Source organism: Grimontia sp. AD028, assembly GCF_000973155.1.
GTDB classification, from domain to species: Bacteria; Pseudomonadota; Gammaproteobacteria; order Enterobacterales; family Vibrionaceae; genus Enterovibrio; species Enterovibrio indicus.
The window spans coordinates 1-49,556 of record NZ_LASY01000077.1 but is presented as its reverse complement, the minus strand read 5'-3'; the positions used below and the strand labels follow the sequence as shown (position 1 = coordinate 49,556).

The window sequence follows — 49,556 nt, the reverse complement described above, 5'->3', positions numbered from 1 at the left end:
CGGGAAAACGAAAAAAGGCCCCAAAGCGTGAAGCGAGTCACGAGTTGGGGCCTTTTGCCTATTCCAAACGAGAAGACAAAAGGGGAAGCATCAAAGCCTCCCCTTATTCATTAGCAGTTGTTTTTTCTCTGCAATGCTAGAGAATTCTATTACTTGCTGAAGTAAATCTCATCGATAGTAATATTAACTGCCTGCCTAGTTCCGCCTTCTGGTACATCTTGTACAGCTTTGATGACGATTTGAGCGATAGCATCTCTCGATAAGTCACTATCTGTTCTCGCATTTTGGAAGTCATCCAACGGAATAGCTAATGTCACCACATCAGTGTTAGTAGGCTCGCTCCGGCTTAGAATTGCACCAGTTTCACCGTTTCCACCCTGATGATTAGACAGCTTAACTTCAAATTCCTGTCCACTTATAAAGGGGTCTAATTTGTATTTTATATTAAACGTAGTGAAGCCAGTTGCATCAAACGCAGACGACGTTGAAAAATCAATACCTGCGAATTCTTGAGTTGCACTAAGGTTAATCACCTTAGCTGGACTACCTTCAAGTGTTCCGTCAACGATACTTGCTGAAGAATCACCCCAGAAAGGTCCCCATTCGTCCACCGTGATATCTGTATAGTCATCACTAAAGATAGAAACAACATCCGCAGTGGTATCTACATTACCGCCAGTACCGCCGTCAGTGCCACCATCGGTGCCGCCGTCGGTGCCAGTCGGTGAAACAATGACATTGTCTACATAATACTTAGACCCAAAGCCTGTTCCCCAAGCAGGAAACACCATGATGACGTCTATATTTGTCAGGTCTAAGCCATCGTTCGATAGGTCACTCAATCTAAACGTATAGGTTCTCCAAACATTTAATGTTGGTACAGAATCAGGGTTGGTAACCCCGTCAAACTCGATAGCATCACTCAGGTCAAGCTCTGAGAATTCACTACCACCGTTTGATTCCACTTTGAGATTCCAAACCGTTGCTGGTGTAGCGCCAGCTTCAAGCAATTTAATATCAAACGAAATAACGCCATCAACCATCCAAGCATTCACATCAAGTGGGTTAGACGGCTCTCCTATACGCGTATTAAAGCCATTTACAGATGGTGTAGACAAAATCTCGAAAGAGGTAGCCGCACCATGTGCAGGATCACTATCCACCACAACTGGAGGAATGGCATCAGTATCATTATTCCAAGCAACCCACTCCGGATTCGCTGCATCGTTAAAGATCACGATTGGAGTATCACCTGTTGTGCCGCCGTCAGTACCACCATCAGTGCCGCCACCGGTGCCACCATCAGTGCCGCCGTCAGTGCCACCATCAGTGCCGCCATCAGTACCACCATCGGTGCCGCCGTCAGTGCCACCATCGGTACCGCCGTCAGTGCCACCATCGGTACCGCCGTCAGTTCCACCATCGGTGCCGCCATCAGTTCCACCATCGGTGCCGCCATCAGTGCCGCCGTCAACCCCCTTATTCAAGAATGTTAAATCAGCAATTTCAAATGAACCATTCTGCTCGAGGATCAAAGCAAAAGCCGTCATATCCGTAAAGTCTGGAAGAGAAAGCTCCATCTGTACCCAGCCATCAGAAAGCCCAGTACCACTGGATAAGAGTGGGAAAGCGTTTACTTCTGTTTGTGTCAAGCTTTGGATTGACGTTTTAAGTTGCGCAGCATCAGTCTTGATTTTGAACTGAGCATGACTGTAGTTGGAAATGTCTATAGGGTTAATAATGCTAGACCAAGATAAAGCATTCCATCCACCAGTAGATGTCAGCTCAAGAACTGGATTATACAGTTCACTAGACACCTCAGAGAGAGAGCCACCATTCCAAGTCTGAACAAAATCGAAGGCTAAATTACTCTCCTGACCGGTATAAATGACATAAGCAGTATCTGGAATAGTCTGAGTCTCATATGTTGCCAAAGCTACGTCAGCAACTTGAACTGAACCGGCACTGGTCAATCCAACCCCAAACCTATCCATGTCAGTAAATGCAGGTAATGGGACTTTCATCTCCACCCAACCGTTACTTAGCTCAGTACCAAGTGATACAGAGTATTGAACTTTCACTTCCTCACCTACTGTATTGAGGACTGCTACTTCAACTTTTTCAACGTCAGTTTTTACTTTAAATACAGCGTGAGTATATCCAGTAATATCAATACTGGTACCAGAACGCCAAGCAACCGTTCCCCAGTTTGGGGTAGATAACTCCAGTGAGTTGTAAGTACTGTCGCTGCCAGCACCAAGAGTCGCACCCACTTCGCCACCCCAAAGATCTGTAAATTCTAAATCAAGCGATCTTTCTTGGTCAGTGTAGAAAATAAACCCAGCATTTGGAGGTGTCGTAGAGCCAGATCCAGTTCCGCCACCAGTTCCACCGCCAGTTCCACCATCTGTGCAACTTGGATCTTTTTCTGCAACATTGAGACCATTCTCGTTGGCAGGAAGTGTTTCATCACCAGACTTGCTAAAGCGGATATTTCTGAAACGAAGCTCGCCCAATTCCGCAGCGTTAGCGCCTGTACCAGAATTAACAAAAAATGGCGCCGTCACATCATTGAAGTTAGGCGTAGCACCTGAAGTTAACTCTGTGATGGCAATTTTATAAGAGGTCCACTCTTCAGTACCACCATTGATAATAAAGCTATTGACTACCTGCGGCCTGCTTTTATCACCAAAAATACCCGTCATGAAGCCGACGGAAAATTCCCCGTCAACCGTACCGCGGGAATCAAACATTAAAAAGCCATTCTCGAAGCCTGTCAGGTTTTGACCAACGTCGTTTGATTCATTAATACCAGGCACCGCAAGGCTTGCACCAAAACCGAAATTAACATCCGTGTTTCCTTCAACAGGAACTACCACCCAAGAGTTCTCATTGCCGTCAACACCCACCCATGTGGAGTTACCCAAATCACCTGCCCAGATTGTTCCGTAGAGTGATTTTTGAACTTCGTCGGCAAATACTGAATATTTGTCACCAGAAACACGCTGGTTATAAGGGAATGCGTAAGGAATAGGCAAGATGTCACATATTACTGCGTCTCGATCGCCATCGAATGATCGAGTAATTGAAGCACCGTTTCGTGTGAAGTTCGCGTAAGCATCTTTCGCGACGTTATCCCACATTAGATATTTAGCGGTACCATCAAGCTCGAACAAACCAAAGTGTTGTTCAGAGTGACCCGAATTATTCGCATCACCTTTCCAAGGCTCGTCGAATGCTTCAAAGAAGAACATAGAAAAGCCATTCTGATCCAGCTTCGCTTTCATGCTGTCATAATAAGCCTTCTGCTTGTATTCATCAGCAGCGCCAGTACCACCTTCTCCGAAGTCTTCCGTTGAGAGTGTTGCCCAACCCGTTTCACCGACATGAACTTGCTTGCCTGGATCAATCGCTCTGACGACACTTTGAACCGCTGCAATTTGCTCTTCCGCGAAATCAACCGCACGACCCATTGCTCTGTCAGCTTGCTCCTGGAGACTTAAAGACTGTTCATCAAGTGGGACGTTCCAAAATACAGAGCTGTGCTTAGTATCATGGAAGGGGTAAGTGTGAATTGACACGTAATCAACAGCTTGAATCAGGGCATTGATGTCTTCAGCGTACTTGTTGTAGTAATCACTGTTTACTTCACGAGCCCATACCGCCCAGTTATCAGAGCTGGTAATCCAAATATCTCGATTAATTCTTTGATTTTCTTTTGCTCGTTGAAGCTCATTGACACGGTCAAGGATGATGGAGGGAACCACTTTGTAATCATGTGCCCACTCAACCATTGACTCATTACCCACCGCAATAACTTTAATGATGTCTGAGTATTGACGTGCGAACTCATACGCTTTCGCCATCTCATTATCGTTATCTGGATTTTCTTGAGTAGAGTCTGGTTTTATAAGGGGATCTTCGGAAAACGAATTTAAAGCATCAATCCAAACGCCAAGCATGACGTACATTTCGAAATCAACATTCGGATCCGCTTCTGCTTCATCTTTCAGCTCTTGGATAGCTTGCAGAAGGTTTGCGGTGTCAGAATATTTTTGGGTGTGATAGGTGCGGATCACACGAATTCCTGATGCGTACATGATTTGCAAGTCTTCTTTCAAAGCCTCTACAGACTGTACTGTTGCTTCACTACGAGACCTGTCACGGAATGAACCATATGACATTGCCTGCAGTGAAGAAGTCCCCAAGATAGGCTCACCTGAGTCCGAAGTAGGAAACACACCAGTTGGTGTAGGGTTGGGTGATAAATCATCAGAGGTGCTAGGGGTTACTGGGTCATCACCACTACCACAAGCACTTAAAACAAGTGATAGTGACAGAGCGAGAGTCGTTTTCGCCAAATTCTTTTTCATCGTATTAATCCGTTACAGCTGTTATATCGGCTCAAGGTAAAAACCTTTGGCTTATCCTTTAGCCAGATTCCAACCACCAGAATGTTGATGGACTTTACGCGTAGCGTCCCATTAGCATTGAAAGCGCTTTCTTTGCGAATTGAGCAAAACCCGAGTTACGGTCACCACCCCTTACCCGAGGACAACTATTAGCATTTGTAACAATATTGTTATGGGAACATTTTGTACAGACTCAAAAATGAGACAATGGCAATTTAAATATCAAAACTTAAGGTATTGATATTTAAGCGTTTAATTTAACTTTGATTAATGGACGGAATTTCGATGAATATGACTACGCCCCTATACAGTCACCGCTCAGACCAAACCAACAGTTAACAAATTGTGATAAATATGTGATCAAATGCAGATTTTGTGATAGTCATATTTGCGATCGACATCTCTAATAAATTAATGTCCGTTTTACTAACGTTTTCTTTAGTTTGTCACATCTACAAGCATGAAAATGCGAGTCACTCAAACAGAGAAAAGGTATAAGCTCCCGATTTTAATAGTCTTATGCTGCTCACACCACCCAGCAGAACTTAGGCACTCTTCGGGAATTTCAATCTCTCAAAGAAAGCGCTTTCTTTAAGATTGATAATTTTTTGATGGAGTAAGGAATGAAGAAATCCATTTTATCCACTCTGGTTTTAGGAGCGTTGGGCGGTATCTCTTACCTTCCTACAGCTGCTTCCGCAGTGGAAACAGAGTTCGAGTTTCATGGGTATTTCCGCGCAGGTTTTTTTGCAAGCGCTGAAAATGATTTCAAACGAATTGAGTCTGCAGGTAGGAAAGAAATGTTGGGTCGCCTCGGCATTGAACCAGACAACGACGGTGGCCTCGATTTCCTAACCAAACTTATCTTTGACGATGAGAAGCAACTTAACATTCATGTAGGTCTTAGTGAGTTTGATGCCGATGATGTCATTGGCTACATCGAGTTTGAAGGAGTCACTCCTTCAGGTTCTATGTGGGCAGGTAAAAGAAAAATCTATGAAGACAATTACATCTTCATGACAGATTATTTCTACACAGATCTTGAAGGTATTGGAGCAGGTATCAGTGATTATGAAATCGGTGACGGCTTCCTGTCACTTGCCTATCTCTCCAGTGATAGAACTGATGATTATGAAGATCTCGTGGATGCTTCATTCTCTGACCCCAGTACTGGTCTTCAGAACTCATGGGCTACCAATGGGATAGTGTCAGATGAACAATTAAATACCCTTCACTCTAATCTGAACAACACCATGCACACCTTCACTCTGGGCTATCAAATTGGTCGCTATGAGGTCATCGCAAACTACAAATATATGCCAGATAACTGGGATGCAGAAGGTAAAGAGTGGGCAGATACTGGCTTCGATGTGACTGGTATTTACCACATGCCTCATTTCTTTGGTTTGGAAGGCAACGCATTCTCGTATGTGATTGCACAAGCAGGTAAAGGATTAGGCTCGGGTAACTTGTTGGGTAGTACGATAACTAATTACAGTGGGTATCGACCAGGCTCTCTAACTCAAGGCGTCCGCGATGCTGATTTGCCATGGCAGGGACCAGCAAATCATGGCGCCAGCGGCGATTTTGCATTTGAGTCTCTATACGGGAATTCAGATTACCTAATTACACACCGGGAAGAAGATGCAAAAAGTGCTCGCCTTCTTTTATGGGGTGGTTATGTCAACTCTAGCGGCATAGGTTTCTTCCCTTCAATTCAAGGGCAATATAACCATGAGGCTACAGGTGATTCGAATACCACATATACTTACTGGTATTCAGCAATGATGAGGAATACCTTCCCAGTCTCAGACAACTTCTTTGTGCAGACAGATATCGGTTGGTACAAAACCAGCTGGGATGGCGCTACTGATTACCAATCAAAATACACCGTTGCCCCCACCTTTATTATGTCCGATGGCGAGTCGAGTGCCGAAATACGATTTATGCTTTCTTATTTGCCGAGATCATGGACCACGCAAGATTATCTCCGCGATGAAAACGGTGCGGTTCTTCGAGGGAATGATGGTCGATTTCTCCGCGAAAACGCTACGGATGACTTCATAGTCGGTATTCAGGCAGACGTGTATTGGTAAAGCAAGGTCAGAAAGGTTCATACGACACCAAGACTATTGCATTTAATTACTGATACCGATTAAGTAAGGACACAATCATGAATACATTTCCCTACAAGCGCACGTTGGTTGCTGTCGCAACTGTGGGCGTGCTTGCAGGCTGCCAAGCGAAAAAATTTACTCCATTAGATACGGCGGCACCGGACACCAGTGCACAGGAGATTACTGCTAACGACTCGTGGACGCTGATTTGGAACGATGAATTCAGCGGTGACAAGATAGACAAATCTAAGTGGAGCCACGAAGAAAACTGCTATGGCGGCGGTAACAACGAGCGCCAATGTTATACCGACCGCAAGGTAAATTCCTTTGTCGAGGACGGTAAGCTACATATTGTTGCTTTAGACAACCAGTTCACTGGTCCGTCAGACCCAGAGGGTAAGAGCCGCCGTAAAGCGACCCTGCCATACACCTCTGCTCGCCTACGTACAATGAACAAAGGTGACTGGAAATACGGTCGCTTTGAAGTCCGTGCAAAACTGCCATTTGGTCAAGGTACCTGGCCTGCGATCTGGATGCTGCCAACTGACTATGTATTTGGTGGATGGGCAGCTTCTGGTGAGATTGATATCGTTGAAGCGGTTAACCTGAAAACCCCTACTGACCAACTGGGCGCAGAACCTGGCACGGAAGAAGCACGTATTCACGGTACGCTTCACTATGGCCGCGAGTGGCCAGATAACGTGAGCACAGCTGCGGAATACCATCTTCCAAACCATGTTAACCCTGCAGACGGTTTCCACACCTACTCTCTGGAGTGGGAAAAGGACGAAATGCGCTGGTACATCGATGATATCCACTACGCAACGCAGCGCTCTGACGGCTGGTATAGCCAGTACAAAGAAGGCGGTCGTTGGGTAACAGGGGAATCAGATGCGCCATTTAACCAGCGTTTCCACTTAATTTTGAACCTTGCATTGGGTGGTTCATGGGCAAATAACGCGAATGAAGGCGGCATCGATCCCTCTATCTTCCCTCAAACCATGGAAGTCGATTACGTACGCGTCTACGAATGTTCGAAAGATGTTGAAACCGGCAAAGGTTGTGCGACCGTTCAGGACACCGCACAATTTATCGCAGGTACACCTGCACCTGAGATCATCATCCCAGGTCCAGATTACGCGACGGGTCCAGAGTTTGTGCTGTTCGGCGACAAGCCAGACAAACACCTGCGTTCGAAAGAGTACGATCCCCAGTTCAAGATCTACACCGAAACCAAGCCGGTTGAAGGCCGTGGTGATGTGCTAGCAATGAAGAAAACGGGTGAGATCGGTAACTTCTACTTCGAGTCTCCAGAAGTCAATATGGGCGAATGGATGCAAGGTGGCGAGCTGGTCTTTGATCTGCTGGTGGAAGAGAAAGCACCTGAAACCAAGATCATGGTGAAAGTCGATAGTGGCTGGCCTGCTGCGAGTGACATCGATGTAGAAGTACCGCCTATTGGTCAGTGGACTGAGGTTCGCATCAACTTTGCTGAGCTAATTGGAAATGGCAACCGCTTTGCTTCCGGCGCGAAAGCGAATGTCGAAGGCCTACGCAATATCTTTGTTATGGAGCCAACAGGACCGATGGTTCTGCAACTCGATAACATTCGATACGAGAAGAAATAGTCCCTCTTCTTGAAACCCAAAAGGGAGGCGAAAGCCTCCCTTTTCTTTTGCATCAAGCCATTTAACCCGGACAACACTTGATCAAACTCAGCAAAACTGAGCCTTATCGCGCTTTTAGTGCTGGAAAAAACCTGCGGGTGATTGATAAAATCCCTGCCACTTCAATAAACGCATATCAAAGAGAGTGACTCCCCATGGGACGCAGTTTCGAAGTTCGTAAAGCTTCAATGGCGAAAACACAAGGCGCCAAAGTTAAGCTGTACTCAAAGTACGGTAAAGAAATCTACGTTATCGCGAAAAACGGCGGTGGCGACCCAGATTCAAACCTGTCGCTTAAGCGCATGATCGAGAAGGCGAAAAAAGATCAGGTGCCAGGGCACGTTATCGAAAAAGCTATCGAAAAAGCAGCTGGCGGTGGCGGTGAAAACTATGAAGTTGCGCGCTACGAAGGTTTTGGCCCGGGCGGTTGCTCAGTGATCGTTGACTGTCTGACTGACAACAACAACCGTACCTACATGGAAGTACGTCAGTGCTTCGTGAAAACCAACTCCAAAATTGGTGGCCCAGGTACTGTTGCTCACATGTTTGATCACCAGGCTGTATTCCAGTTTGCCGGTGACGACGAAGAAGCGGTACTGGAAGCGCTGATGATGGCAGACGCAGATGTGACTGACATCGAATGTGAAGACGGCGTGATTACTGTATTCGCCCCTCACACAGAGTTCTTCAAAGTGAAAAACGCACTGACTGAGTCAATGCCAGAAGTGACTATCGACGTTGAAGAAATCACCTTCGTTCCACAAACCATGACTGCAGTGAGCGGCGACGACGTTGCAACATTTGAGAAGTTCATGGACATGCTGAACGACTGTGACGACGTACAGAACGTTTACCACAACGCAGAGGTCGAGGCCTAATTCCTCAACGTTTGCGTTCTAAATGCCCGGTTCGACCGGGCATTTTACTTTTTGACTACATTAAGGCTCCACCATGGAACATAAAGATTTTGAAGCGCTGGTAAAAGCCCTTTGCGAAAAAGCCAGCCTTCCTGAAGCGCTCGACATGCTAAAAGCGAGCGAAGATGAAGCGATTGCAGAAGCCGCGAACGCGTTGACTGGACAATTCGCACTTGCAGAAGTGGAAGGTCAGAACCGCGTTTACCACGTATTCACTGAAGAGAACGATGACGGTGAAGAGCAGGAGTTTGTTGAGCACATCATGAATGTGGGTGACGATGTTATCCTGTTTGTCGCTTGGTTCTTCTATACCCAATTCGACATTAAGAACCGTGATACTTATGCCGCAGCCGGTCGCACTTACAAGCAACCTAAACGCAGCTAAGTAAAAAGCCAGAGCGTTGCTCTGGCTTATCTCGTTTTATTGCTATTCCTGTCAGCAAGCATTGAGCTCTACTTTTTCCCATACCCATTCATACCACACCCACTCAGCGCTAATTTGCGATTCCCATACTTGGTTGTTAGAAAGATGAATAGCATTGCATTCCCACCTTCCCCAATCATTTCCATTTTTCATACAGGCTTTGACAAAAACACGTTCGGCACATTCGCTAGTCAAGCTAATAACTAACTTATCAGGCATCCAATAGGAATCATCCGTCACGACGCATTTAGCGCTGACATCAGACATTTTGGTTGGTTTTGTGCAGATATTTTCTGATGCACTAGCGAGATTTATTACGGCAGATAAAGGGATTAACAGCGACGCAAGCGTTCTTTGAAATTTGATTTTCATCATCTTTGTATATATTTATTTTTTCAATAAACACCTGTATACAAATCCACACAATCAAATACTATGCATTGCACTATTATCTTTTTTGTCTGTGAATTTAGGCAAATTTAACGCTCAATTAATAGTGGCCTTATCAGTTACACTTCCAGAATCTAAATTTCCAACAGCAAAGTTATCTAGCAAATGGTTATTAGAAACTGTTTACGGTACTAGTTTATCTGAGGCTCTTGCTGAGTTGCACAGTGAATACTGCCTCCCCCCGCAGCAATGGCATCTACGTTTAATGCCTCCACAGTGCGTTCTGGGAATAGCCTCTCCATCGTTGCTTTGGCTTTCGCATCCGCAGCTCTGTCACCAAATTCCTGCATGATCACTGCATGGTTACAAACATAAAAACCGACATAGCCAGCAGCGAACTCTTTGCTGTCAAACTCTTCACGAATCGTATCTGGCGTTTCCAGAGCATGAAGGCTCAGCCTGTTTCCTTGTGCATCGGTCGCTGCTGACAAAATCTCCCAATGCTCTCGGGTAAGCTCGTATTCGTACGACTCTGGGTAGGTATCAATACCAACGACCACATTGCCTGGGCTGGTAAATCGAGCGTAAAAGTCCGTATGCCCATCAGTGATGTCGCGACCTCGTATTCCAGGGATCCAAATGATTTTATCCAACCCTAAAAGCGGCATCAGAAGATCTTCAAATTGGGCTTTAGAAATATCAGGGTTACGGTTTTCATTCAGAGTACAGCTTTCAGCAATAATAGCGGTACCCTGCCCGTCTACCTCTATGCAGCCACCTTCCATTACAATGCGCGCTTGAATACGTTGAGTATGACTAAGGCGGGCAATCTGCTTTGCCACAGCAGCATCCAATCTATGTTGTTGCTTGTTTCCCCACCCATTGAAATTGAAGTCGACAACAGCTTTGTCACCTTGCTCGTTCAATACGAACAATGGTGCAGTATCTCTCGCCCACAAATCGTCGAGTTGACCTTCGATTAGATCAACCTTGTCTCCCATCAAGGCCCGAGCGATTTCCATATCCTCTTTTCGTACCAACATGGAAACGGGTTCGTATTTGGCAATCGTCAGCGCAATGTCCGCAAGATTTTTTTGAACCGCAGGAAGTAATCCCTCTCCCCAGATTTGCGCTGATGCCCCAAATGCCATCCATGTACGCTCATGAGGGGCCGATTCATCAGGCATTATCCAAGCCACACGATTCGGGCGCGCTATTTCTGTTGCATGAAGGCCAGGAACAAAAGGCAACGTAAGTGCCGCTGCACCAGCCTGTTGAATGAATCGTCGGCGAGAAATCATAGAAGGTACGCAATCAGTTTTATATCTTTCAAATACAGAGGGTTAACTAAATATTGCGTAAAGAAGCCTAACTTTCATCTTTGATGTTTAAATTGCTTCCGCTAACCACTCTGAAAACTGCTTAACTTTCGGCAACACAGTCACACTCAATACAAATGCACATGGCCAAGCAACCACAAAGCTCTGCCCCCAAACTTGAGGCCAATCAGCAGAAAACCCCATTTTGTAGCCGGAGATCAACCCAGACATAGTGACTGCCATCACTAATGTGCTGAGTGCTGTTGTTATCCAAAACCGTTTCCTTTCCATTTCTCACCTCAAACTTGCTGTGCTTTTGTCTTTGGACTTAAGATAAATAAATCCATAAACGAGATATACAGGCACAATTTGAACCATGAATTCCATTTTTGGAAACATTGACGATCTCTATCTCTTTTGCCAAATCATCCGTGATGGCTCGCTGCTTTCGGCATGTAAGTCATTAGGGTTACCAGCTTCTACGGTGTCTCGCCGGATCAGCGCGATGGAAAAAAGGCTCAATGTTCGATTACTGGAAAAGCGAGGGCGAGAGCTCGTTGCGACAGAGTCAGGAGAGCGAGCTTATGAACAACTCATTAGCAGCATGGAGCAACTTGAATCCGGGATTGAGCAAATTCTACAAGATAGCAACGAGGTGTTTGGCAACCTCAAGCTGACCATGCCAAATAACTTCTATCATGGGTTTGTTGGGGATGTGATTAGTCGATTCCTTGAGGATTATCCCAAGGTAAAACTTGAGATTATTTTAAGCCAAGAACAGCAGATCCCGACAACAGATAGGGATCTCTTAATGACCTTCGATTTAACCGGCCTTGAAAGCTTCATTGCCAGGCCACTTTTTACGGCCAGACATGGCTTCTTTGCCAGCGAGGGTTACCTGAGAAAGTATGGAGAGATCAAAACAGTCGATGCACTAAAGCAAGCAGACTGGATCGCAGTGGATAAAGTCTGGAACATAAACCTATACCGCGAACAGGTTCTTGAGCACACTATTGCCATACGTCCTAAATTAGTGGTCAATGATATCACTGCGGTGATTACCGCCGTTGAACAAGGCATTGGCGTATCATCCCTTCCATTTCGCCATACCTCTGGCAATGAAAAACTCAAAGAGATTTTGCCGGAGTATACACGAACCGACAGAACAGCCTATTTGGTATACCGTGAACGGCAGCATCAGCCCCGCGCACTGACCTTACTGGTGGATGCGTTACTGTCAGCCACAAAAGCGATTAACTATGAGCAGACGCCAATCGAGGCACAGTAAATAGGAAGCTCGCTGGTGAATCAGAATTTAAGCAAGAAAAGCACCCATTAACGGCTAGACTCGGGGAAACAACGCGCTAAAGAAAGGACGCATTGAAATGAGCGAGCAAAGAAAGCAATGGATTTACGATCTCCTCAAGAAAGGCATTGAGCATGGCGATCCTGAAGCCGTCAAAGTTGTCGATGAAACTCAGTACAAACAGCACAACCCTATGACAAAAGAAGGCGATGTCGGGCTAGCTGAGCTGTTTGCAAAACTGGCAAAGACTAACCCTCATGTTGAAATTCTGCGCATTTTCTCAGATGGCGATTATGTGTTTGCCCATACCGAGTATGACTTTTCCAGCGTAAAAATCTGTTTTGAAGTATTCCGGTTCGAAGGGGATAAGACCGTCGAGCATTGGGACAATTTAGAGCTCAAGCAGCCCAACAATGCTTCTGGCCGAAGCATGATTGATGGCGAAACAAAAGTCGCCGACTTGGAGAAAACAGAATCCAATCGCGAAATCGTCATCAATCTTGTTAATCAAGTATTGATAGGTCAAAACCCTGAAGTAATTCCTCTCTTTTTCAATATCACTGACTATACAGAACACAGCCCTGAGCTCAGCAATGACCTGGATTCGTTGAAACAAGCCCTATGCAAAACACTGCCAGATGGCTCGCCATATGTTCATTACCAAACATTACACCGCACCTTTGCAGAAGGTAACTTTGTCCTGACCGCTTGCGAAGGTCTGCGTGTCGGCGTTCACACGGCCTTTTATGACCTGTTCAGATTAGAAAGCGGAAAAGTGGTCGAGCATTGGGATACCGTGGAAGAGATCCCCCCGCGCGAGATTTGGAACAACCAGAACGGGAAGTTCTGATTTAACCACTTGACGAGATTGAGATTCCAAATGATACTGTATATATAAACAGTATCATTTGGAGGTGCTCATGAATACGAAAGAGTTTGACCAGTTGCTTGAACGGGTTAACCAAAGCCGTAAAGCAGCCTTGAAAGATAATACGTTTATTGAACAGGCTGAACTCCACGCAAAAGAGTTAGCACGTATAGAAAGCATGAACATGCGCCCGGTGAAAAAGCGGGCGAAGAAAAAGAAAGTCACTGCACCGAAGCGTTTCTCGAACGTTTACGAGGGATTCGCAGAAAGCCGCGACGATGTTTTCCATTACTGAGTCAGAGAGAATTCTGGCTAAGCTTATCCCAACGCATCATGGCTTCTTTACCTGATTCATACCCTAGGTAATAAGCCTTCTTAAGAGGCGCCTTTTCCCTGCTAAGGCGCTTCAATTTGAAGTCTTCTGGCGGGCAAACCTGAATAATCTCCACGCCTTCCGGCGGATGCTCAATCAGTTCAAGTGTTTCGTTGTATCGAATGTGACGGGTCAGCATCGGCTCTATCAAGGCAGGATGATCTTTGAGTAGCCGTTTAGTCAGCGCATCAAACTTGGAGGCGGATTTTCGATAGCATGCCGGACGGCTTCGGAGCACCATGATTCGGGTGGCACCGCGTCGAATAGCTTCAGCAACAGGAATCGCATCTGCCACGCCACCATCGACATATCTCACGCCATTCAGTTCCACACCGTGTCGGTACATCACTGGCAGTGCGCTGCTGGCTTTCATGGTTTCGGCCAACATTTCAACATCCGGTGTATGGTACTCAGGTTCGCCATTATCCTGTCTAGTGACACCTAAAAAGAACGGCCTTGGGTCTGCTTTCAGAACGTCTTTGTCGATACCAAGTTCTTCCAACGTGACTTCCCACATCCAGTCGAGATCCATTAAGTCACCGCCCATGGCGAACTGGCCCGGTCTCAGGAATTCTTTGCGAAGGCTGTAATCAAGGTAGATTTTCAGGTTCCGTCCCGGCATGTCAGCCAAGTATGCAGCCAGATTACTGGCGCCTGCTGACACGCCCCAGAAGCTATCAAAAGGCGAGAAGTTTTTCTCCATGAAGTAGTCAAGAATGCCGCACGAAAACACGCCGCGCATTGCACCACCTTCTACAATGAGTGCAGATTTCCCAACCTTCTCCATTTATTTTTCTCCTACAAACTCCGTCACCGAGCCTCGTTCCACTACGGCTGGCTCCAACTCTACGACCTGAGGTTCGCTACCACTGTTACTGATGCGTTGAATCAAAGCATCGACCGCGGCTTTTCCGAGACGATACTTAGGCTGATGCACGGTAGTGAGCGATGGTGTCATGTATTTCGCCAAGTGAATGTCATCGTATCCCATCACGGACAAATCTGCTGGAACGGAAATCCCCTGTTCGTTGGCAGCGTTGATAAGGCCCATCGCCATCATGTCGTTACCAGCGAAAATCGCGGAGGGCAACTTACCGCTGTTCTGGAATTTTGCAAGCGCCTGATAACCGCCTTCACATTCAAAGTCGCCTTCCACCACCCATTTGGGGTTGATGTTGAGGGCCGCCTCTTTCATTGCGCGTTTAAAGCCCTGATAGCGCATTTGCGCCTGATGTTTAAGCAACGGCCCGGTGATGCAACCAATTTCTCTATGCCCTTGCTGGATAAGGTGCTTGGTCGCCAGATAACCCCCACGCAGGGAGTTATCCTGAATCTTGTCGCAAGGCAGGGAAATCGGCCCCCAATCCATCACCACCACAGGTACGGATTGAAGCTTTTCAAGGATTTCTGAATACTCCCCTTCCAGCGTTGAACACATCAGGATGAAACCATCGACACGCTTTTGCATCAGGGTATCAATAGACGCTTTCATCCGTTGTGCATCACCTTCAGTATTACAGAGGATAAGGTTGTAACCCGCGTGATAGCAGCTTCGCTCCACACCCTTTACCACCTCACCAAAGAATGGGTTGGTTGATGTGGTCACAATCATGCCAAGGGTGTTAGTGCGGTTGGTTTTGAAACTGCGCGCCAAAGCAGACGGCGCAGTGTAATGGAGTTCTTTAGCAGCGTTATTCACGCGCTCTGCAATTTCATCACTGACAAAGCGCGTTTTGTTGATGACATGGCTAACGGTCGAGGTTGAAACACCGGCTAACTTCGCGATGTCTTTCATTGTCGCCATGTCTTCTCCTTAATCAGGCGTGTGCTTTTAGGAATTCGTCCACTTCATCACGTGTGGGAATCGATGTCTGGGCACCAAAGCGTGTCACAGAAATCGCCGCTGCTGCGTGAGCAAACTTAATCGCTGATTCTAAAGGCATTGATTCCATTAGACCAGTCACGAATGCACCATTGAAAGTGTCGCCTGCTGCAGTGGTGTCCGTTGCTTCTACACGGAATCCTGGCACGATTTGACCTTCGCCATTCTGGCTGACATACACACCTTTCGCGCCCAGCGTGATCATCACGGTTTCAATGCCTTTCCCATGCAGTATGTCTGCTGCCGCTTTTGCTGATGCATCATCTTCCACCTTCACGCCCGTCAGCACTTCTGCTTCTGTTTCGTTTGGCGTGATGATGTCGATACAAGCCAACAAACTTTCAGGCAATTCGCGGGCAGGAGCAGGGTTCAGAATCACTTTGGTGTCATGGCGCTTGCCAATTTGAGCTGCCAACTCGATACCATCCAGCGGTGTTTCCAATTGCATCAGCAAGTATTCAGCATGACGAATGCGTTCAAGTTCAGGTTCAATGGCTTCTGCCGTCAATTTGGCGTTGGCTTCTGCAGAGATACAAATGCTGTTTTCGCCGCTATCAGAGACTTGAATCATGGCGATACCCGTTGGGCAATCTGCCTGCATTTTCACGCCACTGATATTGATGCCATCGCACTTGAAGCTTTCGCGAATATTCACGCCGAATGGGTCGTCGCCCACACAGGCAATAAAGCCGATGTCAGCTTTCAAACGCGCTGCAGCCACAGCCTGGTTTGCGCCTTTACCACCGGGAATCACCTGATAATTGCGACCATGCAGGGTTTCACCCGGACGGGGAAAAGAAGGCACCTGTAATACATGGTCTGCGTTAACGCTCCCTAAAACCACTAACTTATTCATCGCGCTATCCTCAGCCTCCTTCAGGGAGACCTTATTGTTGTACTAAAAAACTGAGTGATTTAGGCTCTTTATCAAGAATCTAAAGCAATCGGTTCTGCACTCTCCCTCAAAGCCGGAGGACTCACAGACCCTCCCATTTACAAGGGGAGGGTCTGGCTGAGGTTTTCCCTGTTAGACTTACTGAGTGACCACTTTTAGCGGAACAGGAATCGATTTTTGAACCGGCTCGCCTTTCAGCATTTTATCTGCCACTTCAACACCAATAGCACCAATTAATTCAGGCTGTTGAGCGATGGTTGCCGCCAGTTTGCCACGTTTTACCGCTGCAATGCCGTCATCGGTGCCATCAAAGCCAACAATCATCACGTCTTTGCCTGACGCTTGCACCGCACGTAATGCGCCCAATGCCATTTCATCATTCTGCGCGAATACAGCCTGAACATCCGGGTTAGCTGCCAGCATATTCTCCATAACGTTCAGACCTTTAGTGCGGTCAAAGTCAGCAGGCTGACTCGAAAGCAATTCCATTGATCCGCCATCCACCACTTTCATGAAGCCTTCGCCACGTTCACGCGCTGCTGATGTACCAGCAATACCTTCCAGCTGAATGACCTTAGCCTGCTCACCGACTTTCTCCATGATGAACTTGCCCGCCATTTCGCCGCCTGCCACATTGTCAGACGCAATATGGCTCACCACTTCGCCGCGCTGCGCACCACGGTCTAATGTCAGAACTGGGATTTCGCTGCGGTTCGCAATGCGGATAGCGTTAGAAACTGCTGCGGAATCCGTCGGGTTGATCAGAATCGCTTTAACGCCACGAATGGTCAGATCTTCCACATTCGAAAGCTCTTTGCTCGGGTCGTTTTGGGAATCCAGAACAATCAGCTCATAGCCCAGCTCTTTTGCTTTGTTCTCTGCACCTTCCTTCATGGTGACAAAGAAGGGGTTGTTCAGTGTAGACACAACAATCGCCATGGTGTCTTGCGCTTGTGCAGCCACGGAAACTGTTGAGGAAAGCAGAGCGGCTGAGATAAGCATGGATAGTTTTTTCATTGTCTTCATCCTTTTGTTTTTGATGCGCCAGTGAGGGGGACACCGGCGCGTTCTACACGTAAATCGTTGGTTTAATATTGGATTCGTAGGGTTACTTGTTTTTGTTGTCGACCATGACCGCCGCGAGAATCACCGTCGCTTTGGCAATCATTTGGTAGTAGGAGGAAACGTCCAGCAGGTTCAGGGCGTTATTGAGGAAGCCGATGATCAGCGCGCCAATGAGGGTACCCATGATGCGGCCTTTACCGCCCATCAGACTGGTGCCACCCAGTACCACTGCAGCAATCGCATCCAGTTCGTAGCCCATACCTGCGGTAGGTTGTGCTGAAGAAAGACGTGACGTTACGATGATGCCTGCAAGAGCTGCCAACAGGCCACAAATTGCGTAAGCACCGATCTTCACTTTGTCGACATCGATACCGGACAGGCGGGTAGCAGATTCGTTACCACCAAGCGCATAGATGTAGCGACCAAAACGGGTGTGGTTCAGCAGGTACCAGATCGCTGCAAACACAATCACCATCAACCAGACTGGAACCGGAATACCCAGTGCGTAGCCAGTACCGAACCAGGCAAACGCATCAGCGGTATCAGTAAAACCGGTAGAAATTGGACGGCCTTCGGTGTAAACCATGGTCACACCGCGCAGCAGTGTCATGGTGACCAGCGTGGCAATAAACGCCTGCACTTTGCCTTTGGCGATAATGATGCCGGAAATCGCTCCCAGTACCGCACCAGCAAAGAGCGCGGTTGGCACTGCCACCAGCACAGGCACTTCCATCGCAATCAGTGTTGCGGCAAATGCACCACACAGCGCGAGAACTGAACCCACACTCAGGTCGATCCCTGCGGTCAGGATCACCAGTGTCATACCTACCGCAATAATCGCGTTAATCGACGTCTGGCGAAGAATGTTCAGAATGTTGTCGACGGTAAAGAAGTTCGGGTTTAAAAACGACACCACGACAATCAGAAAAAGAAGCGCAACAAGAGATTTCTGTTCTATCAACCACTCTTTGCTGAACAGCTTTTTACCTTCAGCTTTTGATTGGGTTACGGCGTTACTATTCATGCTGCATCCTTCTTAACGTATTTACCTACAGCGCAGGCCAGTAATGTTTCTTGATCGGCATCTTTGGCATCGAACTCCCCGGTGATACGGCCTTCGTGCATCACCATAATTCGGTCACTCATTCCAAGCACTTCCGGCATATCGGAAGAAACCAGAATGATGCTCATACCTTCTGCTTTGAATCGGTTGATTAGCTGATAGATCTCTTTCTTTGCACCCACATCGACGCCACGGGTTGGCTCGTCGAGAATAAGCACGCGCGGCTTGGTCATCAGGCCTTTGGCAATCGCGACTTTTTGCTGGTTACCACCAGATAAGTTGCCGATAAGCTGCTCGCGGGTTGGGGTTTTGATGTTGAAGAGTTGGATGAAATCGTCGACAGCCATGACTTCGTCGTTGTGGCGGATTTGCATACCTTTGCTCAGCTTGTCCAGAGAGCAAATCGACATGTTTTCCTTCACTGACAGTCCCAGAATCAGACCATCGCCTTTTCGATCTTCAGAGATGTAAGCAATACCGTTGATCAATCCATCACGTGGGCTGATTGGGTTAACGGTTTTGCCATTGAGTATGATGTCGCCGCCGTCGCGTGAAAGCGCGCCGTATATCACCTTCATCAGTTCAGTGCGACCTGCACCCATCAGGCCGGACACACCGAGAATCTCTCCGCGCTTCAGGGTGAAGCTGACGTCTTTTACACCCACACCGGAAACGTTTTTCACTTCCAAACAAGTGTCGCCATGGGTCACTGCAATACGCGGATATTGCTCTTCCAGCTTGCGGCCCACCATCATTTCAATCAGGCGGTCTTCATCGATATCTTTCACCTGACATTCGCCGATAAATTTGCCATCACGCAGCACAGTAATATCATCGCAAATAGTGAAGATTTCTTTCAGACGGTGAGAGATATAAACGATGCCGCAGCCTTCGTCCCGGAGCTCACGGATGACCTTGAACAGCGATTCTGTTTCGGTGTCAGTCAATGCATCTGTTGGTTCATCCATGATGATGACCTTAGATTCAAACGACAGTGCTTTGGCAATCTCCACCATTTGCTGTTCGCCCAAACTCAGCGCACCCAACAAGGTTTTTGAGCTGTGTTTCACGTTCAGTCGTGCCAGCAATTTATCGGCTTCGGCGTACATCTTCTCCCAAAGCACGCGGCCGAATGGGCCAGTGAATTCACGGCCGAGGTAAATGTTCTCAGCAATCGTCAGTTCAGGGATCAGGTTCAACTCCTGATGGATAATGCTGATACCTGCCTGCTGCGAATCACGTGGCCCTTTGAATGCTGCTTCTTTGCCTTCGTAATGAATCGAGCCACCGTCCAACGCGTGAATGCCAGTCAGCACTTTCATCAGCGTCGATTTGCCTGCACCGTTCTCTCCCATCAGCGCCATCACACGGCCTGGATAAACGTTGAGGCTGGCTTTATCCAACGCTTTCACCCCGGGAAAAGCTTTCTCAATCTCGCTGAGTTGCAATATTGCCTGAGTCATAGGAATGTCCTCGTCTCACTCAAATTCAAAGCGTTTAGAAAACCACGCCAGCTTGGAAAATCACGTTCGCATAAGGTGTGCATTCACCAGTGCGAATCACCGCATGGCTGTCATTGGTGCGTTCTTTGAATTCCTCATGCGAAAGGTATTGGATGGAAATCGATTTACCGCTGCGTGTTTCTTCGTTACGGATTTCCTGAATCAGTGCTTCATGGCAATCAGGACTTACTGTCACGAACTCTTCTGCCAGGATGATCCCTTCGATCTGAGACTCCGTCAGCACAACACGCACCGTCTCCAGAAAGCCCGGAACACCGTGAGTCAATGCCAGATCAATGCGCGCGACATGTTGAGGAATGGGTAAACCGGCATCACAAATGGTGTATTCGTCGGTATGACCCAGCGTAGAGACTAGGTGTGCGATATCAGAGTTCAGTAAGGAACTTTTTTTCATTCTTAACCTTCTTACAGCGGTCATTAATCGATGAACCACCAACCTGACTTGGGAAATTTGGCTGGAAAACCGATCTCATCGAAACGTTTCGCTGACGGTAATCGAAACGTTTCGATTCGTCTTTATAAGAAATTTTCAGGCGTGATTTTGATCGCTTATCTTTAGACATTTGGGCAGGGAAATTTGAGCTGACTCACTGTCAGCAAGAAAGCGAAATAGCGTTTCTAAATCTCAAACAGAGCCATTATTAGACGCACATTGAAAGATGATTACTCTAATTGAGATCGATTACACCAGTACAAAAAAAGCGAAAGATACCGATTTCAACAGAAAACGAATACATACCAAGGAAAAAATCAAACATTTTATTAACACATCTCATTTATAGAACTCCGAAGCCGCTGGCAGCGCCTTACGATGAACCTTGAGGCAGTAAGGCTTTACCCATAAAAGGTCAATGCGCAGCAATACGTTTCACAGTGAGCAACAGGACGAAACCCATGCCCACTGAAGTCGGATACGATCACCCGCCGAAACCGCTACTCACTCGTCCCAGATAAGTAACGCAACACTACTGACCCTCATACTTGCGGTGAATTCCAATAAGAACCCACCGCACCCTCAGTCTATATATGTAAACATCTGGAGGTAACATGAAGACTGATATTCCAGAGGGTGCCCGTGCGCCCATGTTCTGGGAGGCGATCATCTCGCTTCTTTCCCTTGTTGTCGGCATCAGCGTTTCCATCGTCATTTACGGACTCGACCCACAGGTTCCCATGTTGTTAGGTGTCGTCGTGGCCAGTGTCGTTGCACTTCGCTGTGGCTTTTCATGGAAAGATATTCAATCCGGCATGGTGAACGGTATCTACAACGCCCTGCCTGCAATGATCATATTGATGATTGTTGGCGCCCTTATCGGTGTTTGGATACTCGCTGGTGTCGTACCGACACTGATTTACTACGGCCTGCAAATTCTGGCACCGGAAATCTTCCTGCCTGCATGTGTGATTATCTGTGCGGTCACCTCACTCGCAACCGGTACAAGCTGGGGTACCACAGGGACTATCGGTGTGGCACTGATGGGCGTGGGTGGCGGCCTTGGCTTCCCACTTCCGCTGGTTGCAGGTGCGGTACTTTCTGGCGCGTACTTTGGCGACAAAATGTCTCCCCTGTCTGACACCACCAACCTGGCGCCAGCCATGGCGGGCACGGATCTGTTCACCCACATCAAACACATGTCGTACACCACGGGTGTGAGCATTTCGATCACTCTGGTTATCGAAGCGGTGTTGGGACTCAAATACAGCGCATCAGGCGGCGACATTGAGCGTATCAATAGTATTCTGACGACACTAGACAGTACCTTCTTCATTAATCCCGTTTTATTCCTTCCCCTCTTTCTTGTGCTGTTCGTGTCTTATAAGAAGATGCCCGCCATTCCAGGAATTGCGCTGGGTGTAATTGCTGGTGCGATATGTGCTGCTGGTCTTCAAGGGGCTGATTACAACGCTATTGCCAGCGTAGCCTTTGGTGGATATACCTCTGAAACCGGTATCGGCGATGTGGACTCACTGCTGTCACGCGGTGGCCTGGATTCCATGATGTACACCATCAGTCTGATCATCGTTGCCATGATGTTTGGTGGTGTGATGGAGCGGACTAACCAACTTCGCGTGATTGCAGACAAGATCCTCGCTGCTGCAAAATCCACGGGTTCACTGGTGGTTTCTACTGTGCTCACCGGTATTGGCGCCAACCTGATTCTGTGTGACCAATACATGGCGATCGTGATGAGTGCGCGAAGTTATGCGGAAGCTTACAAAGAACGTGGGCTTGCACCGGAAAACCTCTCCCGCGCGGTGGAAGATTCGGCCACCGTCACGGCTAACCTTGTTCCTTGGAACTCTGGTGGTGCTTATCAGGCAGCCACATTGGGCGTTGCCACGCTGGCCTACTTGCCATTCAATTTCTTCTGCTGGATCTCCCCACTCGTGACCATTCTGTTTGGTGTGATGGGTTGGACCATGTGGAAAATTGACGATCAGCAAGAAGCGCCAGAAGCTTCAGTTGAACGAAACATATGATGTAGTTTCAATATACCTTTAAGGCTGCCATGGGCAGCCTTTTTATTATGATAAATACAAAAAATGTCTTTCCTTTCAACACCAATGCCTGCCTTCTTCATCAAAAATTTCGAACGAAGAATGAATTGTGATTTCTTTGTGAGAAATTTGAGAGATTTGTTCATTAACGTTTCCTAAAGCAACACACATCAGCGCTGAAGGTATTCAGCTAAGCAAGCTCTAGGGAGTGTTTATCCATGACAGTTCTTGTTAACTCGGTATTTTGTCCGCCTACACCTGGCGGCAATACCAATGAGCCAGGACAGTTCTTCAACCTATCACCACTTGCAAAGCTCAGTCAGCAAGAGCGTCTGCAGTTTGTCTCTTTTGGCCGAGGTCCTTCAGTTAAACCTTCGTTTCCCACTTTGAGCATGGCAATCGAACACCATGCGAGGGAAACGCCTTTTGCAATTGCCGCGATTGATGGCAGACAAACGATTTCCTATCGTGAGCTGGACGCCGAGGCCGAAAAGCTCGCCACCTTATTGCAACGGCTGAAAGTGAAATCCGGCGACTCAGTCGGCATTTTTCTTTCACGCTCAATTCCCATGCTGGTAGGCATGCTGGCTTGTTTGAAGATTGGTGCCAATTATGTGCCCCAAGACGCCGGTGTCGCACCGAAATCCCAACTCTCCCATATCATTGATGTCGCCCGCATCCGGGTCGTATTTACCCTTTCCAAACATAAGCACGACCTGCCCGATTCAGACGGCACTATCCGCTTAGAGCTGGATACATTGCTCAAATCACCTGAATTTAAGTCTATGGAAGCGGGTGGAAAGCGGATTACCAAACCCAATGACGTCTGTTTTGTCTTGTTCACCTCTGGCACGACCGGAAGACCCAATGGCGTGCAGGTCACCCACAAAAATGTCGCCAACATCGTCATGACATCACCGGGGAACCTCGGCGTGAAACCGGGCATGCGGGTCGGGCAGATCCTGAGCATTGCTTTTGATATGTCAGCATGGGAAATCTATGTTGCATTGTGTCATGGCGCTACTCTCCTTATCCGCGACAGTTCCATTCAGCAAGCCGCCAGCAACGCTGACGTAATTATTGCGACCCCTTCGATTCTGGGACAGATAGACCCGGAGGCATGCCCCGACGTAAGAACGGTCGCGGTAGCTGGCGAACCTTGCCCAGTGCCACTGGCAGAAATCTGGGGGGCGAAATGCGATTTCTACAACTCCTGCGGCCCAACCGAAACAACCATTATTAACACCGCAAAACTGTTCAAACCCGGTGACCGACTCACCATTGGAAAACCAACACCGAACAATACTGTGTATGTGCTTAACGATAACCTCGAGCCCTGCAGCATTGGTGAAGTGGGCGAGATGTGGGCGGGCGGCATATGTGTCACCAAAGGTTATCTCGCCAATGTCGAACTGAGTCAGGCACGTTATCGCCCTGACCCCTTCCTGGGTGATGGACACGTGATGTTCCGCACCCGCGATTTAGGGCGCTGGAACCTAGAGGGAGAGCTGGAGCACTTTGGTCGCACCGACGATCAGGTCAAAGTCAGAGGTTTCCGTGTCGAGTTAGATTCGGTCTCCTCCCATCTGGAAAACCTGGAGGAATGCCGACTGGCCGTCACCCTAAAAGTGGACGACAGGCATTTGGCGTCTTTCGTGGTGCCGTCGAGTGTGGATGAGCAAACTGCAATCGACCATGTGGCTACTCATCTTCCCTATTACTCCGTTCCAATCCGCGTAATTGCATGTGATGAGTTACCCCTCACAGACCGGGGCAAAATCGACAAACGCCAACTGCTCTCCCTTTTTGACACTGCCATGGAATCAACCAAGGAAGGTAATGCATGATGGCTCCCTACTCAGAAACCGAATTACCGGCAAAGCAGGGGTTACTGCAACGCGTGTGGAAATATCCTGCACTGGAACATTATTTTCGTCTGGTGATTGTTATATCTCTGGTGAACTTTGGTTGGCTGGCTTATGGGATAACGGAAGGAAATTGGTTTAACCGAAACCATCTCGACCTTACCAGTCTGAGCAACATGGTGATCGGCAATTTCTTTGTTGCGGTGTTGGTTCGCCAGCAATATACGATCAACTTATTGTTCTGGCTGGCCACCCGCGCGCCTGTGACCTGGCCGCTTTCTATTCGATGGCATTTGGGTAAGATCTATCACCACGGTGGTCTGCATTCTGGCTGTGCTATCAACGGTAGCCTTTGGTTTGCGCTGTTTACCGGTGCCATCATCTACCAAAAAATGCACGCCCTCAGCCCAGTGTCAGATCTCAGCCTGTGGTCGACGCTCGGAATCATTGGCTTGTTAGTGGTGATGATTGCGATGGCAATGCCAAACATTCGCAAGAAATATCACAATGCCTTCGAAGCCTCTCACCGCTTTGCGGGGTGGTCCGTGCTTATCCTGTTCTGGGTGCAAACGTTGTCGATTGCCAGCGACCAGAATCCAGCGCAACCACTGTGGGACTTTGCCCAGCAAACCCCTTCAGTCTGGTTGCTCAGTATCATGACCTTCAGCATTCTCCTGCCCTGGCTTCGCCTTCGTAGGGTGCCCGTTGAGATCACCACGCCGTCTAGCCATGTTGCGCTGTTGAAGTTCAATTATGGAGTCACGCCATTTGCTGGCTCTTCCATGGCAATAAGCCGTTCACCTCTGATGGAATGGCACCACTTTGCTAATGTCCCTTCACCAGATGAACCAGGCTATCGTCTGACCGTGTCACGCGCCGGAGATTGGACGGGGAAGCTAATTGACGACAAACCTTCCCACGTTTGGGTGAAAGGCATTCCGACTGCGGGTGTGGCGAATATTGAAGTGCTGTTCAAGCGCGTGGTGTACGTGGCAACAGGCAGTGGCATTGGGCCATGTCTCCCTCACCTGTTAGCCCAAAAGCTTCCGATGCAGTTGGTGTGGTCAACGCGTAATCCGAGAAAAACCTACGGCGACGCCCTCGTCGATGAGATTCTCGCTGCACAGCCTGACGCTCTGATATGGGATACCGATGAGCTTGGCAAACCTGACATGGTACAACTCGCATATGCCGCCTATCAGGCTTTTGATGCGGAAGCCGTGATTTGTATCTCTAACCAAAAACTGACCAGACAAGTGGTGTATGGCATGGAAAGCCGCGGCATTCCCGCTTACGGCGCCATTTGGGATTCTTAATAAGAGGCTTTGACGATGAACATCAAAACAGAAGTCGATGGCAATGTAGTCATCATCCAACTGCACCGTCCAGAGAAACGCAACGCACTCTGTACGCCACTTCTCGAAGAGCTGATGGAAACATTAACAAGCTATGACGCAGACCCGAATGTCGGATGTTTCGTGGTGACGGGCTCTGAACAGGTCTTTGCTGCCGGCGCCGACATCAGTGAAATGGCAGAGATGAGCTATCAGGAAATGACAGCAAATGATTACTTCGGAGGCTGGGAGGCGTTTACCCGTATCCGCACGCCAATCATTGCTGCCGTGTCCGGGTATGCGCTGGGAGGAGGCTGTGAACTCGCCATGATGTGCGACACCATATTCGCCACAGAATCTGCACGTTTTGGTCAGCCTGAATTGACCATCGGTGTCATTCCCGGCATGGGCGGTTCCCAGCGCCTCACTAAGCTGGTCGGAAAATCCAAAGCCATGGACATGATCCTGACGGGCAGAATGATGGATGCCGTTGAAGCAGAGCGCGCAGGATTGGTTTCCCGTGTAGTGCCAGATGGACAATTAATGCAAGAAACGCTCGAAGCCGCTAAAACCATCGCACGATATAGCAAGCCCGCGGTTCTACTGGCAAAGGAGTGCGTGCTAAACGCAGAAAAACTGTCTGTGGAAGATGGGGTTCGAATGGAGCGCCGCGCGTTTCATGGGCTGTTTGCTACGGAAGATCAAAAAGAAGGCATGCAAGCTTTCATCGAAAAACGACAACCGCAATTCATTGGAAACTGACATCTCGTTTCTGTTTTTAGCGCTTGTCCTGAGCGCTTTTTTTATCGCGTGATTCTACTTCTGGCTAGTATCTAACTTTAGACAACTTCCTGTTTCACCGCTCGATACACTCTCCTATGCAACTTTTTGTTATTAGGGGCTGTTGAGTATCCTCAGCAGCCCTTTCTGATCTGTATTCGAGGCGTTTTCAATGAATGAAAGCAATCCGCCGCAGGAGGCGAAAAACACACCCGCTGCCGCTAACGAGCCAAAAGCCGCCAGTAGCGCCCGCCGTTTCACTTACTACCTGATCGGGGCTGCGCTGGTTATTTGGTTCTATACGCTGTGGGCAGATCGCGTCACGCCCATGACAGATCATGGCCGCGTTAATGGGCAACTGATACGCATAAGCCCGCAAATCTCAGGACCAATCTCTGCCATTTCAATCCTCAATAATGCAGAGGTTAAGCGTGGCCAACTTCTGATGTCCATCGACAAACAACCCTTCGAATTGAACGTCAACGCAGCAAGATTGGCGCTTCAACAATCCACACAATCCGTGAATGCCGATTCTGCCGCCATTGACGCTGCGAAAGCCAATGAAGTTGCCGCCCGCGTAAAAGTCAGCAATGCCAAACAACATGCAGAGAGAAACATGGCACTGGCAAGACGTGGCGTCGTCAGTCAGGCAACGCTGGATGACAGTTTAGCGTCTCTTGATGCCGCTAAAGCGAGTCTGGCTCAGGCCACGGCTGATCTAGCGAAAGCGCAACAGGAACTGGGCCCCAAAGGAGAAAGCAACCCACAAGTAAAAACCGCCTTGAACAATTTAGACCAAGCACTGCTCAACCTTTCCTACACAGATATCCGAGCGCCCGCTGCAGGGGTGATCACCAACATGAACCTGTCTGCGGGAGATTTCGCGGCGACAGGTAAACCGCTCCTGACGTTTATCAATAATCGTCATTTTTGGCTCACTGCCATGGTCACGGAGAACTCTTTGGCTTACGTGAAGAAAGGTACCGTGGTTAAGATTGTGTTTGATGCTTACCCCGGCGAGATTTTCCATGGAGAAGTCACTTCCGTTGGCTGGGGAAGCAGCGGTAATGGCAGCCTGCAAGTCGATAGCAACAGTGGTTTGTTTGATTCACCAACTGGCATACAGCATTCGCAGCGGTTTCCCGTCAATATCCGCTACTTTGATTTGCCGGCAGATATCCAGCTTCGCTACGGCGGTCGCGCTACAGTCAGCTTCTACCCTGGGCAGTCAACCATTGGTGAGTTGCTACTGGATACCTGGACCTGGCTTTGGAGCTACCTGAGCTATGTCTCTTAGTTATGCCTCATCAAGCCATGTTTAGAAACAGTGGTAACGGAATCATCCGTGTTGCTGTTTTTCCTGTGCTGCTTCTGTTCTGGCAGCATGTTTTTGGCACAGACATTCCGCTTCTTGCACCTGCGATTTGTGCGGTATTCCTGACGACATCACCCAAGCCTCCGCCTCTTATCATGGTGTTTCTGATGGCAGCCATCTTGTTTGCCACCGCCTGGTTTCAGGGGGCCTTGAGTAACCTTCTGATAGACCAGCCCTTGGTCTATTACTGTGTACTGTTTGTAGTATTTTACTGGTGCATGCAGCGCGCACGTGAAAACCCGCAGGATTTACTGGCAACGCTCTTGATTGTATCGACCGCGATGATTGCCGTGTTTTCCCGTCAGAAAGGCCTTGATGTCAGTCAGATCCCGCTGGCTTTAATGAAGAACATACTGATTGCGGGTTTTACTGCCTACCTCGGCTATTTTCTGGTGCCGGGCGGCGACCCTATTGCCCCCGATCCTGTTCCTGCTCCCCACCAGCCCATTCATACGGAAATCTGGCATATCGCTTTCAAAGCCGCCGTGGTACTCATTGTGCTGGTGAATGCGATCAGCTTTGATTTGGTTCAGAGCACCATTGTCACCATTACTGTTGCACTAATCATCAAAGACCCCGATCCCTCCGCTGGCCACAATTACGGCGTTCGCAGGCTATTGGCAACGTATGCTGGCTTTCTCTATGCCCTTCCTGTGCTTTTAATGAATCTGCTTCAAACCAACCTTATCGGACACGTCAGTGTGACCATCATCTGTGCCTTGTTGATGGGAATCCATGCCGCCACCAAGCGCGCCAGCTTCAACACCATTCAACTTTTATATTCTGGCTTCGTCGTGCTGATTTATTACGGTATTACCCAAAACGCCGGAAGTGCTTTCATCGAAGACGGCAAGAGGTTGCTGTCCATCATGGCAGCCGTGCTACTGGGAACCTGCGTTTTAATTCTGCTTCAACCTACCCAAAGGCGGTTTGGGTAAAAGATTTGTCGACGTCTTCTCAATTTGATTTTTTTATTGATGACAGTTATAACTTTCTAAACGATAGTATTATCGTTAGCTTGAATTAATGAGTTTCAGGTTGGTCAAAATGATGAATGTGAATAAATTAAATCGCTGGTGTACCCAGGACTACAAAATCGCTTTTTTCTTCCCTGCATAAGCATTCCCTTTGCGCAGTCCCTGCGCGCACTTATCGAAAAGTCGTATCAATAACCCGATTCACTTAATTGTGTTTTCGTATTGTCACGCTTACTGCTTCGATAATTAAAACCTAATGCAAAAATTCGAAATCAGATTAATTTCCTGACGGAAGACTAGTGCCTAAATAAAATGAACAATTGGCAAGTTTTCCGTCAGATAAAAAGAAAGGGTAGAAAAAATGGAAAACTTCAAACACCTCCCAGAACCATTCCGTATCCGTGTGATTGAGCCAGTAAAACGCACCACCCGCGTGTATCGCGAAGAAGCTATTTTAAAAGCGGGCATGAACCCCTTCCTGTTGGACAGTGAAGACGTGTTTATCGACCTGCTGACAGACAGTGGTACAGGCGCTATTACTCAGGAAATGCAGGCAGCCATGCTGCGCGGTGATGAAGCCTACAGCGGCAGTCGTAGCTACTATGCGCTGTCTAACGCGGTAAAAGACATCTTCGGCTATGACCTCACCATTCCAACTCACCAAGGGCGTGGTGCAGAGCAAATCTACATTCCTGTGTTGATCAAAAAGCGCGAGCTAGAGAAAGGGTTGGATCGCAGCAAAATGGTGGCGCTGTCGAACTACTTCTTCGACACCACACAAGGCCATACCCAGGTAAACTGCTGCGTTGCCAAAAACATTTATACCAAAGATGCGTTTGATACCTCTGTTACTGCTGACTTTAAAGGCAACTTTGATCTGCAAAAGCTGGAAGCAGCTATCCTCGACGCTGGCGCAGCCAACGTGCCATACATTGTGAGCACCATTACCTGTAACTCCGCGGGCGGTCAGCCGGTTTCTATTGCTAACCTGAAAGCGGTGTACGAGATTGCCAAACGCTACGACATTCCGGTGATTATGGACTCTGCGCGCTTTGCGGAAAACGCCTATTTCGTCCAGCAGCGCGAACCCGGATTCAAAGATTGGACGATCGCTGAAATCACCCGCGAAGCTTACAAGTATGCGGATGGCCTGGCGATGTCAGCGAAGAAAGATGCCATGGTTCAAATGGGTGGACTACTGTGCTTCAAAGACGACGCTTTCATGGACGTTTATCAGGAATGCCGCACCCTTTGCGTGGTGCAGGAAGGCTTCCCAACTTATGGCGGTCTGGAAGGTGGGGCCATGGAGCGCTTGGCTGTGGGCCTTTATGACGGTATGCGTCAGGAATGGCTGGAATACCGCATCAAGCAGGTTCAATATCTGGTTGATGGCCTAGAAGCGATTGGCATTGTTTGCCAACAGGCCGGCGGCCACGCGGCGTTTGTAGATGCCGGCAAGTTGCTGCCACACATTCCTTCTGACCAATTCCCGGCACATGCGTTGGCGTGTGAGCTTTACAAAGTTGCCGGCATCCGGGCAGTGGAAATCGGTTCACTGCTTTTGGGTCGCGACCCTGCCACTGGCAAACAACACCCATGTCCGGCTGAGTTGCTTCGTCTGACCATCCCGCGTGCGACTTACACCCAATCACACATGGACTTCATCATTGAAGCGTTCGGTGAAGTGAAGAAAAATGCGCACAATGTGAAAGGACTCGACTTTACGTATGAGCCTTCCGTCCTCCGTCACTTTACGGCAAGACTCAAAGAAGTGGAGCCAGCGGAAGTAAAAAAGCACAACGCTGCTGAGCTGGAAACCACAGTGTAGAAACTTATTAGAGCACAATGAAAATTGCGCTCTTTTTTATATTAGAAAAATTATAAATCGCTAAATCCAATAACGTGAGAGAAATAAACAATGGAAAAGAGCCCATCGTTAGTCGGTGGCTCCTGCATTATCGCCAGTGTTTGTGTTGGCGCAGGAATGTTGGGGCTACCCAGTTCGGGAGCAGGCGCATGGACAGTTTGGTCAATCCTCGCTATTTCAGTGACTATGATCGTGATGACTATTTCAGGCTGGATGCTTCTTGAGTCATTTAAACACTACGATTTAAAAGTGTCTTTTAATTCCGTCACCAAAGATCTTCTAGGCAATAAGGTTAATTTCTTTAACAATCTAACAGTTTATTTTGTGGGTGGCATTTTACTTTATGCCTATATCACTTCTTCTGGGTTAATTCTGCAAGAATTAACAGGAATGAGCAGCCAGCTCACATCCATTCTGTTCGTTGCCGTGTTTTCTCTGTTCGTCTGGCATTCCACCCGGGCAGTCGACCGAATTTCTGTCGTTCTTATTGCCTTTATGGTATTGAGCTTCGTCTTCGGCGTATCAGGCATGGCAATCAATGTGGATGTCGCAGTGCTGCTCGATGTCGCCAACCCAGAGCGCCAATATGCCCCTTATGCGATGGCGATGCTGCCAGTCGCCCTGACCTCCTTTGGCTATCATCATTCGGTCTCGTCAATGCGCGCTTACTATGGCGAGGAGAGAAAGGCGAAATACGCCATTCTGGGTGGCACCATTATCGCGCTGGCGCTTTATTGTTTTTGGCTCATCAGTATCTTCGGCAACCTGCCACGCCATGAGTTTGGCCCGGTCATCGAGCAAGGCGGCAATGTCGACGTGCTTCTGAAACAGCTTGATGGAGTAATCGCGTCCGAGAGCATTTCAAAGGCGATTAATGCCTTTTCAATGGCCGCGATTTTGTCTTCTTTTATCGGTGTGGGTTTAGGTGTTTTCGACTTCTTGGCCGACTTCTTCAAGTTTGACGATACCAAAGCTGGCCGCACCAAATGCTGGTTAGTAACTTTTCTGCCACCGCTGGTGATGTCACTGTTGTTCCCGTTTGGATTTATTGTGGCAATTGGTTATGCAGGCGCTGCCGCAACGGTTTGGGCCTGTATCATACCTGCCCTGCTGGCAATGAAATCCCGCACCTTGTCAGGCGGAAACCAAGGGTTTATGGCGCCCGGTGGCAATGCCATGATTGGCGCTGTGATCCTCTTCGGTGTCCTCACCGCACTGTTCCACTTCCTCGCCATGGCAGGCAAGTTACCTTCATTCATCGGTTGAATCACCGATAAAACAATAAGGCCGATTACTCGGCCTTATTGTTTCCTGAAGGCGTCCCTTCGTCGTCATCTTTAGAAACCGCGCTGAATGAAGGTAATGTCACCGGGTGCCCGTTTCTTTCTTTAGCAGAGAGATGCATGTCTTCACCTTGTGTACCTTCCTCCTCGTCAGAGGTTTCCGCGTTGACTGTCGGATAATCCGTTTTTAAGGGTGGGGAATCCTCTTCAAAGTCCATTGCCGTTGGCACCGCTCTGATCTGGGCGCTCGGTTTCGCCATCACGGAGGACAATACAAAGCAAACGCGGTAATGCGGCATTTCGGTGACTTGTGGTGGTGACACTTGGAGCTGACTTTGGTGCAGACTGAGAATGGCATCCACAATCTTGCTTCCCATACCCAATGAGCCAGTGTCACTGGTTTCATCAATGGCGTTTTCAATGCAAAAGCTAACGTTCGCTCCCTTGGCCTTGGTGGCGTCCATCAGAATGGAAGCGCGTGCGGGGCTATGTCGAATGGCATTTTCCATTAAGTTGTCGAACACGCGGTTTATCAGCACTTCATCTGCGAACACATTTAAGGGTTCGGAAACCGTTATCACTAAATCGACCTGTTTCTTTTTCAATTGAAGTTCGAAACGGTGGCGAACATCCTCAAATAGCTCGCGCACATCAATCTCTCGATAAGAGAGCACAATCTTTGCGGATGGTGATCTCGCAGCTTCAAGCTGACTTTTTAAATGTCCCTGTAGGCGTTGGGCATTGTGGTAAGCCGTGTCGATCATGCCCCGTCCTTCATCATGCTGGATTCGCCAGGTTTCGAGATACCCGAGAATATTCGCCAAGGGCGTTTTCAGGTCATGGCTCAATTGCACCAAATGCTCGCGTCGTTGTGCTTCTTGCACCCTAAGCTGAATAAATTGTTGTTGGATAACCGCCATCATTCTGCGGTATTGATTCGCCAGCTCCTGAAGTTCCGGTGAGCGTAAATACAGTGGGGGAGAAACCCGAAATTCGGTTTTCGCTGATTCTTCTATCTGCTTCACCATCAGCCTTCCCGGCGTGATGATTCCGCGATGAACCATGCGATAAACCACCAAAGCAAAAAGCAAAATCGCGACCAGCGCAGCGGCTACAACCGGTGCATACTGAAGCAAACTTTCGGTATCGGCAAAGGCGTTGTATCCCTGACTGCCAATAAGAACATAGAGGTAACCCGCCACCTGTCCATCAGCATCAATTTGTGCCGCAGAGAACACCTTCTCACCTTGTTGGGATAAGGGATCTTCTCCTAAAACAGGGAACGGCTCTCCGCGAAGAAACTGTTTAATAGGCTCAACATCTACCTGCAAACGGATGACATCTTCTTTAGGAGGACCAGAGGTAGTGATATTGCCTTGAGGGTCAAGAAAGTAGATTTCAAAGTCTGGGCCCAGCAACATCAAAGTATGAAAGATAGAGGACAGTGCTTCCGGACTATAGTCATCACCGACCATCAAGGGGTTATCGTCCCGCATGTGCATTGCAAGATCTTGATGCAGCAGTTGCCGCGAGCGCTGTTCATTTTGCTGCCACACAGACACACTTAGCAGTGTTAAAAGTGCTGCGCTGCACAAGAACCAAATCAAGGTGAATAACAGCAGACGGTTTTTAAACGCCAATATTTACCTCCCGTCCCTTATTGGTTAAATGGTCGCCCGTTGAAGTATGGACGGATCGGAGGCTTCGCGGAACTTGTAGCCAACTCCCCATACCGTGTGGATGTATTTAGGTGCTGCAGGGTTACTTTCCAATTTGCTGCGCAGCCTGTTGATAGCACAACACACGGTGTGACGATATCCGTCGTAATCGGTATTCCATACCCGACTAAGCAATTCATCTTTACTAAAGACACGATCAGGGCGCTTTGCCAGGCAACATAGCAAAGAGAATTCTGTCGGTGTCAGGTCGATTTCACGGCCTTCTAACTTGACGCTATGGGTTTCAGGGCAGATTTCCAAATGCTGAAAAAGTAGCGCAGTCGAATGCTCGCTGCTCATCTCACAACTGTCAGACTTCAATTCTTTTACTGATCCAGCCTGCCACTGACTATGAAGGGAAACGCGGCGCATCAGTGCCCTTACCCTTGCCTGAAACTCAATCACACTGAAAGGCTTGGCGAGATAATCATCTGCACCAGCTTCAAAGCCTTCCACCATGTCAGATTCAGAATCTAACGCGGTTAACATCAATACGGGAATACCGTTTTCTTGCTGGCGGAGAAATTCACAGAACGTTTTACCGTCTCCATCATCCAGACCTCTATCCAAAACAACAGCGGCGATGTTTTCGTTAGCCAACGCACGATATCCTTCCTCTAATGAAGAGCCTTTGATGACTTCAAAGCCCATCACTTTGAGGTGCAGGGCAATAAGGCCTGCGATATCAGCATCATCTTCCAGAACCAAAACTGATTGTTGCATAGGGAGCTCCCATTCTTTGGCAATCATCACCCCCTATGAACCGAGATTAGGTAGATAAATTTCACGATTTTCGTCAAAAATCGGCTAACGATCATACAAATCTTCGATTTGAACACTGATTCTTACATTTCATACACCAGCCTCTTCTTGGCCTGACATTTCGCCTCTCAAATCATTAAGTTATGTCACCTTAACTTTCGGCGTCTCGCCCAAAAATTACTTACAGCTCGAATAAATTGGCACAAAGCAAGTAACAGCACTAAAGAATTTTTGATACGAACTTGTTATGATTACTTTTATTGCGCGCATATTTTTCAGTTATTTAAACCAAGAAAGGGTCAATAACGTAGTGCAATATCACTCTGATAAATGATTAGAGCTATATTCATTTATCATGTCATTTAAAATGAGAGGGAACTTCCATGAAAAAACTTCTAGCCTCGTCCTGCCTGCTGCTTTCAGTTATGCCAATGAGCGGCTTTGCGGCAGAGTGCGGCAAAGTCACCATCGCAGATATGAACTGGAACTCCGCAAGCCTCATCGCCAATGTTGACCGCATTATCCTCGCTGAAGGTTATGACTGTGATGCGGAACTGGTTCCAGGCGACACCATGCCTACCGGTACATCAATGATTGAAAAAGGCGAACCGGATATCGCACCTGAATTTTGGAGTAACTCCCTGAAAGCCGCGTTGGACCGTGGTGTTGAGGAAGGCCGACTCCGCTTTGCGGGTGCCGTATTGTCTGACGGTGGTGAAGAAGGTTTTTGGATACCTAAGTATCTGGTAGAAAAAGATCCGAGTCTGGCCACCATTGAAGGTGTTATCGCAAACCGCGAACTGTTCAAACACCCTGAAGATCCATCAAAGTCAGCCTTTTTCGGTTGTCCTGCAGGCTGGAACTGTCAGATTTCCTCAGGCCACCTGTTCAATGCCATGGGCTTGGGTGACAAGGGCTTCGAACTGATCGATCCAGGTTCAGGTGCAGGTCTGTCTGGCTCAATCGCAAAAGCGTACGAGCGTGGTGAAGGTTGGTTTGGTTACTACTGGGCGCCAACAGCGGTTCTTGGTAAGTATGAAATGGTGAAAGTTGACTTCGGTTCAGGCATCGATGAAGAGCACTTCAAAACCTGTACCACGAATGCAGACTGTCTGGAGCCGAAAGTGACCATGTACCCGCCATCAGCAGTGGATACTGTGATCACCGAGAGCTTCGCACAGAACTCTCCTGAAGCAGTCAGCTACCTGTCTAACCGCTCATTCACGAATGCTCAGTTGAATAGCCTGCTTGCTTGGATGGAAGACAATCAGGCTGACGGTGAAATCGCTGCCATGCACTTCCTGGAAAACCACGAAGACATTTGGGGCGCATGGGTAACACCTGAAGTGGCGAAGAAAATCAAATCGTCACTGTAATCGCTATAAACGCTTTGCGGGCTGGCTTTTCAGCCCGCAATTTTTTGCGACAACCTAATCTATAAATGCGACGTATCTTTTGGCTCTCTACGTACGTCCGCATTTACCCACTGACGGTGGGTATATAGTTTCTAATATTCTAAAGACGCAGAGGACGCTGTACTGTTATGGCAGACAATTCTTGGCTGACAGAATTTCCGGAGATGTCACGCTCCGATCTTCTGACGATTCGTAAAACACTTGATGGCGCCTATCGCGAGTTTTCGCGAAACTACGGTGAAACCATCGAATCTTTCTTCGACCCGCTGCTCCAATTTCTCATCTGGTTTGAAAAGCTTCTTCTCGGCACCCCTTGGTGGCTGATGATCGCCATTCTCGCGGGTGTTTCATACATGGCCAGCCGTTCATGGAAACTCTCTGTAGCCGTTATTTTTTCTTTCCTCGCTATCGGGTACTTCGGTATGTGGGAAAACACCATGCGCACCATGAGCATCATATTGGTGTGTACCATGCTCGCCATCTTCCTTGGCATTCCTATTGGTATTGCCATGGCGCGTTCCAATCGCGTGCAGTCAATGGTTACACCGCTACTCGATGTGATGCAGACCATGCCGGCTTTCGTTTATCTGATCCCCGTCGTCATGTTACTGGGCATCGGTAAAATCCCTGGCGTGATTGCGGTAGTCATCTACGCTATTCCACCGGTTATACGCCTGACCAACCTCGGTATTCGATTGGTCGACAAAGAGGTGCTTGAGGCTGCCACAGCATACGGTGCAAGCCCAATGCAGCGCCTGTTTGGTGTTCAGTTGCCACTGGCGATGCCGACCATTATGGCGGGTATCAACCAGACCATCATGATGGCACTGGCAATGGTGGTTATCGCTTCAATGATCGGTGTGAAAGGCCTAGGCCAACCTGTACTGAAGTCAATCACTAACCAATACTTCACCTTGGGTCTCATCAACGGCCTCGCGATTGTCGCACTGGCAATCATCTTCGACCGCGTATCTCAAAGCTACGCAAAACGTTCACAGCAGCACCTGAGCGGAGGCCACAATGAGTAACACTGAAAACAGCACACCGCTGATCCAGATTAAAGGTCTCTACAAGATTTTTGGTAACACTCCTCAAAAGGTGTTGCCGGACGTAAAAGCCGGTAAATCCAAAGATGATATTCTGGCAGAAACCGGCCATACGGTGGGCCTTCAGGACATCAATCTGGACATTGCTCGCGGCGAAATCTTCGTGATTATGGGTCTTTCCGGCTCAGGTAAGTCCACCATGATCCGACACTTCAACCGTTTGATTGAACCAACTGAAGGCCAAATCATCGTTGAAGGCGAAGACGTGATGAAGCTTGATGAAAAAGGCCTTCAGAATTTCCGCCGCCATAAAATGTCCATGGTTTTCCAGCGCTTTGGTTTGATGCCTCACCGCACTGTTTTGCAAAACGTCGCTTACGGCTTGCAGGTGCAAGGTGTCGACAAATCCGAGCGTGAAAAGAAAGCCACTGATTGGCTGGATACTGTTGGTCTGGGTGGATACGAGCAGCAGTATCCGTCGCAGCTTTCCGGTGGTCAGCAACAACGTGTGGGTCTGGCCCGCGCATTGTGTACCGATGCTGAAATCCTGCTGATGGATGAAGCCTTCTCGGCACTGGATCCCCTGATTCGAAGTGAAATGCAGGACCAGTTGATTGGCCTCCAGGAAAAGCTCCACAAGACCATCATCTTCATCACCCATGATTTGGATGAAGCACTACGCTTGGGCGACCGCATTGCCATCCTGCGTGATGGTAAACTTGTTCAACAAGGACGTCCGGTCGATATCCTACTCAACCCAGCTGACGACTACGTGGAAGCATTCGTTAAAGACGTCAACCGTGCACGTGCATTGACGGTAGATACAGTGATGAAACCGCAAAGCCTTCGCATCAGTTCAGAAACCATCGGTGAAGCGCTGGCAGAAATGCGTAAAGCGAAAGCGGAACATGGTTATTACGTGAATGATGATGGTTATCAAGGTGCACTGAGCATTGATAAGCTGGAATCTGTCGATTCAGCCCGTCATGGTGATGCCATTGATGATGCAGTACTTGAAGAGGTACCAGGCATCCAGAGTGATGCACTGATTGAAGCAGTGATCCCGGACACTCTGGAACATGAGCTTCCATTGCCAGTACTGGATCAGGATGGCGAAATTCAAGGCGAGCTATCGAGAGCGAGTTTGGTCGAAGTACTTTCCGATCAATCTGCAAGCAACGCGGAGGATCGCGACGCGGAAGCAAAAAAGCCTGAAGCGGCTTCCGCCTAACTCCTTCTTTTTAAAGCTTGAAAAGCGCTTCAGTATGAGGCGCTTTTTTTATTCCAGCCCGTGTCTACTATTCAACATATCAACCACTGCCCCGCAGCAGACTTCGCTATACTAGAGGAATATTTATCATTCCTGAGACGGTATCGTGTTCGCAACCAATAGCAAAAGCTCATACGCACACAGCGCCTTCGGCCTAAAGCTAGCGACGATAAACCTGTTCAACTTTATCGAGCCGCCGGGTGCATTTTACGAATTCAGCAATATTTACAGCGAAGAGCAATGGCGTCAAAAACGTGCTTGGCTGAATCGTTATATCGGCAGTTACCAACCTGACATCATTGCGTTTCAGGAAGTATTCAGTGCGTCTGCGCTCAAAGCGCTGCTAGAGCCACTTGGCTATCGCTTCTTTTCAGTGGTGGATGAGCCAGAACCGCTTGAAGATTACATCTACAAAAGCCCCGTTGTGTGTCTGGCTTCCCGTTACCCGATCCTGAGTGCCCTTCCCCTTCAAGCAGACCCAGAAGTATCTCAACGTATGGGCATCCAGCAGGATTTCGAATACAGCCGTTTACCTCTGTTTGCGACCTTGGAGCTGCCATCTCTGGGTCAGACGGATATTTACGTTGTTCACCTGAAATCTAAACGCCCAATCATGGAGGATACGACGGATGAAGGTGAATCGAAAAAGCTCGCACAATCCATGCAGGCGGAAATGACAGGCTCGTGGGCATCAGCCGTACAGCGTGGTTCTGAAGCCTGTCACTTGATGAACAGCATTATCGAACGCCGCTCTCACACCAACAATCCCGCCATTGTCATGGGGGATTTCAACGATGACCTCCGTTCTGAAGTGCTACGCGCTTTCCACGTTTCCGGTTTGCGTTCAATCACGGATGACATGGCCGACATGCCTCTCTCACACTACCAACTTCACGACAGCTGGGACTTGTACGTAAAAAGTACCGGAGAGACAGGCTTAGAGCGCCCTCCAACCCATTACTTCCACGCCAAAGGATCGGTGCTCGATTACATTTTGCTTTCCAGTGAATTCAACAGTGGTGATCCCGCAAGCATCGCAGAAGTCGGTGACTTTCATTGCGAAGACACCCACCTGGTGAATCCCAAGTTCGACCAGGATACTTACAGCACTGACCACGCTATTGTCAGCGTCACCATTTCACTCCGCCAATAATGTCCACCAGTAATGAGGGCCGGCTGACCTCGTTGGCGAACGTAATACCCGCAATGGTTGCTCACTAATTACGTCGTCATTTCTCGCGAAAATCATCATCTTGGTTAAGCTTAAAGGGGTGTCTCATTCTCGATACTTTGTTTTTAGGAGCCTGTGATGATCGGTTTATCCGCCAAGAAAGTGGTTTGCCTTTTTGCCTTCATTCTCTCAGCGTGTTTCTCGTTGCCAACGCTCGCCGAGAAGCACAGCAAGAAAGAAATCATACTGGTCAGCGAGGCTTGGGAAGATGCGACAGAGAAAGATGGAAGCGGCCTCTATTTCGAAATTATGCGCCGCGTTTTTGAACCGCTTGGTTATCGCATTAAAACCATTACCACCACCTACTCCCGAAGTGTCTATCTTGTCCAAACTAAAAAAATGGACGCCTTTTTGGGCTCTTACATTGATGAGCAGGAAAAGATTCTTTATCCCTATTGGCACTTTGATGCTGAACAGGTCTCTGCGGTCTACAAAGCATCTGTGATACCCGCTTGGGAGGGAGAAACGACATTAAAAGGCCGCACTGTAGGCTGGGTAAAAGGCTACGACTACAACGATTACATAGAGACCAAGTTCAATATTCATGAAGTGAAATCACGCAGACAAGGTCTTTCCATGGTTTATTCTGACCGACTCGATGTCTTGCTAGATGCACGAGCTGAACTCGAAGAAGAGTTTGCGTTGGGCTATTTGAAACGTGACGAGTTTGAAATGGCTAACATTATGGATCTCAAACTCTATCCTGGCTTTGCCGACACAGAGAAAGGTCAGGAATTACGCCGGATATATGATGAGCGTTTTGAGGAGTTACTGAACAAGGGCGAGATAAAAAGACTCTACGATGAATATGAATGGGAGTACTTTCCGTTTTCCGTCAATCCATCGCCATAGGGGCTGTTGACCCTAACTAGACATCAAAAAAACGCCGCCCATTGGGCGGCGTTTTAGTGTTCATTGGCTTTTATCGGTTATTGGTGATGTCTTGGTAATCACCGTCAATCGTCTGCCCTTGGTGGCGTTGTTTAGGGCCGAATGGCGTTTCACGTGTTTCGCTATATGCTTGCTCAAACTGAGCAGCTTGTTGCTCTTGCGCTTTTCGCAGTTTCTTCATGACGAATGGTTTTGCAATTAATGCGCTCACTGAGATCAGGAGGCCAAATACTGCTGCAAATACCAAAGTAAAGAAGCCAAGAATAAGGGTAACCACACCGGTCAGGATTTGTCTCATAGTAATTTCCCGTGGATTAAAATCGTGTTGGCTTCGTATCACTCCTCCCTAACATGCGGCTTAAGGGGTGAAATATCAAGGGGCCTTTACATTTATTTACTGACCAGGCTGTTTATCTGGTCCACCAACAGCGGCACATTTTCCCACAAAATGAAGTGTCCTTCATCTGGCATCATTTTTAATTCAGCCTCTGGCAGCTTTGTCTTTGCAAATAGCGAATTGCCAGGATCTGCCAAATCATCTTCTTCCCCATGCACCAAAACAACAGGCATACTCAGTGACGACCAGTCTTGCGCTGCTAACTTTTCCAGTTCTTTGTCCAACACCATCATTTCACGGTTCGACTTGAGCAAATCGTCCGGCAGTATCCAGGTCGCCAACAAAGTGTTTGTTAAATGGTTATACCATTTAGGAGATTCCAATTGCGGATCAAACGCCGATGCGATCAACAACAAGCCATTCACACTGTCTGGTGATAACAAGGCCAATTGCAACGCTATAGGCCCGCCTAACGAATGACCCACTACCCAGTTTTCTTTGCCATCCTCTAGCAACCCCCTCAGCGCTTCCGCTTGTCTCTGAATGGAAGTCTCTACTGGACGACCAGACTCACCAAAACCGGGGCGATCAACCGAAACAAGTTCCAGATGCTGTAACGCGGGGTGTGACAAGTAGTCGTCATACGCTTCTTTGCTTCCCGGTGAACCGTGAATAAACACCACTCGACTTTCAGCGCCGGGACTACCCGACACTTTTATCGAAGCGTCAGCGATGTTTGACGCACCAACTTCATTTTTCTCTGCCGTTGCAAAGCCTGGGGAAGTCACAAACATTAGAATAAGAAAGGCATTGAGTAACGGCTTTTTCACCATGGTAGAAATACTCCTTGTTACACGATAGCGGGATTCGACTATCACCCGGTATAGACCGCTTCTATCCGCTTTTTGCTCCAACCTCGACCTTCTTTGCGTCCAGTTTTCGGTATTAAAAACAAGACTTCACTGACCTTTTTACCAGCTCATGTGCAGATAGTTACTTATGAGACAGTTTGAGAATGCCACGCGAAGGTAATCTGCCTAGGGGCTGGTGCAAAAATCATCACCAAAGGTCAACAGCCCCTAGGTACCTCATGTCAGTAAGAGGAAGTATGACATGCAAACTCATAAGAACATCATTATGGCTTTCAAGGCCACATTGCTCATCGTCGTAGCAAGCAGTTTGATTGGCTGCTCAGCATCACGTCATGAACAGCTTGCTGATCTCGGCTTTAGCACGCCATACATGGAAGGCTATGACGACGGGTGCCACAGCAAAGTTACAGCGGCACGAACCAACAAAGACGGCTACCGCCAGGACCCAGAGCGTATGTTCAAAGAGCCACGCTATGCCAACGGCTGGAATGATGGTTATGAACAATGCTTCGTTGCCAATAAAGAATTTTATTAATACGTAACCCCGCCTTAAAGGCATAAAAAATCCTGCTATTAAGCAGGATTTTTGTTTTCTGTCTGACCCGTATTATTAATCGTGATCACGTGGGAGCAACACACGCTTCTGCACTTCTTCGCCGTTTGAAAGTTTGGCGGTAAAGACAACGCTGCGGCTATATGGCTCATCAGAAATAACAAAGACGAGGCCATTTTCAGGCGTTACATACTCTCCCAAAGCGCCTTTCAATGTCACCGTCGCCCCTTCAACCGGTTCGCCGTTTTGCAGCACTTTCACCCATGCACCTTGTCCCGCAGCGACCACTCTCATACTGACATCATCGTTCATCATCCCTGCGCTCGCAGCAGATGAAACAGCAAACAGACTTAACGCAATCATTGTTTTTTTCATGATGACCTCTCCGTCATTTCTTTTCACACGTCACTCAACCTAAAGATAGAACTGCATCCCACATTAAGCCAGATGACAGATTCGAAAAACTCCAACAAAAATTTCGATATTTAAGGCACATACGTCATACACGAAACTTCATCTCACCCCGAATTTTTCCTCATTCACCACCCGATAGTCGTGAATAGAATCGCAGCGAAAATGTGATGTGTAATATTTTTGCAACATTTTCCGTGAGGTTAGCCAGGGCTGTCCTATATTTAAGACATCTTGTATAGGCCATTTCACCCATATCGAGCTGGCGCGAGAAAAAAGACAGGAGAAATCATGCGATTGGCACTACCACAAACTATCAAAGCACAACTCTCGAGTGTCGTTTTACTCATACTCTTTTCTGTTGCCGTATTCGCCATTTCCTTCCAGCGATCATTCAGTGAGCTGGAGACATTGGATGGCGCATCCGTAGAAATTCTGAAAAGCCAAACCTCCGTATTAATGCTTCGACGCCATGAGAAAGACTTCATGGCCCGCAAAGAAGCCAAGTATAAAGACAGGTTTGAAAACGAATACGGCGCGTTGACCCAGAAGTTGCTCACTGCGAAAGCGAAACTCAACGCTCTCGATATGGAAGGCCATGAAGCCATTGATGCCATGCTGTACAAACTGGAGAAATACCACAGAGACTTTGAAGCCTTGGTTGACCAGCGTATGGAGATTGGTGCCTCTTTCGACTCTGGGTTGAAAGGGACGGCTCGTGAGGCCTCACATCGCGTGGAAAGGGAGATACAGAAAGTCGAGAATGACATGCTGTACAACAAGCTTCTGATGCTACGACGTCATGAAAAAGACTTTCTACTGCGCTCTGATACCCAGTATGTCGATAAATTCAACGCCCTGATGGATGAACTATCTCCTGCCATCGCGACGAGTGATATGCCCGCCAGTAACCGTCTTATTATGGAAACCGCACTGCGCGAATATCACAAAACCTTCAATGCATTGGCAGCTGGCATGGAAGACGTAGGCTTAACACCACAGAGTGGTTTGCATGGAAGTTTGCGTGCCTCGGTTCAAGAAGCTGAGAGACAAATGAAAGCGCTCAGTGAAGACTTGGTTACAGCCATCGATATCCGTGAGAAAAGTGTTACCAAGCGACTGACGCTGATCGGCGGCGCGTTGGCGATTGTTGTCTGTCTGACACTTGGGCTGATTACCCGTTTGGTCACGCACAAAGTTTCCGTTGCGAATGCCTTGATGAAAAAGATCGCCGAAGGCGAAAGCTCGCTGCGGGTTCGAATGAACCTTAGTGGTAAAGATGAGTTGTCTGAAATGGCATCTTACTTCAATCAATTTATCGGTAATCTCCAGCACACGATGGAGAAGATTGCAGGTATCTCTTCAGAACTTTCAAGCAACGCAAGACGCAGCCTGACCATGGCGAGTGATACCGCCATCAATGCAGAAAAGCAACGTTCAGAATCGGATTCAGTGTCGACAGCCATGACAGAAATGACGGCTACCAGCCGAGAGATTGCGGAAAGCGTATCGACAGCGGCAAACGTAGCAAAAGAACTTCAGGATTCAGCACAAACAGGACGGGCGGTGAACAGCGAAACCTCTGCCAAAGCCAATCAGCTTTCAGAGAGTATGCGAAGTGCCAGTGACAACATGCAAAGGCTTAATGCCGACAGCGAAGAAATTGGATCTGTGATTGATGTTATCCGCTCTATCACGGAACAAACCAATCTTCTGGCATTGAACGCTGCTATCGAAGCGGCACGCGCCGGCGATCAGGGTCGAGGCTTTGCTGTCGTCGCTGACCAAGTTCGTGAGCTGGCGATGAAAACCCATCAATCCACGGACGAAATCACCAAAATCATTGAGCAACTCCAGGGCGGCATTCGTCATAGCGTGGATTTGATGAATGAGAGCAGTGAAATGGCATCAATCAGCGTTGAACAAGCACGTGAGGGTGCATCAGTCATGGCTGCCATGGTTTCGCAAATCGAGGATATTGCTGGTCAGAACCTACAAATCGCCACGGCTTCCGAAGAACAAACTGTGGTCACGGAAAGCGTAGACAGAAACATCATCGCCATTGTTGAGCTGGCAGAACACACCGCCAATGCTGCGAAGAAATCAAACGTCTCAGCGTCGGCGATTGAACAACTCGCCAACGAGCTGGATAAGCTGGTGGGAACCTTTACAGGGCAATCCCAACCTCAACAGCGTCAGGAAAAAGAGAACGGCGAACAAGTCGACTTGGAACTGGCGCGCGCATAACACTAGGGTCTGTTCACCCTAGCAGGGGCGCTTCGGCGCCCCCACTTCTTTGAACCAAGCCTTCCCTCTGCCATCAACAAACTACTGCTATATTAATGAAAACACTCAAACATCGGGTTCACTATGAAAAAGCCAGAATTGCCAGTCGATGAAACGTACCGCCTGCAGGTGCTGCATCACCTCAATATTCTTGATACCGGTAATGAAGAGCGCTTTGACAGACTCACCCGACTCGCCAAACAGATGTTCGGTACAAAAATTGCCGCCATCAGCTTTATTGACACCAATCGCCAGTGGGTAAAATCGGGTATTGGCCTTGCAAGAGAATACCCTCGGGACATCGCATTCTGTGCCCACACCATTCTGGATAACGATCCCATGGTGATTAACGATACCCATACAGACTCGCGATTTTCAGATAATCCACTGGTGCTTGGGGACCCAAAAATCCGCTTTTACGCAGGCTACCCTATTCGGCATGTGAGTGGCTCATTACTTGGTACTTTGAGCATTGCTGATGATGAGCCAAGAGGATTTGACGATGACGATTTGCGCTGTATGAAAGATATCGTCGATCTGGTTGAGAATGAGTTGGCTGCGATGCAATTGACGACGCAAGACCAACTGACCGGCCTCCTCAATGAGCACGGGTTTGAAGTCCTATGCCAAAACAGCCTCAACATGTGCGAACGCCTGAATGCGCCAGCGTCACTCGTGTTTTTCGATTTACGTGGTTTGAAAATAATTAACCAGCTTCAGGGCAATGTAGAAGGTGACCGGGCTTTGGTCTTTTTTGCCGAGTTGCTGAAATTTGGCTTTCGCGATTCAGACGTCATGGCAAGGCTGGAAAGCGACAAATTTGCCGTGCTGATGAGCAACACCCCTATCGCCAACACTCAGGACATCCTGCACAGGTTCAAAGAACGTGTAGATCGATATTCTGTAGAGAACGCTCTCCCCTACACGCTGGATTACTGCATCGGGGTGTCGTGGGCTGAGCCTGAAGGCGATTATGATTTCGGACAACTGTTAGATATAGCCCGCAATCTGGCGCTCAAGGCCAAAGGTTAGCTGTGCCTACAGCCGAAAACGCTCACATTTGGTTTCTCGACGTTGATCAGTGCATCACGGTCGAAAACAGGTTGATGATAACCACACCTGCAACGATGAGTGACATTCCCAATATTGCAGCCAAATCCAGTTGCTGCCCATAAAACATCCACGCCACCAGCGAAACCAAGAGAATGCCCGCTGCACTCCAGATAGCGTAGGCCACGCCCAGCGGCATTGTCTTTACCGTAATCGACAACATATAGAATGAAATCGAGTAGCAAAGCAGCACAGTAGTCGTTGTGATAGGTTGAGTGAAAGACTGGGTTTTTGGCATCATCGAGGTTGCAACAATCTCAAACAGAATAGCAACCGACAAAGTGACAAGTGGCGGCAAAGTAGTGATGAGTTTCAGCATAATGACTCAAACATCCTCTAGGTGCAGTTAAACGTGTTGGCATCCTGCCCCAGAAATAACGAAGCCCTGCCATATGCAGGGCTTGTTATACCCAACTGAACCAGTCAGCTGGATATTATCCGCAAAACGATTATACGCGGTTTGCAGCGTATTCGTTAAGCTCTTCTACAGAAACTGCAGTGATGAATTCGTCGTTCAGGAAGAAGTTCACCATCTCGCCTTCTTTCTCGCCACGCAGAATCTGAGTCGATCCATCAACGTATGCAACAGACATTTCCAAAGACTTGTCGTTGATTTGCTTAACGTCAGCAGCAGAAATCTTGATTGGCGCGGTGGTCAGATCTTTGTCCAGCTTCTGGTTGATCTTGATAACAGCGCTCATTGGCGTATCAGCAACCGCTGGAGATTTGCCAGAGATTGGGTTGGTGCCTGTCCAGAACTCGATTGAGTTGAAGATGAACAGGTCAGCTGCTGCCGCTACGCCGTAAACTGGGCTCATCAGTACGTACAGACCTGCACGAGCATAGCGGTTGTCTACTGCAGACAGGTTCAGTTTCATCACTGCACCTGACGTTGCCATTTGACCGATACAACCTGTCAGAGACACTGTCAGAACTGCTGCCGCAACAGCTTTGATTGCAAATTTTTTCATCGTTTTACACACTGCGAGTTTAAAAAGTCGGCGAAGTATACAGTGTATTTTTACGAAGAAAAGAGGCGAAAATGAACACCTCCACTTGTCTGGCAACAACTGATTTACAGACGTTTGTAAGGGCAATGTCAGCGCGGTTAATTCATCGTTAATGACTGAACGTATCCGTCTGTTTTCATTAACGGAGTGAATTTCACTTATTCACACGACAAATATTAACAAAAGGAAATCCAGACCTGTTCGTTTGCTTATATTTTAACCAGGAAATTTCCCTCACAGCCTTCAAGTCAAGTGCAAGCCCTCATGCTTTCTTATACAATCCTCCACCTTCGATCTCTGAGATGCCGTCATGAACCGTAAAAAGAAAATCATCCAAACGCTGAAAAAGAAAGATAAGAAACAAAAAGCCAAGCTGAACAAAAGTAATAAGCCGCGCTACATTTCCAAAGCAGAGCGTGAAAAGCTGGCGGCAGAGGAAGTGCAAGCCGAGTCAACCGAGAATCAAGAGCAAGCACAAACCTCTGAGTAAGTGATACCACGCGCGTTTTTCTTCCCCCATGCAATGGAATGCAACCTGATCCCTGCCCTCTCCTGTTCATGACATAGAATATTGCGATAGAGTGATCGCGCCAAAATGAAAAGGAGAAAGGCATGTCAGCACCAAGTTGGGACTTTTCGTTCGTCTACCAAAGCCTTCAAGACACTGCGATACAAAACGATCTCGCGCGCTGCAGCGATAACATTGCAGCACTGAAGAACCTCTCACCGGATACCATTGAAAACTGTCAGCGTGCGCTGACTTTGTTGGATGAAGCCTCTACCCTGCTTCAATCTGTCTCAAGCTATTCGGGATGCCTCTCAACCGTGGATGCCACTAATGCAGAAGCCAAGGCTGTCGTGGTGAAAACCGATGTGATGGATTCCAGCCTCAATCAAGCGTTCAGCCCATTTGAAGACAAGCTATCCTCCTGCGACGATGCGTTCTTTGAGGATGTATTGGCAGGCTCCGATGCCACAGGTAGCTATCAGCGCCATGCGTTTCGTCTTTCCCGACTGCGCGCGCAGCAAGCTTTCCGTCTTTCCGTTCCCGAGGAGCAATTGCTTTCAGCCATGCAGGTCGACGGGAAAAACGCTTGGGGTCGCCTCTACGACGACATCACAGGCACACTGAAAGTCAGCCTGAAATTCCCAGATGGCAGCGAAGAAGAGATGGGGTTGTCACAGGCAGCAAGCCTGCTTTACGGCGGAGATACATATCGACGCGAGCCAGCCTGGCATGCCATTCGCGAAGCGATGGGAAAACAGGAAGTGACCTTTGCGGCTATCCTGAATGCCCTCGCAGGCAATCGACTCACTGAGTACGAGAAACGCAGCCACACCAAGCCACTGCATTTCCTCGCCCCTGCGCTTGAAGAAGCCCGTATAGAGCAACCTACACTGGACGCCATGCTGGATGTCACCAAAGCCAGCCAGGACCTTTCCCGTCGCGCAGCAAAAGCGATGGCAAAAGTGTTCGGTACAGAGCAGCTCAAACCTTGGGATGAAATGGCAGCAATGCCATCATTCGGTGCATCCAAGCCAGCTAACTACTCTTTCGATGACGCGATTACGATCATCCGCAAAGCATTCGACAGTGTCGACCCTGAAATGGCGGAGTTTGTTGACATGATGGTTAAACAAAACCTGATTGATGCAGCACCTCAATCTAACAAGAGCATGGGTGCCTACTGCACTAAGATTGCCAAAACCCGCACCCCACTGGTGTTTATGAGTTTTGGCGGCAGCATGTCTGATGTATTGACGCTTGCGCATGAACTGGGGCACGCATTCCACAACTGGGTGATGCGCGACATGCCATTTGTCGAAACCGAATACCCAATGACACTGGCAGAAACCGCCTCCATTTTTGCAGAAAACGTGGTGCGTGATGCGTTGCTCGAACAGGCAGAAAGCGACCACGACAAGCTGTTGATGCTGTGGGAAGAAGCCCAAACCGCCGTAGCGCTCATGCTCAATATTCCGGTCCGTTACGGGTTTGAAAAAGCCTTCTATGAGCAACGACAACAAGGCGAATGCTCGCCTGCACAGCTTCGCTCACTGATGGCAGAAACCTGGAATGAATGGTATGGCGACGCCATGTCAGAGCCTAACGATCTGTTCTGGGCGACTAAGCTGCATTTCAGCATCGCAGAAATCAGTTTCTACAACTACCCGTATCTGTTCGGCTATCTGTTCAGTACCGGTGTGTACGCAAGACGCGCAGAGAAAGGTGCTGCTTTCTACGGTGATTACAAAGCCCTGCTAAGAGACACGGGCAGAATGAGCGCAGAAGACGTGGCAAAAGCCCACCTGGGTGTAGATTTAACGAAGCCAGAGTTCTGGCAGCAAAGCATCCAGATTGCTGAGAAACGTATCGAAGCGTTTGAAGCGCTGGTTAAAAAGCTTTAACGAACTATCAGCAGAAACAAAAACACCTGTCTCT

At 48.2% G+C, this 49,556-nt stretch carries 43 protein-coding genes; 25 read left to right on the top strand and 18 right to left on the bottom strand.

The genetic code is table 11. The annotated features are described in order from the left end of the window. Window positions 1-149 precede the first annotated feature (149 nt). The gene (locus RN22_RS25180) at window positions 150-4,373 is read right to left on the bottom strand and encodes a hypothetical protein (protein WP_052737560.1); all 4,224 of its coding nucleotides are present in this window, start codon (window positions 4,371-4,373) and stop codon (window positions 150-152) included. A gap of 662 nt (window positions 4,374-5,035) precedes the next feature. Between RN22_RS25180 and RN22_RS17255 the strand changes: the two genes are divergently transcribed. The 4 genes from RN22_RS17255 (at window position 5,036) to RN22_RS17240 (ending at window position 9,498) form a co-directional block, all read left to right on the top strand. Next, the gene (locus tag RN22_RS17255) at window positions 5,036-6,508 is read left to right on the top strand and encodes a carbohydrate porin (RefSeq protein ID WP_046306145.1); all 1,473 of its coding nucleotides are present in this window, start codon (window positions 5,036-5,038) and stop codon (window positions 6,506-6,508) included. Window positions 6,509-6,585: 77 nt separating this feature from the next. Then, a complete protein-coding gene (locus RN22_RS17250; protein WP_046306144.1) occupies window positions 6,586-8,157 on the top strand; it encodes a family 16 glycosylhydrolase in 1,572 nt (523 codons plus the stop codon). A 194-nt stretch (window positions 8,158-8,351) separates the two neighbouring features. After that, on the top strand, window positions 8,352-9,074 hold the full coding sequence (locus tag RN22_RS17245; protein WP_002541185.1) for a YebC/PmpR family DNA-binding transcriptional regulator: 723 nt from the start codon (window positions 8,352-8,354) through the stop codon (window positions 9,072-9,074). A gap of 73 nt (window positions 9,075-9,147) precedes the next feature. After that, window positions 9,148-9,498 (top strand): hypothetical protein, encoded by a 351-nt coding sequence (locus tag RN22_RS17240; protein WP_046306140.1) that lies wholly within the window; start codon window positions 9,148-9,150, stop codon window positions 9,496-9,498. Window positions 9,499-9,549: 51 nt separating this feature from the next. On the opposite strand, the gene RN22_RS17235 is transcribed toward RN22_RS17240, so the two are convergent. The 3 genes from RN22_RS17235 to RN22_RS17225 all read right to left on the bottom strand — a co-directional run bounded on the left by RN22_RS17235 (window position 9,550) and on the right by RN22_RS17225 (window position 11,537). Beyond that, window positions 9,550-9,912, bottom strand: a complete 363-nt coding sequence (locus RN22_RS17235; RefSeq protein ID WP_156168223.1) for a hypothetical protein — start codon at window positions 9,910-9,912, stop codon at window positions 9,550-9,552. A 206-nt stretch (window positions 9,913-10,118) separates the two neighbouring features. After that, window positions 10,119-11,228, bottom strand: a complete 1,110-nt coding sequence (locus RN22_RS17230) for an agmatine/peptidylarginine deiminase (protein WP_046306135.1) — start codon at window positions 11,226-11,228, stop codon at window positions 10,119-10,121. Window positions 11,229-11,315: 87 nt separating this feature from the next. Then, a complete protein-coding gene (locus RN22_RS17225; RefSeq protein WP_046306133.1) occupies window positions 11,316-11,537 on the bottom strand; it encodes a DUF2798 domain-containing protein in 222 nt (73 codons plus the stop codon). 85 nt (window positions 11,538-11,622) lie between these two features. Between RN22_RS17225 and RN22_RS17220 the strand changes: the two genes are divergently transcribed. From RN22_RS17220 to RN22_RS17210, 3 genes are all read left to right on the top strand, one after another. Then, window positions 11,623-12,534 (top strand): LysR family transcriptional regulator, encoded by a 912-nt coding sequence (locus tag RN22_RS17220; protein ID WP_002541180.1) that lies wholly within the window; start codon window positions 11,623-11,625, stop codon window positions 12,532-12,534. Window positions 12,535-12,631: 97 nt separating this feature from the next. Continuing rightward, entirely contained in the window at window positions 12,632-13,402 is a 771-nt protein-coding gene (locus RN22_RS17215; protein WP_046306132.1) for a hypothetical protein, read from the top strand. Between the two features lie 70 nt (window positions 13,403-13,472). Next, window positions 13,473-13,715 (top strand): hypothetical protein, encoded by a 243-nt coding sequence (locus tag RN22_RS17210; RefSeq protein WP_046306130.1) that lies wholly within the window; start codon window positions 13,473-13,475, stop codon window positions 13,713-13,715. 1 nt (window position 13,716) lies between these two features. On the opposite strand, the gene RN22_RS17205 is transcribed toward RN22_RS17210, so the two are convergent. The 7 genes from RN22_RS17205 to rbsD form a co-directional block, all read right to left on the bottom strand. Beyond that, window positions 13,717-14,580, bottom strand: a complete 864-nt coding sequence (locus RN22_RS17205; protein WP_046306128.1) for a patatin family protein — start codon at window positions 14,578-14,580, stop codon at window positions 13,717-13,719. After that, on the bottom strand, window positions 14,581-15,597 hold the full coding sequence (locus tag RN22_RS17200; protein ID WP_046306126.1) for a substrate-binding domain-containing protein: 1,017 nt from the start codon (window positions 15,595-15,597) through the stop codon (window positions 14,581-14,583). Between the two features lie 13 nt (window positions 15,598-15,610). After that, window positions 15,611-16,531: a ribokinase gene (rbsK, locus tag RN22_RS17195; protein WP_046306124.1), complete on the bottom strand. Its 921-nt coding sequence runs from the start codon at window positions 16,529-16,531 to the stop codon at window positions 15,611-15,613. Between the two features lie 177 nt (window positions 16,532-16,708). Further along, window positions 16,709-17,587 carry a ribose ABC transporter substrate-binding protein RbsB gene (gene rbsB, locus RN22_RS17190; RefSeq protein ID WP_002541175.1) on the bottom strand — a complete coding sequence of 293 codons (879 nt, stop codon included), beginning with the start codon at window positions 17,585-17,587 and terminating at the stop codon, window positions 16,709-16,711. 91 nt (window positions 17,588-17,678) lie between these two features. After that, window positions 17,679-18,659, bottom strand: a complete 981-nt coding sequence (gene rbsC / locus RN22_RS17185) for a ribose ABC transporter permease (RefSeq protein WP_046306121.1) — start codon at window positions 18,657-18,659, stop codon at window positions 17,679-17,681. Beyond that, window positions 18,656-20,161 (bottom strand): ribose ABC transporter ATP-binding protein RbsA, encoded by a 1,506-nt coding sequence (rbsA, locus tag RN22_RS17180; RefSeq protein ID WP_002541172.1) that lies wholly within the window; start codon window positions 20,159-20,161, stop codon window positions 18,656-18,658. The genes rbsC and rbsA overlap by 4 nt, the downstream gene beginning before the upstream one ends. 34 nt (window positions 20,162-20,195) lie before the next feature. Next, window positions 20,196-20,615, bottom strand: coding sequence for a D-ribose pyranase (rbsD, locus tag RN22_RS17175; protein WP_046306119.1), 420 nt, complete (start codon window positions 20,613-20,615; stop codon window positions 20,196-20,198). Window positions 20,616-21,268: 653 nt separating this feature from the next. Here rbsD and nhaC point away from each other — a divergent pair. The 8 genes from nhaC (at window position 21,269) to RN22_RS17130 (ending at window position 32,184) form a co-directional block, all read left to right on the top strand. Further along, window positions 21,269-22,702, top strand: coding sequence for a Na+/H+ antiporter NhaC (nhaC, locus tag RN22_RS17170; protein ID WP_002541169.1), 1,434 nt, complete (start codon window positions 21,269-21,271; stop codon window positions 22,700-22,702). A 236-nt stretch (window positions 22,703-22,938) separates the two neighbouring features. Further along, on the top strand, window positions 22,939-24,567 hold the full coding sequence (locus RN22_RS17160) for an amino acid adenylation domain-containing protein (protein ID WP_046306115.1): 1,629 nt from the start codon (window positions 22,939-22,941) through the stop codon (window positions 24,565-24,567). Beyond that, entirely contained in the window at window positions 24,564-25,901 is a 1,338-nt protein-coding gene (locus RN22_RS17155) for a membrane protein (RefSeq protein ID WP_046306113.1), read from the top strand. The genes RN22_RS17160 and RN22_RS17155 overlap by 4 nt, the downstream gene beginning before the upstream one ends. A gap of 15 nt (window positions 25,902-25,916) precedes the next feature. Next, window positions 25,917-26,681, top strand: a complete 765-nt coding sequence (locus RN22_RS17150; RefSeq protein ID WP_046306111.1) for an enoyl-CoA hydratase-related protein — start codon at window positions 25,917-25,919, stop codon at window positions 26,679-26,681. Window positions 26,682-26,871: 190 nt separating this feature from the next. Next, window positions 26,872-27,996 carry an HlyD family secretion protein gene (locus RN22_RS17145; RefSeq protein WP_046306109.1) on the top strand — a complete coding sequence of 375 codons (1,125 nt, stop codon included), beginning with the start codon at window positions 26,872-26,874 and terminating at the stop codon, window positions 27,994-27,996. Between the two features lie 17 nt (window positions 27,997-28,013). Continuing rightward, on the top strand, window positions 28,014-29,012 hold the full coding sequence (locus RN22_RS17140; RefSeq protein ID WP_046306149.1) for a DUF2955 domain-containing protein: 999 nt from the start codon (window positions 28,014-28,016) through the stop codon (window positions 29,010-29,012). Between the two features lie 400 nt (window positions 29,013-29,412). After that, entirely contained in the window at window positions 29,413-30,879 is a 1,467-nt protein-coding gene (tnaA, locus tag RN22_RS17135) for a tryptophanase (RefSeq protein ID WP_046306107.1), read from the top strand. A gap of 90 nt (window positions 30,880-30,969) precedes the next feature. Then, complete coding sequence (locus RN22_RS17130; RefSeq protein ID WP_046306106.1) at window positions 30,970-32,184, top strand: aromatic amino acid transporter; 1,215 nt, start codon at window positions 30,970-30,972, stop codon at window positions 32,182-32,184. A 25-nt stretch (window positions 32,185-32,209) separates the two neighbouring features. Here the strand turns inward: RN22_RS17130 and RN22_RS17125 are convergent, their stop codons facing one another. Next, a complete protein-coding gene (locus RN22_RS17125; protein ID WP_046306104.1) occupies window positions 32,210-33,841 on the bottom strand; it encodes a HAMP domain-containing sensor histidine kinase in 1,632 nt (543 codons plus the stop codon). Window positions 33,842-33,865: 24 nt separating this feature from the next. After that, window positions 33,866-34,642 (bottom strand): response regulator transcription factor, encoded by a 777-nt coding sequence (locus RN22_RS17120; RefSeq protein WP_046306102.1) that lies wholly within the window; start codon window positions 34,640-34,642, stop codon window positions 33,866-33,868. Between the two features lie 422 nt (window positions 34,643-35,064). Between RN22_RS17120 and RN22_RS17115 the strand changes: the two genes are divergently transcribed. From RN22_RS17115 to RN22_RS17095, 5 genes are all read left to right on the top strand, one after another. Then, on the top strand, window positions 35,065-36,057 hold the full coding sequence (locus RN22_RS17115) for an ABC transporter substrate-binding protein (RefSeq protein WP_046306100.1): 993 nt from the start codon (window positions 35,065-35,067) through the stop codon (window positions 36,055-36,057). A 167-nt stretch (window positions 36,058-36,224) separates the two neighbouring features. Further along, window positions 36,225-37,124 (top strand): proline/glycine betaine ABC transporter permease, encoded by a 900-nt coding sequence (locus RN22_RS17110; protein WP_002541155.1) that lies wholly within the window; start codon window positions 36,225-36,227, stop codon window positions 37,122-37,124. Continuing rightward, entirely contained in the window at window positions 37,117-38,373 is a 1,257-nt protein-coding gene (locus RN22_RS17105) for a glycine betaine/L-proline ABC transporter ATP-binding protein (RefSeq protein WP_046306098.1), read from the top strand. Before RN22_RS17110 ends, RN22_RS17105 begins: the two co-directional genes overlap by 8 nt. Window positions 38,374-38,518: 145 nt before the next feature. After that, entirely contained in the window at window positions 38,519-39,565 is a 1,047-nt protein-coding gene (locus tag RN22_RS17100; RefSeq protein ID WP_046306096.1) for an endonuclease/exonuclease/phosphatase family protein, read from the top strand. Between the two features lie 156 nt (window positions 39,566-39,721). After that, the gene (locus RN22_RS17095) at window positions 39,722-40,495 is read left to right on the top strand and encodes an ABC transporter substrate-binding protein (protein ID WP_082111432.1); all 774 of its coding nucleotides are present in this window, start codon (window positions 39,722-39,724) and stop codon (window positions 40,493-40,495) included. Window positions 40,496-40,565: 70 nt separating this feature from the next. On the opposite strand, the gene RN22_RS17090 is transcribed toward RN22_RS17095, so the two are convergent. Together RN22_RS17090 and RN22_RS17085 are read right to left on the bottom strand one after the other, a co-directional pair. Further along, a complete protein-coding gene (locus RN22_RS17090; protein ID WP_002541151.1) occupies window positions 40,566-40,832 on the bottom strand; it encodes a hypothetical protein in 267 nt (88 codons plus the stop codon). Window positions 40,833-40,924: 92 nt separating this feature from the next. Continuing rightward, entirely contained in the window at window positions 40,925-41,704 is a 780-nt protein-coding gene (locus tag RN22_RS17085) for an alpha/beta fold hydrolase (RefSeq protein WP_046306093.1), read from the bottom strand. Between the two features lie 280 nt (window positions 41,705-41,984). Here RN22_RS17085 and RN22_RS17080 point away from each other — a divergent pair, with 280 nt between their 5' ends. Next, window positions 41,985-42,278, top strand: a complete 294-nt coding sequence (locus RN22_RS17080; protein ID WP_046306091.1) for a hypothetical protein — start codon at window positions 41,985-41,987, stop codon at window positions 42,276-42,278. 75 nt (window positions 42,279-42,353) lie between these two features. Here RN22_RS17080 and RN22_RS17075 read toward each other — a convergent pair whose 3' ends face one another. After that, entirely contained in the window at window positions 42,354-42,671 is a 318-nt protein-coding gene (locus RN22_RS17075; protein ID WP_046306089.1) for a hypothetical protein, read from the bottom strand. A gap of 327 nt (window positions 42,672-42,998) precedes the next feature. Here RN22_RS17075 and RN22_RS17070 point away from each other — a divergent pair, with 327 nt between their 5' ends. Together RN22_RS17070 and RN22_RS17065 are read left to right on the top strand one after the other, a co-directional pair. Then, window positions 42,999-44,954 carry a methyl-accepting chemotaxis protein gene (locus tag RN22_RS17070; RefSeq protein WP_046306087.1) on the top strand — a complete coding sequence of 652 codons (1,956 nt, stop codon included), beginning with the start codon at window positions 42,999-43,001 and terminating at the stop codon, window positions 44,952-44,954. Window positions 44,955-45,077: 123 nt separating this feature from the next. Beyond that, on the top strand, window positions 45,078-46,025 hold the full coding sequence (locus RN22_RS17065) for a GGDEF domain-containing protein (RefSeq protein ID WP_046306084.1): 948 nt from the start codon (window positions 45,078-45,080) through the stop codon (window positions 46,023-46,025). A gap of 46 nt (window positions 46,026-46,071) precedes the next feature. Here the strand turns inward: RN22_RS17065 and RN22_RS17060 are convergent, their stop codons facing one another. Next, window positions 46,072-46,422 (bottom strand): multidrug efflux SMR transporter, encoded by a 351-nt coding sequence (locus tag RN22_RS17060; RefSeq protein WP_046306082.1) that lies wholly within the window; start codon window positions 46,420-46,422, stop codon window positions 46,072-46,074. Window positions 46,423-46,552: 130 nt separating this feature from the next. After that, the gene (locus tag RN22_RS17055; protein WP_046306079.1) at window positions 46,553-47,074 is read right to left on the bottom strand and encodes a DUF3332 domain-containing protein; all 522 of its coding nucleotides are present in this window, start codon (window positions 47,072-47,074) and stop codon (window positions 46,553-46,555) included. Window positions 47,075-47,423: 349 nt separating this feature from the next. Between RN22_RS17055 and RN22_RS17050 the strand changes: the two genes are divergently transcribed. Further along, window positions 47,424-47,603, top strand: coding sequence for a DUF2986 domain-containing protein (locus RN22_RS17050; protein WP_002541141.1), 180 nt, complete (start codon window positions 47,424-47,426; stop codon window positions 47,601-47,603). Window positions 47,604-47,725: 122 nt separating this feature from the next. Further along, a complete protein-coding gene (locus RN22_RS17045; protein ID WP_046306076.1) occupies window positions 47,726-49,522 on the top strand; it encodes a M3 family oligoendopeptidase in 1,797 nt (598 codons plus the stop codon). Window positions 49,523-49,556: the final 34 nt, after the last annotated feature.

What these genes read in the sequence shown, in the direction of transcription:
- RN22_RS25180 (WP_052737560.1), bottom strand. Translation starts at nt 4,373, where the DNA reads ATGAAAAAGAATTTGGCGAAAACGACTCTCGCTCTGTCACTATCACTT.
- RN22_RS17255 (WP_046306145.1), top strand. Translation starts at nt 5,036, where the DNA reads ATGAAGAAATCCATTTTATCCACTCTGGTTTTAGGAGCGTTGGGCGGT.
- RN22_RS17250 (WP_046306144.1), top strand. Translation starts at nt 6,586, where the DNA reads ATGAATACATTTCCCTACAAGCGCACGTTGGTTGCTGTCGCAACTGTG.
- RN22_RS17245 (WP_002541185.1), top strand. Translation starts at nt 8,352, where the DNA reads ATGGGACGCAGTTTCGAAGTTCGTAAAGCTTCAATGGCGAAAACACAA.
- RN22_RS17240 (WP_046306140.1), top strand. Translation starts at nt 9,148, where the DNA reads ATGGAACATAAAGATTTTGAAGCGCTGGTAAAAGCCCTTTGCGAAAAA.
- RN22_RS17235 (WP_156168223.1), bottom strand. Translation starts at nt 9,912, where the DNA reads ATGATGAAAATCAAATTTCAAAGAACGCTTGCGTCGCTGTTAATCCCT.
- RN22_RS17230 (WP_046306135.1), bottom strand. Translation starts at nt 11,228, where the DNA reads ATGATTTCTCGCCGACGATTCATTCAACAGGCTGGTGCAGCGGCACTT.
- RN22_RS17225 (WP_046306133.1), bottom strand. Translation starts at nt 11,537, where the DNA reads ATGGAAAGGAAACGGTTTTGGATAACAACAGCACTCAGCACATTAGTG.
- RN22_RS17220 (WP_002541180.1), top strand. Translation starts at nt 11,623, where the DNA reads ATGAATTCCATTTTTGGAAACATTGACGATCTCTATCTCTTTTGCCAA.
- RN22_RS17215 (WP_046306132.1), top strand. Translation starts at nt 12,632, where the DNA reads ATGAGCGAGCAAAGAAAGCAATGGATTTACGATCTCCTCAAGAAAGGC.
- RN22_RS17210 (WP_046306130.1), top strand. Translation starts at nt 13,473, where the DNA reads ATGAATACGAAAGAGTTTGACCAGTTGCTTGAACGGGTTAACCAAAGC.
- RN22_RS17205 (WP_046306128.1), bottom strand. Translation starts at nt 14,580, where the DNA reads ATGGAGAAGGTTGGGAAATCTGCACTCATTGTAGAAGGTGGTGCAATG.
- RN22_RS17200 (WP_046306126.1), bottom strand. Translation starts at nt 15,597, where the DNA reads ATGGCGACAATGAAAGACATCGCGAAGTTAGCCGGTGTTTCAACCTCG.
- rbsK (WP_046306124.1), bottom strand. Translation starts at nt 16,531, where the DNA reads ATGAATAAGTTAGTGGTTTTAGGGAGCGTTAACGCAGACCATGTATTA.
- rbsB (WP_002541175.1), bottom strand. Translation starts at nt 17,587, where the DNA reads ATGAAAAAACTATCCATGCTTATCTCAGCCGCTCTGCTTTCCTCAACA.
- rbsC (WP_046306121.1), bottom strand. Translation starts at nt 18,659, where the DNA reads ATGAATAGTAACGCCGTAACCCAATCAAAAGCTGAAGGTAAAAAGCTG.
- rbsA (WP_002541172.1), bottom strand. Translation starts at nt 20,161, where the DNA reads ATGACTCAGGCAATATTGCAACTCAGCGAGATTGAGAAAGCTTTTCCC.
- rbsD (WP_046306119.1), bottom strand. Translation starts at nt 20,615, where the DNA reads ATGAAAAAAAGTTCCTTACTGAACTCTGATATCGCACACCTAGTCTCT.
- nhaC (WP_002541169.1), top strand. Translation starts at nt 21,269, where the DNA reads ATGAAGACTGATATTCCAGAGGGTGCCCGTGCGCCCATGTTCTGGGAG.
- RN22_RS17160 (WP_046306115.1), top strand. Translation starts at nt 22,939, where the DNA reads ATGACAGTTCTTGTTAACTCGGTATTTTGTCCGCCTACACCTGGCGGC.
- RN22_RS17155 (WP_046306113.1), top strand. Translation starts at nt 24,564, where the DNA reads ATGATGGCTCCCTACTCAGAAACCGAATTACCGGCAAAGCAGGGGTTA.
- RN22_RS17150 (WP_046306111.1), top strand. Translation starts at nt 25,917, where the DNA reads ATGAACATCAAAACAGAAGTCGATGGCAATGTAGTCATCATCCAACTG.
- RN22_RS17145 (WP_046306109.1), top strand. Translation starts at nt 26,872, where the DNA reads ATGAATGAAAGCAATCCGCCGCAGGAGGCGAAAAACACACCCGCTGCC.
- RN22_RS17140 (WP_046306149.1), top strand. Translation starts at nt 28,014, where the DNA reads ATGTTTAGAAACAGTGGTAACGGAATCATCCGTGTTGCTGTTTTTCCT.
- tnaA (WP_046306107.1), top strand. Translation starts at nt 29,413, where the DNA reads ATGGAAAACTTCAAACACCTCCCAGAACCATTCCGTATCCGTGTGATT.
- RN22_RS17130 (WP_046306106.1), top strand. Translation starts at nt 30,970, where the DNA reads ATGGAAAAGAGCCCATCGTTAGTCGGTGGCTCCTGCATTATCGCCAGT.
- RN22_RS17120 (WP_046306102.1), bottom strand. Translation starts at nt 34,642, where the DNA reads ATGCAACAATCAGTTTTGGTTCTGGAAGATGATGCTGATATCGCAGGC.
- RN22_RS17115 (WP_046306100.1), top strand. Translation starts at nt 35,065, where the DNA reads ATGAAAAAACTTCTAGCCTCGTCCTGCCTGCTGCTTTCAGTTATGCCA.
- RN22_RS17110 (WP_002541155.1), top strand. Translation starts at nt 36,225, where the DNA reads ATGGCAGACAATTCTTGGCTGACAGAATTTCCGGAGATGTCACGCTCC.
- RN22_RS17105 (WP_046306098.1), top strand. Translation starts at nt 37,117, where the DNA reads ATGAGTAACACTGAAAACAGCACACCGCTGATCCAGATTAAAGGTCTC.
- RN22_RS17095 (WP_082111432.1), top strand. Translation starts at nt 39,722, where the DNA reads ATGATCGGTTTATCCGCCAAGAAAGTGGTTTGCCTTTTTGCCTTCATT.
- RN22_RS17090 (WP_002541151.1), bottom strand. Translation starts at nt 40,832, where the DNA reads ATGAGACAAATCCTGACCGGTGTGGTTACCCTTATTCTTGGCTTCTTT.
- RN22_RS17085 (WP_046306093.1), bottom strand. Translation starts at nt 41,704, where the DNA reads ATGGTGAAAAAGCCGTTACTCAATGCCTTTCTTATTCTAATGTTTGTG.
- RN22_RS17080 (WP_046306091.1), top strand. Translation starts at nt 41,985, where the DNA reads ATGCAAACTCATAAGAACATCATTATGGCTTTCAAGGCCACATTGCTC.
- RN22_RS17075 (WP_046306089.1), bottom strand. Translation starts at nt 42,671, where the DNA reads ATGAAAAAAACAATGATTGCGTTAAGTCTGTTTGCTGTTTCATCTGCT.
- RN22_RS17070 (WP_046306087.1), top strand. Translation starts at nt 42,999, where the DNA reads ATGCGATTGGCACTACCACAAACTATCAAAGCACAACTCTCGAGTGTC.
- RN22_RS17065 (WP_046306084.1), top strand. Translation starts at nt 45,078, where the DNA reads ATGAAAAAGCCAGAATTGCCAGTCGATGAAACGTACCGCCTGCAGGTG.
- RN22_RS17060 (WP_046306082.1), bottom strand. Translation starts at nt 46,422, where the DNA reads ATGCTGAAACTCATCACTACTTTGCCGCCACTTGTCACTTTGTCGGTT.
- RN22_RS17055 (WP_046306079.1), bottom strand. Translation starts at nt 47,074, where the DNA reads ATGAAAAAATTTGCAATCAAAGCTGTTGCGGCAGCAGTTCTGACAGTG.
- RN22_RS17050 (WP_002541141.1), top strand. Translation starts at nt 47,424, where the DNA reads ATGAACCGTAAAAAGAAAATCATCCAAACGCTGAAAAAGAAAGATAAG.
- RN22_RS17045 (WP_046306076.1), top strand. Translation starts at nt 47,726, where the DNA reads ATGTCAGCACCAAGTTGGGACTTTTCGTTCGTCTACCAAAGCCTTCAA.